At 53.7% G+C, this 57,671-nt stretch carries 54 protein-coding genes; 31 read left to right on the top strand and 23 right to left on the bottom strand.

Annotation, left to right across the window (positions count from 1 at the left end; genetic code table 11):
- The first annotated feature begins 72 nt into the window (after positions 1-72).
- Positions 73-978 (top strand): LysR substrate-binding domain-containing protein, encoded by a 906-nt coding sequence (locus AB4Z19_RS29920; protein ID WP_442026116.1) that lies wholly within the window; start codon positions 73-75, stop codon positions 976-978.
- Between the two features lie 3 nt (positions 979-981).
- Here the strand turns inward: AB4Z19_RS29920 and AB4Z19_RS29915 are convergent, their stop codons facing one another.
- The gene (locus AB4Z19_RS29915; protein WP_442026115.1) at positions 982-1,383 is read right to left on the bottom strand and encodes an ATP-binding protein; all 402 of its coding nucleotides are present in this window, start codon (positions 1,381-1,383) and stop codon (positions 982-984) included.
- Between the two features lie 427 nt (positions 1,384-1,810).
- Here AB4Z19_RS29915 and AB4Z19_RS29910 point away from each other — a divergent pair, with 427 nt between their 5' ends.
- The gene (locus tag AB4Z19_RS29910; protein WP_442026114.1) at positions 1,811-2,368 is read left to right on the top strand and encodes a hypothetical protein; all 558 of its coding nucleotides are present in this window, start codon (positions 1,811-1,813) and stop codon (positions 2,366-2,368) included.
- Positions 2,369-2,535: 167 nt separating this feature from the next.
- On the opposite strand, the gene AB4Z19_RS29905 is transcribed toward AB4Z19_RS29910, so the two are convergent.
- From AB4Z19_RS29905 to AB4Z19_RS29895, 3 genes are all read right to left on the bottom strand, one after another.
- A complete protein-coding gene (locus AB4Z19_RS29905; protein WP_442026113.1) occupies positions 2,536-3,759 on the bottom strand; it encodes a type II toxin-antitoxin system HipA family toxin in 1,224 nt (407 codons plus the stop codon).
- Positions 3,756-4,085, bottom strand: a complete 330-nt coding sequence (locus tag AB4Z19_RS29900; RefSeq protein ID WP_442026112.1) for a helix-turn-helix domain-containing protein — start codon at positions 4,083-4,085, stop codon at positions 3,756-3,758. The genes AB4Z19_RS29905 and AB4Z19_RS29900 overlap by 4 nt, the downstream gene beginning before the upstream one ends.
- 484 nt (positions 4,086-4,569) lie before the next feature.
- Complete coding sequence (locus tag AB4Z19_RS29895) at positions 4,570-5,625, bottom strand: S1 family peptidase (RefSeq protein WP_442037081.1); 1,056 nt, start codon at positions 5,623-5,625, stop codon at positions 4,570-4,572.
- Positions 5,626-6,228: 603 nt separating this feature from the next.
- Between AB4Z19_RS29895 and AB4Z19_RS29890 the strand changes: the two genes are divergently transcribed.
- The 3 genes from AB4Z19_RS29890 to AB4Z19_RS29880 are packed head-to-tail and all read left to right on the top strand — an operon-like array spanning position 6,229 to position 8,839.
- Positions 6,229-7,560, top strand: coding sequence for a nucleoside 2-deoxyribosyltransferase (locus tag AB4Z19_RS29890; protein WP_442026110.1), 1,332 nt, complete (start codon positions 6,229-6,231; stop codon positions 7,558-7,560).
- Positions 7,557-8,177, top strand: a complete 621-nt coding sequence (locus AB4Z19_RS29885) for a 7-cyano-7-deazaguanine synthase (RefSeq protein ID WP_442026109.1) — start codon at positions 7,557-7,559, stop codon at positions 8,175-8,177. Before AB4Z19_RS29890 ends, AB4Z19_RS29885 begins: the two co-directional genes overlap by 4 nt.
- Positions 8,174-8,839 (top strand): hypothetical protein, encoded by a 666-nt coding sequence (locus tag AB4Z19_RS29880; RefSeq protein ID WP_442026108.1) that lies wholly within the window; start codon positions 8,174-8,176, stop codon positions 8,837-8,839. Before AB4Z19_RS29885 ends, AB4Z19_RS29880 begins: the two co-directional genes overlap by 4 nt.
- Positions 8,840-8,992: 153 nt before the next feature.
- Here AB4Z19_RS29880 and AB4Z19_RS29875 read toward each other — a convergent pair whose 3' ends face one another.
- Both AB4Z19_RS29875 and AB4Z19_RS29870 read right to left on the bottom strand, forming a co-directional pair.
- On the bottom strand, positions 8,993-10,429 hold the full coding sequence (locus AB4Z19_RS29875) for a hypothetical protein (RefSeq protein ID WP_442037079.1): 1,437 nt from the start codon (positions 10,427-10,429) through the stop codon (positions 8,993-8,995).
- Positions 10,426-10,869, bottom strand: a complete 444-nt coding sequence (locus tag AB4Z19_RS29870) for a hypothetical protein (protein ID WP_442037078.1) — start codon at positions 10,867-10,869, stop codon at positions 10,426-10,428. Before AB4Z19_RS29870 ends, AB4Z19_RS29875 begins: the two co-directional genes overlap by 4 nt.
- Positions 10,870-11,254: 385 nt before the next feature.
- Between AB4Z19_RS29870 and AB4Z19_RS29865 the strand changes: the two genes are divergently transcribed.
- The 9 genes from AB4Z19_RS29865 to AB4Z19_RS29825 all read left to right on the top strand — a co-directional run bounded on the left by AB4Z19_RS29865 (position 11,255) and on the right by AB4Z19_RS29825 (position 21,788).
- On the top strand, positions 11,255-11,752 hold the full coding sequence (locus tag AB4Z19_RS29865) for a hypothetical protein (protein WP_442029976.1): 498 nt from the start codon (positions 11,255-11,257) through the stop codon (positions 11,750-11,752).
- A 37-nt stretch (positions 11,753-11,789) separates the two neighbouring features.
- A complete protein-coding gene (locus tag AB4Z19_RS29860) occupies positions 11,790-12,668 on the top strand; it encodes an SLATT domain-containing protein (protein ID WP_442037076.1) in 879 nt (292 codons plus the stop codon).
- 108 nt (positions 12,669-12,776) lie between these two features.
- A complete protein-coding gene (locus AB4Z19_RS29855; RefSeq protein WP_442029905.1) occupies positions 12,777-13,409 on the top strand; it encodes a hypothetical protein in 633 nt (210 codons plus the stop codon).
- A 241-nt stretch (positions 13,410-13,650) separates the two neighbouring features.
- A complete protein-coding gene (locus AB4Z19_RS29850; RefSeq protein ID WP_442029398.1) occupies positions 13,651-14,349 on the top strand; it encodes a hypothetical protein in 699 nt (232 codons plus the stop codon).
- Entirely contained in the window at positions 14,349-14,798 is a 450-nt protein-coding gene (locus AB4Z19_RS29845; protein WP_442029400.1) for a hypothetical protein, read from the top strand. The genes AB4Z19_RS29850 and AB4Z19_RS29845 overlap by 1 nt, the downstream gene beginning before the upstream one ends.
- A gap of 50 nt (positions 14,799-14,848) precedes the next feature.
- Positions 14,849-15,445: a hypothetical protein gene (locus AB4Z19_RS29840; RefSeq protein WP_442029402.1), complete on the top strand. Its 597-nt coding sequence runs from the start codon at positions 14,849-14,851 to the stop codon at positions 15,443-15,445.
- 336 nt (positions 15,446-15,781) lie between these two features.
- Positions 15,782-18,253 carry a TerB N-terminal domain-containing protein gene (locus AB4Z19_RS29835; protein ID WP_442037074.1) on the top strand — a complete coding sequence of 824 codons (2,472 nt, stop codon included), beginning with the start codon at positions 15,782-15,784 and terminating at the stop codon, positions 18,251-18,253.
- On the top strand, positions 18,250-19,554 hold the full coding sequence (locus AB4Z19_RS29830; protein ID WP_442026743.1) for an ATP-binding protein: 1,305 nt from the start codon (positions 18,250-18,252) through the stop codon (positions 19,552-19,554). Before AB4Z19_RS29835 ends, AB4Z19_RS29830 begins: the two co-directional genes overlap by 4 nt.
- An 8-nt stretch (positions 19,555-19,562) precedes the next feature.
- On the top strand, positions 19,563-21,788 hold the full coding sequence (locus AB4Z19_RS29825; protein ID WP_442026745.1) for a DEAD/DEAH box helicase: 2,226 nt from the start codon (positions 19,563-19,565) through the stop codon (positions 21,786-21,788).
- A gap of 579 nt (positions 21,789-22,367) precedes the next feature.
- Here AB4Z19_RS29825 and AB4Z19_RS29820 read toward each other — a convergent pair.
- The 3 genes from AB4Z19_RS29820 to AB4Z19_RS29810 form a co-directional block, all read right to left on the bottom strand.
- A complete protein-coding gene (locus AB4Z19_RS29820) occupies positions 22,368-23,036 on the bottom strand; it encodes a DUF6710 family protein (protein ID WP_442026747.1) in 669 nt (222 codons plus the stop codon).
- Positions 23,037-23,127: 91 nt separating this feature from the next.
- Positions 23,128-23,727 carry a hypothetical protein gene (locus AB4Z19_RS29815; protein ID WP_442037072.1) on the bottom strand — a complete coding sequence of 200 codons (600 nt, stop codon included), beginning with the start codon at positions 23,725-23,727 and terminating at the stop codon, positions 23,128-23,130.
- Between the two features lie 36 nt (positions 23,728-23,763).
- Positions 23,764-24,978 (bottom strand): hypothetical protein, encoded by a 1,215-nt coding sequence (locus AB4Z19_RS29810; protein ID WP_442037070.1) that lies wholly within the window; start codon positions 24,976-24,978, stop codon positions 23,764-23,766.
- A 180-nt stretch (positions 24,979-25,158) separates the two neighbouring features.
- Between AB4Z19_RS29810 and AB4Z19_RS29805 the strand changes: the two genes are divergently transcribed.
- The 3 genes from AB4Z19_RS29805 to AB4Z19_RS29795 are packed head-to-tail and all read left to right on the top strand — an operon-like array spanning position 25,159 to position 28,798.
- Positions 25,159-26,331 (top strand): ABC-three component system protein, encoded by a 1,173-nt coding sequence (locus AB4Z19_RS29805; protein ID WP_442028071.1) that lies wholly within the window; start codon positions 25,159-25,161, stop codon positions 26,329-26,331.
- Positions 26,328-26,834 carry a three component ABC system middle component gene (locus AB4Z19_RS29800; protein ID WP_442028069.1) on the top strand — a complete coding sequence of 169 codons (507 nt, stop codon included), beginning with the start codon at positions 26,328-26,330 and terminating at the stop codon, positions 26,832-26,834. The genes AB4Z19_RS29805 and AB4Z19_RS29800 overlap by 4 nt, the downstream gene beginning before the upstream one ends.
- Positions 26,834-28,798 (top strand): DUF3732 domain-containing protein, encoded by a 1,965-nt coding sequence (locus AB4Z19_RS29795; RefSeq protein ID WP_442028068.1) that lies wholly within the window; start codon positions 26,834-26,836, stop codon positions 28,796-28,798. The genes AB4Z19_RS29800 and AB4Z19_RS29795 overlap by 1 nt, the downstream gene beginning before the upstream one ends.
- Before the next feature lie 208 nt (positions 28,799-29,006).
- On the opposite strand, the gene bla is transcribed toward AB4Z19_RS29795, so the two are convergent.
- Positions 29,007-29,849 (bottom strand): subclass B3 metallo-beta-lactamase, encoded by an 843-nt coding sequence (gene bla, locus AB4Z19_RS29790; protein WP_442037068.1) that lies wholly within the window; start codon positions 29,847-29,849, stop codon positions 29,007-29,009.
- 145 nt (positions 29,850-29,994) lie between these two features.
- Positions 29,995-30,219, bottom strand: coding sequence for a LytTR family DNA-binding domain-containing protein (locus AB4Z19_RS29785; protein WP_442025529.1), 225 nt, complete (start codon positions 30,217-30,219; stop codon positions 29,995-29,997).
- A gap of 206 nt (positions 30,220-30,425) precedes the next feature.
- Between AB4Z19_RS29785 and istA the strand changes: the two genes are divergently transcribed.
- Positions 30,426-31,949 carry an IS21 family transposase gene (gene istA, locus AB4Z19_RS29780; RefSeq protein WP_442025528.1) on the top strand — a complete coding sequence of 508 codons (1,524 nt, stop codon included), beginning with the start codon at positions 30,426-30,428 and terminating at the stop codon, positions 31,947-31,949.
- A gap of 11 nt (positions 31,950-31,960) precedes the next feature.
- The gene (gene istB, locus AB4Z19_RS29775) at positions 31,961-32,725 is read left to right on the top strand and encodes an IS21-like element helper ATPase IstB (RefSeq protein WP_442025527.1); all 765 of its coding nucleotides are present in this window, start codon (positions 31,961-31,963) and stop codon (positions 32,723-32,725) included.
- A gap of 255 nt (positions 32,726-32,980) precedes the next feature.
- Here the strand turns inward: istB and AB4Z19_RS29770 are convergent, their stop codons facing one another.
- Both AB4Z19_RS29770 and AB4Z19_RS29765 read right to left on the bottom strand, forming a co-directional pair.
- Positions 32,981-33,367, bottom strand: a complete 387-nt coding sequence (locus AB4Z19_RS29770) for a LytR/AlgR family response regulator transcription factor (RefSeq protein WP_442025526.1) — start codon at positions 33,365-33,367, stop codon at positions 32,981-32,983.
- Between the two features lie 19 nt (positions 33,368-33,386).
- Positions 33,387-34,286: a sensor histidine kinase gene (locus AB4Z19_RS29765; RefSeq protein WP_442025525.1), complete on the bottom strand. Its 900-nt coding sequence runs from the start codon at positions 34,284-34,286 to the stop codon at positions 33,387-33,389.
- 423 nt (positions 34,287-34,709) lie between these two features.
- On the opposite strand from AB4Z19_RS29765, the gene AB4Z19_RS29760 reads away from it, so the two are divergent.
- Positions 34,710-35,603, top strand: coding sequence for an alpha/beta hydrolase (locus AB4Z19_RS29760; protein WP_442025524.1), 894 nt, complete (start codon positions 34,710-34,712; stop codon positions 35,601-35,603).
- Between the two features lie 150 nt (positions 35,604-35,753).
- Here the strand turns inward: AB4Z19_RS29760 and AB4Z19_RS29755 are convergent, their stop codons facing one another.
- The 4 genes from AB4Z19_RS29755 to AB4Z19_RS29740 all read right to left on the bottom strand — a co-directional run bounded on the left by AB4Z19_RS29755 (position 35,754) and on the right by AB4Z19_RS29740 (position 41,377).
- Entirely contained in the window at positions 35,754-36,134 is a 381-nt protein-coding gene (locus AB4Z19_RS29755; protein WP_442025523.1) for an NUDIX hydrolase, read from the bottom strand.
- Positions 36,135-36,392: 258 nt separating this feature from the next.
- Positions 36,393-38,663 carry a molybdopterin cofactor-binding domain-containing protein gene (locus AB4Z19_RS29750; protein WP_442037066.1) on the bottom strand — a complete coding sequence of 757 codons (2,271 nt, stop codon included), beginning with the start codon at positions 38,661-38,663 and terminating at the stop codon, positions 36,393-36,395.
- 653 nt (positions 38,664-39,316) lie between these two features.
- Positions 39,317-39,847: a GNAT family N-acetyltransferase gene (locus tag AB4Z19_RS29745; RefSeq protein ID WP_442029187.1), complete on the bottom strand. Its 531-nt coding sequence runs from the start codon at positions 39,845-39,847 to the stop codon at positions 39,317-39,319.
- 54 nt (positions 39,848-39,901) lie between these two features.
- Positions 39,902-41,377 (bottom strand): putative bifunctional diguanylate cyclase/phosphodiesterase, encoded by a 1,476-nt coding sequence (locus AB4Z19_RS29740; protein WP_442029186.1) that lies wholly within the window; start codon positions 41,375-41,377, stop codon positions 39,902-39,904.
- 959 nt (positions 41,378-42,336) lie between these two features.
- Here AB4Z19_RS29740 and AB4Z19_RS29735 point away from each other — a divergent pair.
- The 8 genes from AB4Z19_RS29735 (at position 42,337) to AB4Z19_RS29700 (ending at position 49,288) form a co-directional block, all read left to right on the top strand.
- On the top strand, positions 42,337-43,341 hold the full coding sequence (locus AB4Z19_RS29735; RefSeq protein WP_442037064.1) for a hypothetical protein: 1,005 nt from the start codon (positions 42,337-42,339) through the stop codon (positions 43,339-43,341).
- Positions 43,342-43,532: 191 nt separating this feature from the next.
- The gene (ccsB, locus tag AB4Z19_RS29730; protein ID WP_442028137.1) at positions 43,533-44,684 is read left to right on the top strand and encodes a c-type cytochrome biogenesis protein CcsB; all 1,152 of its coding nucleotides are present in this window, start codon (positions 43,533-43,535) and stop codon (positions 44,682-44,684) included.
- 270 nt (positions 44,685-44,954) lie between these two features.
- Complete coding sequence (locus AB4Z19_RS29725; RefSeq protein WP_442028136.1) at positions 44,955-45,248, top strand: H-NS histone family protein; 294 nt, start codon at positions 44,955-44,957, stop codon at positions 45,246-45,248.
- 317 nt (positions 45,249-45,565) lie between these two features.
- Positions 45,566-46,021: a hypothetical protein gene (locus tag AB4Z19_RS29720; RefSeq protein WP_442028135.1), complete on the top strand. Its 456-nt coding sequence runs from the start codon at positions 45,566-45,568 to the stop codon at positions 46,019-46,021.
- Positions 46,022-46,156: 135 nt separating this feature from the next.
- Positions 46,157-46,297: an MATE family efflux transporter gene (locus tag AB4Z19_RS29715; protein ID WP_442028139.1), complete on the top strand. Its 141-nt coding sequence runs from the start codon at positions 46,157-46,159 to the stop codon at positions 46,295-46,297.
- Between the two features lie 15 nt (positions 46,298-46,312).
- Positions 46,313-46,447: a hypothetical protein gene (locus AB4Z19_RS29710; protein WP_442028134.1), complete on the top strand. Its 135-nt coding sequence runs from the start codon at positions 46,313-46,315 to the stop codon at positions 46,445-46,447.
- A 79-nt stretch (positions 46,448-46,526) separates the two neighbouring features.
- Entirely contained in the window at positions 46,527-47,972 is a 1,446-nt protein-coding gene (locus AB4Z19_RS29705; protein ID WP_442037062.1) for a flavin monoamine oxidase family protein, read from the top strand.
- 464 nt (positions 47,973-48,436) lie between these two features.
- The gene (locus AB4Z19_RS29700; protein ID WP_442037060.1) at positions 48,437-49,288 is read left to right on the top strand and encodes an alpha/beta hydrolase family esterase; all 852 of its coding nucleotides are present in this window, start codon (positions 48,437-48,439) and stop codon (positions 49,286-49,288) included.
- Here the strand turns inward: AB4Z19_RS29700 and AB4Z19_RS29695 are convergent.
- The 6 genes from AB4Z19_RS29695 to cynS form a co-directional block, all read right to left on the bottom strand.
- On the bottom strand, positions 49,242-49,691 hold the full coding sequence (locus AB4Z19_RS29695; RefSeq protein WP_442037083.1) for a RidA family protein: 450 nt from the start codon (positions 49,689-49,691) through the stop codon (positions 49,242-49,244). The genes AB4Z19_RS29700 and AB4Z19_RS29695 overlap by 47 nt on opposite strands.
- A 123-nt stretch (positions 49,692-49,814) precedes the next feature.
- A complete protein-coding gene (locus AB4Z19_RS29690) occupies positions 49,815-50,210 on the bottom strand; it encodes a DUF3471 domain-containing protein (protein ID WP_442030226.1) in 396 nt (131 codons plus the stop codon).
- Positions 50,185-51,207: a serine hydrolase domain-containing protein gene (locus tag AB4Z19_RS29685; protein WP_442037058.1), complete on the bottom strand. Its 1,023-nt coding sequence runs from the start codon at positions 51,205-51,207 to the stop codon at positions 50,185-50,187. The genes AB4Z19_RS29690 and AB4Z19_RS29685 overlap by 26 nt, the downstream gene beginning before the upstream one ends.
- Positions 51,208-51,381: 174 nt before the next feature.
- Positions 51,382-51,903 (bottom strand): GNAT family N-acetyltransferase, encoded by a 522-nt coding sequence (locus tag AB4Z19_RS29680; protein WP_442025602.1) that lies wholly within the window; start codon positions 51,901-51,903, stop codon positions 51,382-51,384.
- 185 nt (positions 51,904-52,088) lie between these two features.
- Entirely contained in the window at positions 52,089-53,087 is a 999-nt protein-coding gene (locus tag AB4Z19_RS29675) for a helix-turn-helix domain-containing protein (RefSeq protein ID WP_442025603.1), read from the bottom strand.
- Between the two features lie 199 nt (positions 53,088-53,286).
- Complete coding sequence (cynS, locus tag AB4Z19_RS29670; protein ID WP_442025604.1) at positions 53,287-53,730, bottom strand: cyanase; 444 nt, start codon at positions 53,728-53,730, stop codon at positions 53,287-53,289.
- 468 nt (positions 53,731-54,198) lie between these two features.
- On the opposite strand from cynS, the gene AB4Z19_RS29665 reads away from it, so the two are divergent.
- The 3 genes from AB4Z19_RS29665 to AB4Z19_RS29655 form a co-directional block, all read left to right on the top strand.
- A complete protein-coding gene (locus AB4Z19_RS29665; RefSeq protein WP_442037056.1) occupies positions 54,199-54,960 on the top strand; it encodes a hypothetical protein in 762 nt (253 codons plus the stop codon).
- A gap of 874 nt (positions 54,961-55,834) precedes the next feature.
- A complete protein-coding gene (locus AB4Z19_RS29660) occupies positions 55,835-57,076 on the top strand; it encodes an efflux RND transporter periplasmic adaptor subunit (RefSeq protein WP_442037054.1) in 1,242 nt (413 codons plus the stop codon).
- A gap of 6 nt (positions 57,077-57,082) precedes the next feature.
- The coding region (locus tag AB4Z19_RS29655) for an efflux RND transporter permease subunit (protein ID WP_442037052.1) at positions 57,083-57,671 on the top strand (589 nt) is incomplete at its 3' end.

Raw genomic sequence — 57,671 nt, 5'->3', positions numbered from 1 at the left:
ACAGATTATTGTTGTTATCTGTCTGTGAATAAATGCGAAAATATGCACATATAAATTTCATGCGGATTAACAATGGACAGGCTCGACACGCTAGTCTTGTTCACCCGGATCGTGGAAACTGGCAGCTTCAGCCGGGCAGCCGAGATGCTGGATATTCCGCGTCCCACGGCGACCCACGCCATCAAGGACCTGGAAGCGCGCCTCGGTGTCCGCCTGCTTGACCGTACCACGCGGCAAGTGCGTGCCACCCACGATGGCCAGGCCTATTACGAACGGTGTGTGCACGTCCTGAGCGAGCTGGACGATGCCGAAGCGTCTTTCCGTCACGTGGCCTCGAACCCGCGCGGCACGCTGCGCGTTGACATGAGCGGTACCCACGCCATGCATATCGTGCTGCCCGTGATCGATGAGTTCCGCGCGCGTTATCCGAATATCGAACTGGTGGTGAGCAGTGGTGATCGCCTGGTCGACCTGGTGCGCGAAGGTGTGGATTGTGTGATTCGCGCCGGTACTTTGAGGGATTCGAACCTGATCGCGCGTCCGCTGGTGGTGATGCCGCAAGTCTTGTGCGCGAGTCCCGAGTATCTGGCGCGCTTTGGTACTCCGCGCCACCCGGATGAACTGCTGAACGGACACCAGATGGTCAAGTTCTTTGCCAGCAGCGGCGGAATCGATTATCCGCTTACCCTGATGGTTGATGGGGCTGCGAAAGACTATTCTCTTCCGGGGTGGATCAGCGTCAATGATGCTGAAAACAATGTGCTGTGCGCCTTGCGCGGCTGCGGCATTGTCCAGGTGCCGCGCTTCCACGTTGAACATGAGCTGAACGACGGCCGGCTGGTCGAGCTGCTGCCCGAATGGGAGAGCCCTGGCATGAAGATCTCAGCGCTATATCCCTACCGGCGCCAGTTGTCGCCGCGGGTGCGCGTGTTTGTCGACTGGCTCAGCGAACTGTATGCACGGCGTTTCAGCGCCTGAATCTCACTCCAGTCGCAGTCCGCGGCGCAATTGGATGGCCTCGCTGACGTGGTGCGGGGCGACTGTTCTTTCTCCGGCCAGATCGGCGATGGTGCGGGCGACACGCAGCACCCGATGGTAGGAGCGGGCGGACCAGTCGAATTTCGCCATGGCGAGGCGCAGGATTTCAACGCCTGCCTGGTTGGGCTTGCAGTAGCGGTCGACTTCCCGCGGCGTCAGTTGCTGGTTGCTCTTGTGCTGGCGCGCGAACTGGCGTTTGAAGGCTGCCCCAACTCGCCGGGAGATGTATTCGGAGGCTTCCCCGTCTTCGTCCGATTCCAGAATAGCGGCTGGGACTGGTCCGACTTCGATGTGCATGTCGATGCGGTCCATTAGCGGACCTGATATGCGGCCCTGGTAGTGCACAAAGTCATAAATAAACGCACAGACGCCTCTTTACAATCAAAGACTTACATTTTGTGCGTTTTACTCTCGGACGCCCAAACGTTCCTAATTAAACGCACATTTGGAAGTAGACCAAAAATGATCATAAATAAACGCACAACTCCCAAAAGGTGTGGAATTTTGCGACCTCAGACAGCAAGCACGAACTCGGGGCCACTAAGAAGGGCGCAGACATGAACGTCTGCCGCATGTGCGTCTGGGGGGAACTAGCTGCCAAGACCACTCCGCCAGCGATGAGAAAGCGTTCGATTGTCATCGTCAACAAAACGGGATTGTCTAAATCATGGACCCTCAATCGCGCTATACGGTCAGGTGGCCTGTGGAGTCTTGAACTCTACGGGCTGCCAACCAGGTCTCATCTCTCAAATGATTTATCACAAGGAATTTTATGGCTGCTAGCTACATTTCTGCAGTACAAGGCGTACGCCTGTTCCACGGTCTAATTTCACCATTCGTCCGATACGACGACGACGGCGCTTGCTATGAGAACCGGTTTGTTGGCGATTTTCATCCCGAACCAGACGGTGGATTCGCAGAATGGTTGGGTGACTACATTTATGAGCGTAAAGTTTCGTACCGTGTCTTCGACCATTACTGCCACTTCTTCGCTTGGCTTGACCACCTCAAGTACTACGTGAGAGAAGACGCTCCTCAACATCTTAGGAACGGTTTGGACTTTGCTGAGCTGTTTGAGTCGGGACCAGATCTCGACTATGGGCCAATGGTCTGCAGGAAGCTTGCCGCTGATTTTAGGAAATGGGATAGCCAAATAAAGGCCGACTGGGGCGACGAGGAAGGCTATCAGACCTATGCAAGGTTCAGAGAATGCTTCGAGTTTGCTTGTGTCGACGGAGCGGTGGGACTCGGCGGTTTCAGAGCCCCAAGTGAGCGGATTCTGCCAAGGCAAGTGTCGCCCAACGGTTTCGGCGATGAGGATTTAATTTAGTGAGTTTCCGTCCCACCTAAGCTTGATGTGAGCGCGCGATGGCGCTTTTGAGTTAAGACGCGTTCGCTTTTGGCCGCGATATGAGACCCACAGCTCTCTTTAGGCCCAGCACTTAGCGTTGGGCCTGCTTTCAACTGCGTCTACAGAATACGTGTGGTTCGGGCCAGTCAGATCAGTCGGTCCCGGTTTGCGCTGATTTGATGCGTCAGCTGAATCACAGACGCTTTGCTGATGGGACCATTTTGAAACTCCTGCGGCAGGGTGTCCACCACGGAAGCCATTCGGTCAATAATCCGGCCAGCTCCGGCCGCATCCAAGTCGGCGCCTTTGGCCAATGCCAAGAGGTGGCTTCGGCCAATATTGCGAGCCTCACCTTCTACGTCCATGTAGTGCTCACCACTAGGGCCGACGTTGAATGTGAGGTCGTAGCCTGGCGCAAGTTTCCATTGTCCCCCTTGATTGAGTCTATATGAGAAATTCTTGATATGGTCGTCACGATTGTTAAACAGCACGTTAAACACCGTGCGCTCGAAGGCTTTCCATACTTCTCGAACGTCCCTCGTCAAAAACTTCGTCGCTCGCAGGAAGGTCTTGTAGTCAATCTGAGGTTGACGGAAATTCGCATGCAGCAATCCCGCCAGGGTGTGGACGGGTACCCGAAGACCCACATGCATATCAAAACGATGCACGCCAAAGCCCGCAAGATTCGGTCCCAAATCGAAGTAGTAGGCAGTGGGCATCTCAAGACCGCACTGGCTTGCCAGTTCGGCATATGCCGCTTCTATTGCACAGACTTCTTTCGCTTCGCTCTGCGCGTGGAACTTAACCAGCAAGGGGTAGGAAGATTCCGAGGGGTGGCTACTAATGCGACCGGACATTCGGTCTCGATGAACCAGTGCCTTAGGGCGGGCGCCATGGGGTGAGCCGCCCAAAATGGCCAACTGTTCCAACGAACGAGGGTCTTCATCATTGAGCACGACTTGGGCATCTCGGGCCAGTTGCTGAAGATCCAGCCAGGTCGGCGCCATATCCGCAGAAATTTTAGGCTCGAACGTCAGAGCACCCATTGTCCGGTGCCCGATAAAGCCCAGCCGCGTCAGCGGCGAGATATTGCTGGTGTCCCAGTTGTGTTTGTGGAACAGGCGATTCATCAGAGTCATGCCCCAGCCGTCGGGCAGGCAGTCAGCAATAAGGCCTGGTAGATGTTCAAGATACTCCGGAAAGTTGCCATAGGCATCGGGTTGCAGCTTGAGGCGATACGGCGAGAGCTCTAGCCCTTGAGCCAGTGCTTCCGGAGAGTATTCGAAAAGGATGCGCCGGCCGTTATCCGCAAGCGTGCCGAGAAGCCAGTTCTCACCCCAGCCTTGATACCTGACGTCGACCTTCTTCATGTGCGTTGCTTTGCTGTGCGGGGTGCGCGTTTGCGCTGACCCTCCGCTTCCATTTCCATGGCAGCGATGGACATCGGTTCTGGAAGTACAAATAGCCCAGTGAGTTCGCCTTCCAGCCCTAGCGCGCGTATCACAGCTATCAGGCTGCCTAAAGTGGAAGTTCCTGCGGTCTCGAAGGTTTGGACGGCATTGCGGCTTAGACCGGCGCGGGAGGCCAACTCTGCTTGAGACCAGCCGCGGCGCAATCGTACTGCGGCCAACCGTTTGCCCAGTGTTCGAGCAATCTCAGCGTCAGATGCTAGTGTAAAGTCCAGAAAAGAGGGCATGAATGGCTATTTTTCTAGCTAATGCCTTAAATGTGTGCGATAACTGCGGTAATGTCAATGAGGTATGTATATAACGCCTCAAAAGGCAGGCTTTATTTCGAATTTTTCGATGTAAGGCATAGATATATGGGTATTAATGGGGTGATCGATTATGCATGATCGTGCGGAACCGAACCTTAGCGCTGCTCGGCAGCGGTTTTTCCTGGCGGCGAATCGCCATCGTGAAAGACCGTTACGACAGAATGTTCTTGGCAGCCCAGTTTCACAAACGTAAGGCAGAACTGACAGGTGGCGGCTGTTGAATGTCGACCTCCGATGGATAGGCTCCGACAGGTTTGCACTTTGGTGGAGTCAATCGAAGAGCTCCCGCTCCGCGACACTAGCCCGAAGCCCCGTTTGAAGGCGGATGGTTTTATGTGTTCAAGCCGACTAGTTCTTGTGACCAAGGGCTGCGATCCTGAGATACGTTGGTTCAGCCATCTTTTCATGCGTCTTTGAACTGCCATCGGTTGCGGTCTGACACCATTTTCTTATAGCCGGAATTCGTGAAAAATGCGGCGACAGCCTCGCCGGCCTGAAACAATAGTTCTGCAGATGGATTTTCTGTGGGTGTGTATAGAACCGTTCCATCATCGACGTCGTGGCGAATCAGCGGAGTGATGGCTTGGAACGTTGCGACTGCGTTAGCCAGCAAGACTTCATCGACGCAATTAATTTCGACGAACACATCACGGTCGTCATCATAGATGTATAAGCTTGCGTCAAAGATGAAGGAACTGAGTGAACGTCTCGACGAGTCGGTGAACTTCACTGCCAGGAGGATGTCGCTGTAACGGCCTTGCTTCACCCCATGGATATCGAACCCAAATTTTTCGACGGCAAGGTCTACTGCTGGCTCAATCGACAGTAGGCTCATATAGCCAGTTTCGACAGGCATATCATCTTTTCCTAGACTCTCGGTCACTAAGGCCAGCGCGACGCCTGAATGGTCGAGCACAACACCACCGCTGAACCCGCCACGAGCCATGGTTGAAGCGATGAAGTGAAGCACCGGAGAATGCCATACTCGCACCACAGCACTGATCTGTCCTAGGGTGACGACTTGGCTGGGCATGGTCGTGAATGGAATCGGCGGGTAGCCTATGACAAGAATGTCTGAAAGGACTAAGTCATTCTCTTGAAGAGAATAATCTGTGTGATCGCTAACCGTGATTGCAGGCAAAGGCACTTCCCCGAGGTCGACACTAAAGATTGCGACGTCTAAACCGTCAGGACCAAAATAAGGCCCATCCAGAATTTTCAAGTAACGCGGCGGGGCTACCTTGCCACCAGCCTCTTCTGTTAAGTGCGTTGACTTCGTGGTCGCGATTTCTTTTATAGTCATTCCGTCAACCACATGTCGGGCCGTAACGAAAATCCCATCCCCGATGTGGAACGCGGTCCCAATTCCCTCGTCTCCTTTCCCATCAATAACCGCGACAAATGCGACAGCCCCCGCAGCGCGTACATAGGTTTCGTGGAAAGCATTTCTTTCAGTCATATAACTTGTTCCAAATATTTTCTGTTGTGCTCGACAGGGCCAATTCTCCGCTGCCCAAACCTGAGAAGACCTGTACTGCCAATGAGCCCGCGTAACGAAGTTACTTCTGATAGGAAAGTTATGTTGCTCAATTAACCTTAAATGAGCCTTTGGTGTATGCTATTAAATTAGTAAATACTTATCAAGTCTTACAACCTATACAGCAAATAAGGAGAGCGCCATGGGAAGCACAGGGTCTGGCCGTTTCACTGACTACTCTGGCTCAAAGAAGCCCGATGCGCCCGGAGCTGAAGGAGGAGGAGGTTCGAGTGGAGTAGACAGGTGCCAACAATCCTTCGAGTGTGTTTTGGAAGAGGTCGCACAATGCACCTACTATATGCAAACAGGCGGCGGAGTTCCTGGTCCCGGCTCAGTGCTGACAGTTATGTTGCGCGGTCGATTGTTCGCAGTAGACTCCAGCGGCACGACAGTTGGTGCACTGCCGAATGCGTTCAACTACTTGGCGGCGTGTCTTGCTGACGGAACCAACTATGTTGGCCTCGTCAAGGCGGCGTCGGCAGGTCCAGTTCCCACTGTTTCGGTTGACTTCACCCCTCACTGATCATGGAGAAATCAGCTCCGGTATTGATTCTCGGCGAGGTTGTAGTTGATTTCACGCTGCCGCAAAATGGCGCGCTGTGTAAGCTGCGTTTAGGCGGCGTCGTACATGCCGCGCGAGGCCTCTGGGCTGCCGGCTTGGAGTATTCCGTTGCGGCCTTCTGCCCTCAGTATCTAGTGGATGACACACGAGACTACCTCTTAGCTCACGGCTGCAAGGAATTTCATTGGCTGGGTAATGTCGTCGGTGCGCCTAATGTTGTAGTGATTGGTGACGCCACAGAGGTGTCGCATCAAGGCTACGAGGATCTGCTGCGAGAACGAAAACAGATTACATTGAATGAGCAATTGCCAAGCCTCGCCAGCTACGGGAAGGTAGTTGTCTTCCCAGGTAAGTTCGATGTTACAGCGTTGCTGACCTTGTTCTCACCTGACGCAAAGTTCACGTTTGACGTTGCGTACGATATCGACGACCTTTCGTCGCTACGCGCGTTTCGTGAGCGCCTGGATGCAGTCATCATTTCGACGTCCTCAGAGCTTTTCATTAGGGCCGGGAACGACAATGTCGAAAACCTGATTGACGAAGTAAAGACGCTGTCTCCTGTAGTGTTCTTGTTGAAGGAGAACAGAGGAGGGAGCAGGCTTTTCGACATGCAGAGCGGCAGCGTTGAAGAGATACCGGCGACGTTAGGTAAAACCGTAAATTCGGTCGGCGTTGGCGACGTGTACACGGCTGTTATGGTCGGACTATCCGAAAAGGGTTGGCATGAGGCTGCGTGGCGCGGCTGCCAGGCAGCTACGGCATACTCACAGACCACGTACCCCGACGACCTTAAGCGAGATATCCAACGTAGCTTCAGGCTTCCAGTAGACGTCTTGCGAGCTCTCGGCGGAGTGGCGCTTCCTTGGCACGACCGCCAGAAATTTTCCATCTACTTGGCCGGCCCCGACTTCTCATATTTCGACAAGCCCGAGCTTGATCTCGCCGCCGAGAGCCTGGCGTATCACAACTTCAAGGTGCGGCGCCCAATACTGGAAAATGGAGAAGTTGAACGACCCGCTCGTGAAACCGAGCTGGCCCATACTTTTCAAAAGGACTATCAGCTCTTGACGGATTGCGATGCAGTCTTCGCAGTCCCACTGGGGCGAGACCCAGGTACGTTAGTAGAAATCGGGATGGCAATCGCACTGGGCAAACCTGTCATTACGTTTGATCCTCGCAATGAGAACCCCAATACGATGGTCATGGCTGGGAGTGATGTATACTCCGGGGTCCTTGATGAATGCCTGAATGGCACCTTCCAAGTTTTAGCTAAATTGAGGGCGAGAACACAATGAAGAAAGCCCTGCTTCTGGCCTCCGGAGGACTTGATTCGACGACCGTTGCGTACAAGCTCGCATCAGAAGGCGTCGAGGTTCTGCCTGTCTTTTTCGACTACGGTCAGCATTGCGTGGACGTCGAATGGAACCGCGTTAATGAGGTTCTGCCTGCGGGTATGCAGCCTCCAGAGCGTCACAATATTTCTGACATCTTTCGAGGCTCTCAGTCCCGCTTGATTTGTGAGGCGGATCTCTGGAACGATGACGTAAAGGACGACGACCTTTATATCCCTTACCGGACGATGTTGTTCTTTGCTGCGGCCGCGGCGCGAGCACAGACGATCGGCATCCTCGATGTCTATACTGGTTTTATCAACAGCAACCACGCAAAAGAAATTGACTGCACGGCAGATTTCATGAACAACCTTGATGGACTCACATCGAGCATTGGTCCTGTTCGCTTTCACTCTCCATTTCGCTTTTCTTCCAAGGCGGACGTGGCACGTTCCGCAGTCTCACTTGGAGTCCCGATTGGCCGGACCTATTCGTGCCAAGCGTCTGGGCAGTTTCCTTGCGGCGCGTGCCCGAACTGCGTGGAGCGATTGAACGCATTGAAAGAGGCAGGGTTAGTGTGAGCGCAGTTTTAGACCAGGACGCAGCCATCCAAATTCTGCTGGCGGCGCGCCGTATTGCAGACCATGCGAAGGAGGAGGGCGCATTGGCCTGTTTGCAAATACCTCGCGCCACCTGTGATCATATGGGAGGCGTGCTTGCCGATTCCGTGCTTCAGGCAGGGCTCAATTACACAACCGTCGTACGGCCGCGAGTGATGGCAATTTTGCAGACCTATCCAAAGGTCGACACGGTGTCAGCATTGGTTAAGTTGACAAAAAAGCGCAAGACTGCCGAGTTCCTGAACTGGAATCATTACGAGAAGGTTACCCGATTTGAGTCCTTAGTCTCGTTCATGAGGGACTGGGAGGTCGAAGATGTTGAAGATTTGCGGTCAGCATTGAAGGATGCGAATTTCTGCAGCGCGATGCAAACCCTCAACGGCATTGGTCCAAAGACTGTCGATTACATGGCTTGTCTCGTTGGAATCGACTCCATCGCTGTGGACCGTCACGTTCGTACTTTCGCCAAAAAGGTAGGCGTCGAAAATAGCGATTACCATTTTTTGCAAAGGTCCTTTTGCTGCGCGGCCGACTTGCTTGCACTGCCTAGGCGGGAGTTTGATGCTTGGTTATGGCGCAGCGCGTCGTCCTCGGCTCAGCAGCAACTAAACCTCGCTCTGTAAAGCGCCTGGTTTGAAGGTCCTTACCGATTATCAGAACGAAGGCTAGATTTGCCGCATACTAAACGCCGCGAAAACGAGAGGTGAAGTAGCTCCCACAGGCGAAGATCGCGAAGCAAAGTCTGCTCCGCGATCTTCAGGCCTCGATTGCGATGTCTACTTATTTCCAGGTTCTTGGAAGACTGCTTTATCGGTTTGTCCAAATCGGAGACCCATGTTCAGCAGCGTGCGTTTGCTATCGTTGCTTACATAGCCGTGTTCGACGACACTGCCCAACACAAGCCATAAATTGTCGTCTACTCTGTACTGGGCGCCGTAACCGAACCTTCGAACATTTGAAGACAGTACGCCATCAGTTCGAACACGCGAGAGACCGGCATCAACAAAGGCATTCCAGCGGTCGCGACTGAAACGGAATCGAACAATGGCATCAGTGCGCTCTTCATCATGAAGCTTACTGTCGTCGTCACTATCCTGCACCGGCATGTGCCATTTTTTCGATAGCGATAGTTCGAATAACTTTCGAACCGTCGCGGAGGTATTGGCGAACTCCATCCCCTGAGAATAGGTAGTCCAAATCATTGCAGGTCCAGACTTAAGGTCTCGTAATTTTTCTGAATCACCCGTCTTCCATGCTTTAGACGCACCGGCGTACCAGCGAGGCTCCTTCCATAGCTCTTTGCTTTTGGCGGCCCAGGCCTCCCCAGCACAGTTGTTTGCCTTCAATGCATACTTGGCTTGCTTCTCCGTCCACTGCTTCTCTTGATCCTCATTCATGAGCTTGACTGGCATTGGAGGTTCGCCAAGTTCCGTAAGCGCATCCCGGGCACAGGCGTCAGGCAATGACCAGTACAGTCTAGGATCCGCCCTATCGAAAATCCCAAAGGTCAATGACCCTGCAAGCTGCTGGCCAATTTGCTTATGCTCAGATTTTGCGGTCGCCAACTCAACAGAAGTCCGGGCCCACACTTGTGTCAGGTAACTGGCCTCATAGTCTTCACCGGCGCGCAAGGTTCGCGGGAAAAATAAACTGGCAGGTGCAATCTGAAGTGATACCCCCTCCTTAACTTTTCCTGATGCGTCCGTTCCTTTAGCTAAGGCCATCGCAAAATCTTTTGGAGTGGCCGGATGGTTAATGTCTCCAACGTTAACCCCTAACGCGCTTAAGCCAGGCGAGTCGGTTATATTTCTACCATCTTCCTGGGTTAAGGTTTCGGAAAGCTCCTTCTTCAGTTGCGGTGAGAGCGACGCCAAAACGCTTCCGCCACCACCTGGCGGCGTGTCAGGTTTATCCTCCTTAGGTACCTGAGGGGTCTCAGCCACTTCAGCTTTTTCCTTTAGTTTTACAGGCATTTTGGGCAATGGAACTGCAGTGTCCGCTGCCACATTGACAGGAACAGGCGCAGTGCCTTTGTTTGCGTTCGTTGACGTCTTAGGACGGAGACGAATCACGATCTCCGTTCCCACAGTCCATCTCCCGACTTCTTCAAATTGTTCATTGCCAATGGTGACTTCGGTTTGGGCCATTGCGAGCGATGCGCAAAGAAATGCTGTGGTGCTGAATAACGCCTTCAAGTAGGTGTAGATGCTCATAGTGGCGCTCCGATTGCAACGCCGTCGTCAATCACGGGAATGATTTGAACCTTTTCCGAGATAGTGGCCTTGATAGCGTTCGTCACACTTTGTTGTCCTTGTTGTACTACAACTGTCACCGTAAAGCTGGTGGGGCCGGTGCGCTGTTCAGGCGGGACAGGATTGGTTGCCCAAATGCTCCACGATACGTAGCGTGGGTTAAGCAGTTTTTGAATCTCAAATGTTACTTGCGCTATGCTGCCAGCCTTGCCAGTACTCCTGGCCTTACCGTCGTTGTCCTTCGCCAAAAACACGTGATCTTTATTGCGCACACTGGCTAGCACTTGCAATAGCAGCCCAGCGTCTACAGAAAACTCGATGGTGACTGGCTGGCTTGGATCCAGAACAAATTCGGGAGAAAAGCCGAATCCCTTATTTTTCGAGACAATTTTTGATTTCATAACAAACCCCAAGTGGAAGCGCTTACCGAGGCAATTGAAAGCGCAAGATATTGTTAAAATTTTATGCCTCGATTTTAAGTCTGAAGCAACATTTGCATCAAAAACTATCCAATTGTCACCAATCGAATTTTCCGTACATTTCGCTTTGGGAACGCGAATCTTTCATTTGCTGAGTGTTTAAAAAAACAACAGTTCGTCTCGGGGTGCCTTCAGTTTTTCGAAGAAGCGTCTCACTAAGTTCTGTTGTTTATTTGTTGCCGTAAATGGCGTTGTGATAGTTGGTGAGAATTTTCTGGCGTGGTAAGGAGCAAAATGTTTCGCTAGCTTTCCCCAGCGCAGGTAGCAACCGCTGGTAGATTTCTGTGTGCCAACTGAAAGGACGCATATGACGGAAGAGGAACGCATTGCGCGCAATCAGAATCGGCTCCTAGAACTATTTCCGTGGTTCTCGAGTCGCTTGCAATTTGTAATCGCTGACCTCGAAAATGCGAAGTTTCGGCCTCGCATTCAAGATGCGTGGCGGTCACCTGAAGACCAATTAAAGGCTTACAACTCGGGACATTCTCAGCTTCGTTATGGATTCCACAACGTCACTGGAGCAGACGGAAGCAAAGAAGCGCTAGCCGTGGATCTACTAGACGACGACTTCCCGCTTTCTTCTCGTTCTACTTATCTAATCAGGTTAGCGGCCGCGGCTGAAAAGCATGGACTGATGACCGGTATTCGATTCGGTCTTCAAACGGCGAAGATGATCCAAGCTGTAGACCAGGCAATATTGACAGAGCAGTGGGATGCACCAATCAAAATCGGCTGGGACCCGACACATGTGCAGCCGGTCGGGCTTTCACCTGAGCAAGCTAGGATGGGGAAACGACCAAGTTAAAACAAGAACCGATAAGTCCATTTTTGGGGGAACGACCATGTTCAAAAAGAATATTACAACGAGCCAGTTGCAAAACTGGGCGGTCTACAGTTCTCAAGCAGCTCAGTCACCGGATGCTGCTGCGGGAGCGATTTACAAACATGCCAATGAGACCGTGGAGGAATCCAGAAAATGGTACTGGAAGAGTATCAAGGCAAAAAAAGCCAGTGCTTTGCTAGTTCGAATTTTCACGTTTGCTTTCCTTTTTGCAGGGACCGTTTTGCCGGTCCTCGCAGGCGATCCTGCCGCGGAGCGAGTGAGGCAACTTCAGTTCGGGGTGATTGCGCTCGCAGCTGCAGGATTGCTTCAACTGGCCGACAAGGTATTTGGCTGGTCCAGTGGTTGGGTTCGTTACATAACCACAGTCACGCCTATGGAGGCACTGGCAACTCGGTTTGAGATGGATTGGTCCGGCTATATGTTGTCAAAGTCGGGCTCTCTAGAGACTTCAGATGTTGGGCAACTATTCCCTCTGGCGAAGAAATTCGTAGACGATGCGTTGAAGCTCCAATCAGATGAGACTGACAAATGGGTTGCCGAATTCAATAATGGAACCGCAGCGTTGGCCGATGCGATCAGGGCAGGTAAAGAAGTCGCAGAGCGAACTCTCGACTCATCGAAAACTGCGGCAGCGAGCGCGGCGCAAACCGGAGCGCTACAGCTAACGATTACAAAAGCGAACGCAGATGACCAAATTGCCGTCAGTGTCGACGGCGAAATGCCGACCCCTTACGCAGGTAGTATTTGGGCGCGCACCAACGTCCCGTTAGGTGTTCGGTTGGTACAAGTTCTAAATTTGACCACGCAAGCGAAATCGGTAGTTCAGGCGCTTATAGTTCAGCCGAATGCCGTTACAAGTGCGACCGTCGCGGTATAGCACGCGAGAGAACTTATGAGGCTTATTCTGGGGAAGTGTTACCTATACCGCTGGTAGTATCCGGCCACTTCTTTAGGTTCCCGTTCCGCGCTGCGCTTGGAGGCCAAAATGGTGAAATCAGATTCGCTTGTGCTTATCAAAGACAGTCCGTGGTTTTGGTTCATGTCCCTGCTATTTGGAGCATTCCTGTCTGGATTCGCAGCGTATGCAGGTCTTATGACTCTGCTAGGGCGTACGCACGTTAGCAGCGAAGAGCTTACGAAATTGAAAGCGAGCGCGGATTCGATTCCTTTGCTTCAACAGCAGTTGGTTGCTGCAAATCTTGAAGCTCAATCGCGAGACAGAGAACTAAAGCGATCGGAAGGCGTGCGATGCGACGGTCCTGCGGCAAAGATTACCGAAGTCATTCCGATGACATTTCGAGGGTCTGGAACTGGTGAGACCAATTTAATAGCCATTTCTGCGGCGCCTGTTGCGCGGATTGCTCGAATAGTTGCCCATGCAGTCGCAACCGCACAGATTAACGGCTATATGAAATTAGAGGTCACTGGAGCGGGGCAGAACTGCAAGTCGGGCAGGGTGTACCGAAATCCAACGGCGGGACCAGAGCTCTCGGCACAAGTCACGTGCGATGAACCTATTCCTCCAGGTGAATCCCGTCAATTTATTGCACGAGCGCCGAATTACGATGCGGACGGTCGCTCAGTGGATATAGAGGTTACTTTACGTCCCCAGAATTAGTGACAGTTTCGCCGTACGAAGCCCCGGCAAAGCGAGAATGTAACTCGCCAGGAGACCTGAGGGAGATGTAATGTGGGGATGGAGCCGGAACGTGACCTGGCACCATAAAGTGCAGTGACTAATATTTGTCTTACAGGCACTGTTGGATGAGCTACAGTGCGAATTTGTTCCGCAGCCATATGCGGACGTCACATACAGCTTGCTAACTTTAAAGGCTCGCATCTACGAAAGGCGATACTCCATGGACGATCAAGATAACGAACACCTCAGCCTTCTAGCTAAACTAGCAAAGGTTGTTTCGCCGCATGTTCATCGTACAGTCATTTCAATTGCAATGGGCTTAGTCGGGGCAGTGATGCCGTTTCTTTTCAAAGTCTTTCGCGAAGATTCCAATTATTCTGTTGTCGTCCTGATTTTGGTTGTAGCAGGCTATTTTGTGCTCAACATCCTCACCGATCTACTAACAAATTCTATCGTCGATATTGAAATATCCGTGACCTCAGCAACTGTTCGGATAATGGGATTAGCCATATCCGAGCGAGTCGTCGCGGCGAGGGACGCGGCTCTCTCCCTAACCTATTTGAGAAGGTTTAAGGAGCGACATTCAGGAGTAAAGCTGGCGCTGCTAGCCTCTGCCACCGTACTCTCAATCCTTAGCTTGAGGTTCCCGGATCTTGACTTACTTCAGTTCGCGACGGTCTCAATCGCAGCGTTGGGTCTGCTCGTGCTAAAGGAGGCCGTGGTTCAGTATAGAATCCGCAACGGTTTATTTGGGACAACAAGCTTTGAAGCACGAGAACTCATCGATTTCATTGTGAAAAACTCAGATGACATTGATTTTACAGACGGCGATGGAAACCTTCGAAAAGCACTGCTTCCACAGGAGAAGGAGCTAGGCAACGCGAAGCCGCATTTTACGCCCGGCGGAGTGAGTATCTAATGGACAACGTAGACTCCGGCTCGCGTATCCTCAATCGCGCACTTGATATTATCTTCACAAAGTATCCTGCTCGTACAGGCTTAGGCGTCATACTTGGTTGCACTCTTGGATTTACAGCAAGACTATTCGCTCCAGCGCTTAAATCTATAGAGTTTGCCGACTTTTCCGGGGCGCCTTGGTGGGGCTGGATAACGCTCGGGATTCTGATTATGCATTCCCCGACCATCACGTCTCTTTTTAAACAGAAGGCAATCGGGAACGACGCCATTGATCAGGCTCTCGACCTAATTGATCGTGGCAACTTTACTCAGGCGGAACGTCGTCAACAATACCGGAACTTAATTGAGCGCGTTTCAAGCAACGTCGCGCTTAGTCAGACAACTAAGCGCACTGTGAAGAAAATTGAGAAGAGCATTACAGAAGGTGAAACAGCATCTCGGGGCAAATAGCTGAGAAATGGAATCTATGTTGACGTTTGCGGAAGTGCACATATCTGGCTTTGTCGAAGGATGTAATAACGGCGGGCGCGGCTGTTTATGCGGCCTCTATCGCCACAAAGGGTTTAACAACTTGGCAGCGTCAGTTTCGAGGTCAGCAGGACTTTGCGCTAGCCCGTCAGATCGCGCTGGCGGTCGCGAAGTATCAAAGCGCCATTGACGGAGTGCGAAATCCCCTAATCTGGTTCGAGATGAAAGATCGACCTGTCAAACTATCCGACGCCGAGAAGGCGAGATTTGACGGCATAGCGGTAGAGTACAAGAAGCGCTGGGATGCCGTGGTGACTGAGCGCGATATTCTCGAGTCCGCCATCCTCGAGGCAAGGGTGGTATGGAAGAATGGTGCCGAGCTCCTGCCTCTCTGGTCAACGCTGTTTGAACTGGAGAAGGAGCTCCGCCGCAGCGTCTACAATTACCTCACTTCGATCAATCCGGAGGCTTTGGCGACTGTAAAGTTTGCTGCAGAAAAAGCGCAAGGCAAAGCGCGGGATATTCTTTACGACGTCTTGGAGGCCGATCAACCCGACTCGTATCGGAGCGAGGTAGCGGAAGCATCATCCAAGATTGTTGAATGGTTGGCGCCAAAGCTGATGCGGTAATTATGTCCTCAAATGATAGCCCCGCCATACGGAGGGGCGTTCGAGGGGAGGAGTCTGCAGCGGCATAGACCGGATCACCTTGCGCCACCACTGGCGCCCAGCGCGCGACTGTTTTCGTCGGAAATACTCACACATAATCACGCCCGAGGACGCCCTAAAGGGTACATGCATTCTGCCGACATAGTCTCAGACTTTAATTCCAATTTTATGCTGTGGCCGCTATGTGACGAGCTTCTAATAAGGGTTGCCTTTTTCACTTCAAAAAGGCAAATTACCTGATGGCTATTTCCAATGCGTGCGGGATAGCTTTCATCTTTGTTAGGACGAGGAGCCGCAATGGCCAAGAAAAAAAAGAGTGGAGCTGACTCGATAGTCGGAGGCGTCATTGTAGTAGTGCTGTTCGGATTGTTTTCGCTACCTACGCCTGTTCTCATTGTTCTTGGTTTCGCTGCGGTCGTCGCCGGCTTTGTGTATTTGCAGTCCAAGTGGAAGAAGCCATCTGATACTCAGGCAGTTCCGAGGACACCCGCACCTTCGACTCCTACGAAATCACAGCACAAATCGGTGATGACTACGCCGAAGCCTCATCAGTCGGAGGACGCGTCGGTCGAAATTTCAATAGGCGTCGTAAACCTCGAGCCGACGAAATCACGGTACGTTGCGGAGTTGCCGATGCCGAAGGCTCGTCAGTCAACGAGTACTACGACTGAGGTACCTGTAAGCGTTCAGCGCGCTGCGCAGCAGACCACCGCGGCCTATCAGATACCAAAGGCTCCGCCTGGATATGGCGAAGCCAAGTTCATACCCTTGGGAGAGTCCATAACTGTAGCTGGCATATCGCTGCCAGGTGGATTGATATACGTCGGTACTAGGCTGGTGGCGGGCAATCGCCAAAACGATCCTTGCTTGATTGATCCTTCAAAGCCGGTGTCTCAGCGAGGGAACTACGCCGAAAGGCAAATGGGTTACTGGCCCGACTACGGAACAATTTCACCGGAGGCCAGACGGTCGTATTTGAACTGGCTCGCTGGTGGACGGAAGGATTCCGATGCCGACATTGGCTTTGTGTTCTTGTTCTTCTACGGACTCGAACGCCGGGTCCTCGTCGACAGCATCAAGGATCCATCCTTGCGAGCAGAATGGCCGGCCATCAGAAAAGAACTGGAACGACTCATTGGCATATACGGCGCGCAATCCGCTTCATTCGCGCGCTATGCAAGTACCTTGCTGATGTGGCTAAGCCAAGGTGAACTTGAACAGAAGCCTTATCTAACTCCACTGCCCAAATTTGAGCGTGCAGGCGAACTGCCGTTCGCTCTGCGATTTGCGCTGGGGCACGCTGCGTTGAATAAGGTGCCAGTGCCAGCAAAGCTTGCGCTAGCATGGATACGATTAGATCCAATGTCTGCGTTACGAACCGCAGCGTACCGCTGCGCTGAAGAATTCGATCGGCTATTCGAGATTGAATACGAAAAAGCCTTCGGTCAAGGCATAGTCATCGCAAAGAACCGAACCAAGTTGAAGCTGACCTATGCTCCTGCGTCCTCGGGATTCGGTGGCCAGATTCAAGTGGCCGACATTGGCGAGGTGCCAGACGTTTCGGTTCTTACTGCTCCCTTGAATAAGCTGAACAACTTGGTCGAAGTGGTTACCAAGGAGCTTGACTCTTATAGCCGATTTGTCGGCAAGAACCCGGATAGCCGTAATGCTTTAGAGGGGCTGCTGCTGCTTCCAGTTTCCTTATGGCCTGCAAGCGTTCACTCCACGCTCAATGCCTTGAGGGAGCGTATCGGGAACGAATGGGTGGTGATGACGTTCCAAGCGCTGCAGGATGCTATCGGTGCTAAAGGTGCGCTTAACAAGGAAAACAGTCTAGCCTTGGCTCAAGCGTTGGAGTCGCTGCAGATTGGGATAGAGCCAGATATCCTTGCTGGCGCAAAAATACCGAAAGCTGACGAAAGCGTAGTACTCTTTGCAGTATCCGCAGAGGACGTCTCGGTTCGCGCGACTCCTACATATAAGGCAGCCTTGTTGACACTCCAGCTCGCATCGACGGTTGCAAATGCTGACGGCGATTTCTGTACCCAGGAGCTGGAACACTTGCATCGCCAAGTTCAATCGTGGACGCACCTGACGCCTAATCATATCCTTCGACTTCAGGCGCATCTTCGCTTACTACAGATCACACCGGCTTCCTTGGCTGCACTGCGATCCAAACTCGACGGAGTGGATGCAAACACTAAAAATGCAATTGCGTCGTTCATGGCGACTGTTGCCCAGGCTGACGGAACAGTGTCGCCAGAGGAAGTGAAGGTCTTGGAGAAGCTTTACAAGGCACTCGGTGTGGATGCGAAGCGCGTCTTCACCGACGTGCACGTGGCGGCGGCGGGCGGAGTACCGGTTGGAGTATCTGCGGAAAAATCTCAAAGAACGGGTTTCAAGCTCGATGTAGCTCGTATCGCAGCACTGCAAAAAGACACCGAAGCCGTCACAGTACTCCTTTCTGGCATTTTCAATGAAGAGGAGACTTCTCATGAAACCGCTGAAGTCCCAAGCGAAGATGTTCCTGTCAAAGAAAATTTGCTGGGATTGGACGAGCCACACACAGTTCTTGCGCGTTTGTTGATGTCTAGGTCCGAATGGGCGCGAGATGAACTCGGTGACGCCGCTGCCGACTTGGAGTTGATGCTCGACGGAGCGTTGGAGACCATCAACGAAGCAGCTTTTGACGCGCACGATGTTCCATTCATCGAAGGCGATGATCCCATCTCTGTAAATCCTGAACTCTTGGAGAAATTAGCTGCATGAATACGCCCATCCGACTCAAAGACCGTGATGCGGTCATACAATCCCTCCGCGCCGGCGTAGTGCCTCGGACCGGTCAGCATCTGATTCAGGTGGGGCGGGTGAGAGAAATTGAAACGCTGGTCGGCGATATCGAGCGAATCGCAGACGGTGGAGCGGCGTTCCGCCTGGTGATTGGAGAGTATGGTGCTGGTAAGACATTCTTTCTAAACGTCGTGCGCGCCGTTGCGTTGGAGAAGAAGCTAGTCGTTGCCACTGCTGACCTGAATCCAGACCGACGTCTTCATGCTACAGGAGGCCAGGCTCGCTCCTTATATTCCGAACTGATGCGGAGCTTATCGACACGTACGAAGCCAGACGGTGGTGCGCTTGCTGGCATCGTCGAGAAGTTTATTGCTACCGCCAAGGCGGAAGCTAAGGCTGGCGACCAGTCTACCGAGGCAATTATCCGTCATAAGTTGGACCAGCTGACTGAACTGGTGAATGGTTACGACTTTGCTGATGTTATCGCAGCGTACTGGCGCGGTTATGAAGATGGAAATGAGCAGCTGAAGGCCGATGCGATTCGCTGGCTGCGTGGAGAATTCCATACCAAGACAGATGCACGGCAGGCTCTAGGCGTACGCGCCATCGTTGACGATGCAGAGGTCTATGATCAATTCAAACTTATGGCGCGCTTTGTTCGCTTAGCCGGGTTCTCTGGCCTGCTAATTGGCTTGGATGAATTGGTCAACTTGTACAAGCTGGCAAATACTCAAGCAAGGAACTCGAACTTCGAACAGATTCTTCGTATTCTGAACGACTCTCTCCAAGGAGCGGCTGTAGGCTTGGGGTTCGTCCTAGGAGGTACGCCTGAATTTTTGATGGACACGCGCAGAGGACTTTACAGCTACTCCGCGCTGCAAAGTCGGCTCGCCGAGAACACGTTTGCGGCAAATGGCAGGGTCGATTTCAGTGGCCCGGTCGTTCGGCTCTCGAGCCTAACGCCTGAAGACTTCTATGTTCTTCTTCAGAAGGTCCGATTTGTTTATGCAATGGGAGATGAGTCGAAGTTCTTGTTGCCGGACCAGGGTATTGCCAGCTTCATGGAGTATTGCTCTAACCGGATTGGAGAATCGTACTTCCGTACGCCTCGTACGACAATCACGTCATTTATCAATATGCTCGCGGTGCTAGAGCAAAACCCGGGCGCCGCATGGCAGGAACTCTTAGGGGGAATAGAAATCCAAGCCGATAACGGCGCGGCCATCGAACAAGCCATTGAGACCGACGGCGAAGACGAGTTCGCTTCATTTAAGATGTGAGGAAGGTGATGGCGGATAGTTCTTCGTTCTATCAACTGGATGAGCGAATACAACGCTACCTCTGGACAGAGCAGTGGGAGTCGCTCCGTGACGCTCAAGAAGCAGCAATTCCGCTTATCGTCAACGCGGACTGCGATGTCATCGTGGCTGCCGCTACCGCCGCCGGTAAGACTGAGGCAGCATTTCTACCGGCGTTGACACATCTTTTACGAAATGGGGCCTCCAAGCTTATAGTCTACGTGAGCCCGTTAAAGGCGCTAATCAACGATCAATTCGGACGGCTACAGCGCCTGTGCGAGCGCTTAGACATTCCAGTTTGGCCTTGGCATGGGGACGTATCGTCGTCGACGAAACGGCGTTTTCTTGAGCGACCATTTGGTGTTTTGTTGATTACACCCGAGTCTTTGGAGGCGCTTCTATGCAATCGCGGTACCGCGTTGAAGTTCATCTTCGCAGAGACAGCATACGTCGTGGTGGACGAACTACACGCCTTCATTGGAAATGAACGAGGGAAGCAGCTGCAGTCGTTGATGCATCGTGTCGAGCGTGTAATAGGTCGCACATTGCCACGCATCGGTCTATCAGCCACCTTGGGCGATATGGCGCTGGCTGCTGATTTTCTACGACCAGGTGCGGGGGCGAAAGTAAAGATAGTCTGTTCCCGCTCTTCGAGCACAGAGCTTAAAGTGCTCTTAAAGGGATACGAGGAGCCGCGGGAGATAGCTGTACCCGAAGAGAGCGTCGATACCTCCGAGGATGAAGGCGAAACAGAGCCGGTCGCGCCTGGTGCAATTGCCGCGCATCTTTATAAGGCTTTACGTGGTTCGAACAACCTCATCTTTCCTAATTCTCGGCGTGAAGTTGAACGGTTCACGCATCTGCTAAACGAGCTCTGTGAACTGAATCATGTACCAAATGAGTTCTGGCCACATCACGGCAATCTGTCGAAGGAGATTCGCGCCGAGACGGAAGAGGCGTTGAAGCAGAAAGAAAGGCCAGCAAGCGCCATATGCACCAACACTCTGGAACTTGGCATCGATATTGGACAAGTCAAAAGCGTGGCTCAGATTGGGCCGCCGCCTTCCGTCGCAAGTCTGCGGCAACGCCTCGGCCGGTCTGGTCGTAGAAAGGGCGAGCCCGCGATCCTGCGCGGTTACTGCGTTGAGGACGCAATTACTGCCAAGGCATCGCTTGCAACTACACTGCGCCTGAGCACTCTGCAGATGGTTGCGATGATTTCGCTACTCACCGACGGCTGGTTTGAGCCTCCAATGGCGCACGGTGCTCATTACTCAACGTTGATTCAGCAGATCCTTTCGCATGTTGCTCAGGCTGGGGGGGCAAAGGCAAGTCAGCTGTACGCATTGTTTTGTGCGCCGGGCGCTCCCTTCAATGGAACGTCAAAGTCCGCATTCTCAGATTTGCTTCGAGAGCTCGGGAAGAGAGATTTGCTCATTCAAGAGTCATCTGGCTTATTGCTGCACGGTGCGCTGGGCGAGAAATTTGTCAATCACTACACCTTTTACGCCGCCTTCGCGACCGATGATGAATACCGTATTGTTGCTGGGGCCAAGACTTTAGGGACACTTCCAGTTTCACAAATGCTCTGCGCCGGACAACGTATTCTTTTCGCCGGGAAGACATGGACTGTCGAAAGTATTTACGACGAATCCAAGACCATATTTGTGACTCGCGCTCGCGGAGGTGTTCCGCCTCTTTTCAGTGGCGGTAGTGGAAGAACGCACACGCGGGTTAGGCAAAGAATGAGGGAACTCCTGGAAGCAGATGACGTTCCAGGCTTCCTTGACGAAACCGCGCAGCGGTTCCTCGCCGAAGCGCGAATTGATTATGCTGCGAAGGGGCTGGCCAAGGGCACCATCTTAGATCAGGGCCATGAGCTGCTTCTGATCACCTGGCTTGGTGATGCCTCAAATGAGGCAATCGCATGCTTGCTGAATCATCGGGGCTTGACGGCCCAAACTGCAGGACTCGGTGTTGAGGTCATGAAGCTTGGAGCATCAGCGGAAGAGATCGTCGACAGAGTATTAGATATCGCAAGTGAAGATTTCCCTGATGTGCACGTGATGTTAGAGGGGGCCAAAAATCTACAACGAGCGAAATGGGATTGGGCCTTGCCGGAGGGGCTATTGAGAGAGAGTTATGCGAGCCTATATCTCAATCTGGAGGAGGCGGGGCAGTGGTTACGCGCCTTAGCGGAAGGATTCGCTGATTAACTTACTAACTCAGACTTGACCTCACACGCTGTTCGGTGAGCGGCAGCAACCCCTTGAGCGGACAACCGCGTTCGCTAATTGTTGGAAATTAAACAGCTATTGGCTTGCAGTGGTGAATCGTTCAGAGGCTGCCATCGTACCAACCGTCTGGCCAAACACTGGGTCGAAAATTTCCGTCTCATGAGGACCACGTGTATTCCACCCATATACTCTTGCCGCCTGCCCGAAGCATTGCGCAATCCACTGCCTCTCGGGCTCCATCTCCGCAGGAAAGTCGTACACACAAACTTCAACGCAGTCCCAGTGTTTACTGCGAATATCAAACTAATCGCGTCCGAGAACATCAGGTCATGACTTTGTATGCTGGTGTTGCGCGAGAGCGCACCTGTCTGGAACATGAAAGCGTTACGCTGACGGTCCTCCGCAAACCGGAATTCGCCCAGGTGCAATCTACCAACGCGGTCTTCCATAGGCGTATTCTTCGCCAGGCTCGGCTAACTCAGCAATTTCGCTAAAGGACAGAAATCGTTGATATGAAAAGTCATTTGCGTACAACGTCCCTATGTCCTTCTTCCTGATCTACCACGCAGATACTTTGAACTTACGCATCATCCTGCCAATCTCGAATACCGCGGCAATTCTGGCATCGGTAACAGGTGCGACGATTGAGTGGTCTTTCTTGTTGATGTAATAGTTGCCGTCGCATTCTACTAGTTTGAAGATTCCTGACATATCGTGCACTTCCGTTGGCGCCACTTTTCCATCTCCCTCCAGAATTGCGGCAGCGAGCGAGTGGTTGCCACCTCCGACGAAGGCAAAGCCCCAAGGTAACCATACGCTAACCAGATGATTCATTTCATCCTGCTTCCAGCGCCCCCAAGCTTTTCGCACGCCAAGTGACGAGATTGAGCCAACAAGCCTGCTACGCTCCCACGGCCATGGCAGGATAATGTCCCGGTCCAGCCTCAACTCGCATTTCATGTTTCGGCGAGACGTTCGATTTAGGCGACCAATCATAGCCTGTTGGCCGAACCAGAAGAAATCTCGTTCATCAATGACAGGAACATCTCTGGTCGTTCCCTTGCTGGCGGCGTCCAGCAGCATTTCGGATTGGAGTGGTCGAAGGTATAGGCGAACTAAGTTGCGGAGCGACTCAGGAGAATTTTCCGCTACATCCATTGCGAACGCCATTAGACTATCGAATTCCTGCTTGATTTCCCTGCGCTGACGGCCAAAAGTCGAAGACATAGGAGGTGTGTTGAATGGGTTTCGGTTTTCTAAGAGATGAGGTCATGGCGATGGAGCTTGGACGCCAGACCTAACTCAGTCGTTGGGGTGTCTAAAGATCGTCAGACAGTAGGTCGTCAGTGCAGCCGGCCCTGGATTTCGCTTTCCCATAGTGCGCAAGTGGAACGTTGAAAAGTTCGCTAACCTGTCGAAGCTTTTTCAGCAGCGAAGCCTGCTTCATTGCGGCGCTGTTTTCGGAGAACATGAGGTGATACACCGAGGCCCAGACAAGCGCAGAATCTGAAAAGTAAATCTTCTTAGTAGGCCCGGTCACAGAGTAACACCCACTTTCTGAAATTACTGAGGCCGCCAGGTCCTTGTGAACCATCTCGCACGAAGATACGAAGAGTCGCTTGCCTTCCATGTGAGGACGAAGCATTACGCCAAGGTCGTCGTAATCGATATCGTCTCGGTTTGTCGTGCATAGTCCAGCGCGGTTACCATGAGCAGAAATGTGTAAGTAGCGATAGTTCGAATCACCGAAAGCCACTACTGCCTGTTCGAACTGTTTCCGGGTCCGAACGTAGTGATATTCCGGTACTTTTCCGTGTAGTCGTAGAACATGCGAGAGCATCACTCCTTCGAAATGTCCATTGCCTTCGTCCGTGGGATGGAGGCTCTCAATAATGAATACATCAGGTGTTGTCGCCATTGCTTCCTCATATTGAATTTATAGATTTGTGAAACATCATTTGTGCAGCTCATCTTGAGGAGTGGCTGCTCCACTGTCACCGGACTCCCTTACCTTGTTGGCGTTTCGTGCTTCGGACTCTGAGTCGTTGTTTCGTTCCGCTGTGCCTTCTGCGGAGACCTTTGCGTCCTTCGCGAGATTGTTCATGATATTTGGAACAAGCATCTCGATGAAGCCTGCAACCATCGCGAACATGAAGATTCCATACTGATCTGGTTGATCTTTCACGAAAGAGAAGGCTACGTTTGCTTTGATTGCGAAATACACGAACAGTGACGCAATAGCGGCAATCACAATTCGCGACCCTCCAACTAGACGATTGGTGGTGAGGTCCGCATCCACATCAATAGTCAAGGTTTTATAACCTACGACAATTGAGAGTAGACCGCCAAGTGCACCACACGCAATGACTTGAGCAAGAATCTGCCTGCTACCTAAGAAATCGAACTGAGAGACTAAAAATGCGAGAAGTACCAAACAGAAGGCGCTTAATGAATATTGGAGTCTGCCTTCCACCGTTTTTAGTTTAACTAGCCGGCTTTCTGCATGTTTAAGAACCGCCTTGGCATCTTCGACGTGCCCGCCTACGTTCAAGGTCATGGCACGCGCAACCAATCGATTGATTGATTCTGTTGTTGAAAGGTTCTCGGGGAGTAGCGAGTACATCCTCGCTAGCGGCATACCGATCCTGTAATGGCACTCCAGGTATTTTTCTTTATCTGGATGCTTGTCATTAATGTCGATTCGGATGGCGTTCTCGGTTCGATAGATCACATAGCCCGGAAACTTCGTGTATATCTTGATGACTTTTAGACCATCATTATCGAGCCCGCCAACTTTGTAATCGTAGGGCTTGAGCTGACTGTTTTCCTCAAATGCTGGAGGGGTGGCGCATAGTTGTTCGTTCGTTTCGTTGTTCATAGGTTGGCGTGCAATGCAAAATTTGTTAGCGGAACCGATTGACATGACCGCAACGGAGACAGCGCGATATCGAACTGAAGTCCACTTTGGAGAGGGAACTCCCCAGAGATTGCGCGACGAACGTCGACATTTTTCTGTTGATGCGCCAAAGCCAAGACGCTCCGCGTCTTGCGCATAATTGGAGCCGCCCCTTGACTCAATCCAACTGGCTGGAGTTGCCGTAAGTGAAAATCTGTTGTCCTTTTCATTATTGCCGTGCGAGAATGAATTGGTCAATCGCTGCGTAAGCATTTGATATCGACGTCGACGGCTTAGATTAAGAAACTCTCTGACGATTCAATGCCTGGCGCCGGTTTCGGCGCCTGCGTTGTTTTTATGCATCAGTTGTATCTTTTCGTCCATTGCGGGTGTGCGATTAACTCGACAAGATCTCTGCAGCGGTTAGTTAAGATAATGATTGAAGGAGCGAAGGTGAACGCGCCAAATGTCGTGAAATCAAAGCACAACGTCCCAGGGCAGTACTTGGGTTACGCCCTGCAGCCATTGAGGCTTTTCTTCCACTTACTAACAGCTCCCAAGGGAGCTAGTGTTTCACTCGAACATGTGGAAGATGTCGCGGTGCATTACGCGGATGGGCAGGTTCTGTTGGAACAGACGAAGAGTGCGCTGGCTCACAATCCTTTGTCGGATTGGTCGGTCGATCTATGGAAGTCAATTGGTAATTGGATTGATGACATTGAATCAGGTCGAACGGTGCTCGCTAAGACCCGGTTCCAGTTATATGTCACCCCCTCATACTCCGGCACACTTAGTGCAGCGCTTTCGAGGGCATCGACGCCTGATGAAGTGGATCAACTGGTTGCCTTTATTACCAAGGGCATGAGAGCAAAGAAGTCGGCCCTCTGCATGCCGCACGTGGCGAAATTTCTCAACCTCGATGCCACTAAAAGGTACGAGCTTGTGAGACGGATTGGGATCATTTCTGAGGATGACGACCCAACGGAACCTATGCGCCAGTTTCTGCGAGCGACCATAGATGAGGCCTTGATAGACGCGCTTTGTGCCATTGGGATTGGGATTGCGAAGGATGAAGCCGACAGATTGATCCGACAAGGAAAGGTTGCTTTGCTGTCATGTGACGACTTCCGAAAACAATTCCAAGCCTTTGTAAAGAAGAACAACATGCCGGGACTCCTAAATTCTCTAACTCCTGTACCCACTGTGGGTGAAGTCGAGTCGCTCTTAGCAAAGCGCCCGGACTTTGTAGTGCAGCTTGACTTTATCGATTTATCTTCGGAACAGAAACTTAATGCTGCTAGCGATTTTTTGCAAACCAGCAACGATAAGGTGATGTGGGGAGCGCTAGGTCGGGTATTCGAAAATAGTTACGACGATCTTGAGCGTGATTTGACGCGTCAGCACTTGGCAATCCAGGGGGAAGTGAGTGATGCACATTCCGACAAGGTTGAAGTGGTCCAAGGAAGGCTGATTTACAACCGCTGCGCGCAAGTGACGGCGCCGCTCGAGGGAAATAAGGTTCCGGGGCACTTTATTGCAGGAACTTTCAATTCGTTGGCGGACCGTAGACACTTGGGCTGGCATCCACGCTATCTTGAGCTGTTGGACGAGGAGAGTGATAAGTGAATCCCTTCGAGTTCCAATATCCGAATGAAATTGCTGCAGTTCAAAACCCTGCGCTTGGCGCGTATGCAATTTGGAGGTTTGGCTTGGCATTTCAATCCCGCGAAGAAGCGGAGCCGACGCTGCCGCTCGCGTTTCTGGTACTCCCTCTTGTTTTGCATGGGCCAACGAGGGAGCTGATTCGAAAGACGCAAAAGGTTTCGGGCCTAGCGCTTTTTGCAGGCAAGCTCGGTGAGTGTCGTGAAGACCTACTAGCAGTTCACGATCGTGCCCTGCAACTTCGACAATTAACGTTAGAGTCTATCGCGATTGGCGAGCGAGCAAAGCTATTTACTCTTGATTTAGACCAGGCCTCTTTCAGAGCACATCCCTTAGAGGCAGGCGTGCAGTTAATCGACATGCCTGATGGCTTGAAATGGTTGAGCCCGGCGTGCGAGCGGCTCGGATACTGGTTCGCCGTCTTGACTGATGAACAGGTGACTAGAACACTTTACGTGGATTTTTAATGAATTTTCAAATTAAGAAGGTCATTTTGTGGCCGAAGAGTCAGCAAGCACCGCGTGTTTTGGAGTTTCAGTCGGGCAAGGTCAACGTCATCACCGGCCGGTCCAAGACAGGGAAATCGGCCGTTATCCCCATAATTGATTACTGCCTTGGCGCAGAGAAGTGTGCCATCCCGGTCGGTGTCATTCGGGAGACGTGTTCTTGGTTTGGCGTCCTGATTATTACTGATGAAGGCGAAAAACTTCTCGCGCGCAGAGAGCCTGGGAGGCAGCAAAGTACGTCAGATATGTTTCTGCTTGAGGAAGCCAGCATCACAATCCCAAAAGAAGCACCTAGTAAGAACTCGAATGTTGAAAGCGTAAAAAAAACGTTAGATCGCTTGGCTGGATTGTCTAACTTGAATTTTGAACCGGGCACTTCGGACCCGTTTAAAAGCCGCCCTGGGTTCCGGGATCTGATGGCCTTCACGTTTCAGCCGCAGAATATTGTCGCGAACCCGGACGTATTGTTTTTCAAGGCAGATACGACTGAACATCGCGAGAAGCTCAAGACTATTTTCCCGTATGTCCTTGGAGCCATCACTCCAGAGTTGCTGCAGGCGCGGCACGAATTGGAGCACCTGCACCGCGCGTTGAGACGCAAGGAAGGAGAGTTGAAGGCCCGGCAGGGTGAGGGAACGCGCTGGCAGCGAGACGGTCAAGCTTTGGTTCGGCAGGCGATTGAATTCGGTCTATTACCACCCCAAACCACCGTACCTAATGATTGGGCTTCGACTTTTCAGCTTTTGCGTACCGTCGTTAAGACCGATCCGTCAGCAAATGAAGAGACGATCGACTCATTGGATGCCGCGCTCGCTCGCCTCAAGGAACTGCGCGTCAATGAAACAGAACTGACAGCTCAATATAACGTCAGCCGCCAGCACCTAAAGGATCTTCAACGGCTCGAAAGTAGTAGTGACTCGTTCGCAAACGCACTGGAAATCCAACGCGACAGGTTGGCACTGTCGAAATGGATTCGTGGCATGGTAGAGGAGCGCGGCAACGAAGTTTTCGAGCCGAGTGAAGAAGGCCGAACTAGGCTTAATAGGCTTTGCCTGGCGCTGGATGCAGTTGAGTTGCGCTTAAGATCCCTCCCTCGTGCGTCTGAGAACCTAGGTAAAGAAACGCTGCGCCAGAGACAGCTGGCAGAGGAAAAACTGGGAAGTTTGAATGCTGTTAGACGAGAGATTGATGCGATCGAGAAGCGTTCAAAGATTGCGAAAGATGTTAGTTTGAGGCGGGAGCGCAATGCTCGCTTTCTTGGGAGATTGGAGGAGTCCATTCGTCTCTTCGAGGCAGCCGAACCGACATCTGAGTTGAGTGAAGAGATTAAAAGGCTTCGCGATCGCGCTAAGGAGCTGGAGCCGCTTGTCGCAGAACATGAGATTCGTAGCAATCAGCAAAAGGCGCTCAATGTGGTCGAAGGCTATGCGGCAAAGCTGTTACCTCAATTGGACGGCGAATGGCCTGATGCTCCAATCAAGCTTATCGTGAAGGATCTTACGGTCAAAGTCGCACGTGATGGTCGCGACGACTACCTCTGGGAGATTGGAAGCGGAGCGAATTGGTTGGCCTATCACGTCGCTGTCACTTTGGCGCTTCAGGGATACTTCCTTAGCCAGAAACGGAGCCCGGTTCCCGGCTTACTTATTTATGATCAACCAAGCCAAGTCTATTTCCCGACCCGAAGGGTGAAGGAAAAAGGTGATGTTGACGAAGCTGAGCCAAAGTTAAAGGATGAAGACCTGGAAGCAGTACGTAAAGTGTTCATGCTTTTTGACAAGGTCGTAGGAAAAAAGGGTGAGGCCTTACAGATTATCGTGCTTGATCACGCTGACGAAGAAGCTTGGGGGGGGCTTTCCCATGTAGTTCCGGTTGCAGAATGGCGCGGGGACGCTCTTGTGCCACCGAGTTGGATTAGTGGCTGAGTACGAGCATATCATCGACTTTGCTTAAGGGCGGTTAGCTCCGGCTCTTGGATTTAGCTTCTGCAATGGCGCATCGGCGCAGAACACAGCTTCATTGAGTCGACTGAATATAATCTCGGCCCAAAACATTGGCGTACGCTGCTTAAAGTAGCGTCAACACCTCCAGCCGTTCAGTTAGAAAGCCCGCGACGCACCGCGGGTTTTTCATTTATTTGCGCTCACTTTCCAGGCGCTTTGCCAGTCTGTCGCTGGAGGCCTGCGCCAACTTACTGCAGGAGGTGCCGTCGCCATATGCTATTACGCCTTCTTTTTCCGCACGCGCATGGCGCTCAAAAATATCGCTGAATTCCGGGTGCGCGGTAATCAGCACCTCACATGGCAGTGCGCCAATTTTCCTGATGCTGCGTTCTAGGCTGCTGACCACTTCAGGATGCGCGGTGAACTTGTAGCTGTCGGAAGAAACCGCAGTCAGGCTGTCGGCATAAACGAAGTTCTTGCATACGCCCTTGTCGCACACCTTCCAGCTCCAGCTGGAACCGCCCGGCGTGTGGCCCGGCGTCAGATGCGCGGTGACGGCCAGCGCGCCAACTTTCACCACTTCGCCTTCTTTCACTGCATGTGCATTCGCGACCGGTTCGAAATCGTCGATGGCGCCGAATTGTGGATCTTCCGGCGCCGTCGTGCCGCTGCTAAGCGCTATCGCACCTTCAGCGCCAGTGAACACTTTGGCGCCGCTCAGTTTCTGCAGTTCTGAAATACCGCCCGAGTGGTCGTAGTGGGCGTGTGAATTGAGGATGACTTTCACATCCTTTAACTTGAAACCCAGCGTCCTCACGTTGTCGGCGATGATTTTGCCACCTTCCTTTGTAGCGCCGTCGATAAGAATATGACCCTTCGGAGAGGTGATTAGCACAGCGCTGATACCTTCTGTGCCTACGTAATAGGTATTGCCGTAGATCTGGAAGGGCTTATGCGGTGCGCTCCATTCAGGTGCATCGGCTATGGCAGACGCGGAGAGCGCGGCCAAGATCATTGCTGCGAGAGCTTTCAAGTTTTCTCCTTGCGGGTGAAATGTTACCGAGTGCTAGCAGTATAGGGATGGTAGTGGCGACCGGTACAGCGCAGTCATCCCAGGCATTCGGCGATTCATCACATCGCGTGTAAAGTGGAGTAGGCGGGCGTGTCGCGTACGCGGGTTACATGAATGATTTCAAAGCGTTCAGGTATCGCTCGCTCACCGCTACCTCGCCGCCGCAACGCAAGGTGAGTCGATATGTCCCATCTCCAGTGGTAACTAGGCGCGCGATCTGCTCTCGGCTGACTATGGCTCCACGGTGCACGCGGAGGAACTCGCTAGGCGAAAGCATGATTTCAAGGCGATTCAGTGTGACTGGGTATTCCGGCCGAACGTGACCGGCCATTCCGGTCGAACGTGACCGCCGATTCCGGTCCATCGTGACCGGCCATTCTGGTCCATCGTGACCGATTTTGGCAGCTGACCGGAATGAGCGGTCACGATGCCGGAATCGGCGGTCACGATGCCAGCACGGCGCCGTAAAGCGCCGTCACGGTGTTACGCATTTATCAACCGAACGGGTACGCTGCGGGCTTTTTGCCCGGAACCAGCATGCCCGCACCAAGGATGACAATGCGTAAAATTAAAGACGTACTTCGACTGAAACTCGATGCCCGGCTGTCGCATGAACAGACCGCCGCCGCGCTTGGCATCTCCAAGGGCGTGGTGGCCAAGTATGCGAGCCTGGCCGCCGTGGCCAAGCTGGACTGGGCCACCGTGCAGGACCTGGACGAGACGACGCTGGAAAGGCGCCTGCTGACGGCGCCGCAGCGCCAGAGTGACTTCGTGCAGCCTGACTACGGCCGCGTGCACCACGAGCTGCGGCGCAAGGGCATGACGCTGATGCTGCTGTGGGAGGAGCACCGCGCCGAGCATGCCGACGCCCAGACCTACAGCTACTCCCAGTACTGCGAGAACTACCGGCGCTTCGCCAAGCGCCTCAAACGCTCCATGCGCCAGGTGCACCATGCCGGCGAAAAGCTGTTCATCGACTTCGCCGGCCCCACCGTGCCGCTCACCGACGGCGGCCGCGCCCACATCTTCGTGGCGGCCCTGGGGGCGTCGAGCTACACCTTCGCCTGCGCCACGGCGCGCGAGACCATGGCCGACTGGCTCGGCGCCACGGCGCAAGCGCTGGCCTTCATCGGCGGTGTGCCCCAGCTGATCGTGCCGGACAACCCGCGCGCGCTGATCTCCGATGCCAACCGCTACGAACCGCGCGCCAACGATACCGTGCTCGATTTCGCGCACCACTACGGCACCTCCTTCCTGCCCGCGCGCGCCCGCCACCCGCAGGACAAGGCCAAGGTGGAGTCGGCTGTACAGGTGGTCGAACGCTGGATACTCGCGCGTCTACGCCATCAGCGCTTCGCCAGCGTGCACGAGGTCAACCAGGCCATCGCCCCACTGCTGGAACGCCTGAACCAGCGGCCCTTCCAAAAGCTGCCCGGCAGCCGGGCCAGCGCCTTCGCCCAGCTGGACGTCCCGGTCCTGCAAGCCTTGCCGGAACAGCGCTACGAACTGGCCACCTTCAAGACCGTCAGGGTCCACATCGACTACCACGTCGAGATTGAACGCCACCGCTACAGCGTGCCGCACGCCCTGGTCGGCCAGCTGCTGGAGGCGCGCCTGACGCGCACGATGGTGGAGCTGCTGCACCGGGGGCAGCGCGTGGCCAGCCACCCACGTAACGAGCGTCAGGGTGGCTTCACGACCACGGCGGCGCACCTACCCGCCGCCCACCGCGCGCACATGGAATGGACCCCGCAGCGCCTGATCCACTGGGGCCAGAGCATCGGCCCCGCGACGGCCCAAGCCGTGACCCGTCTGCTGGAGGAGAACAAGCATCCCGAGCACGGCTACCGCGCCTGCTTGGGCCTGCTGTCGCTGGCCAAGCGCTACGGCAAGCCGCGCCTGGAGGCCGGCTGCACGCTGGCTTTGCAGATTGGCGCCTGCCAGTACCGCCACGTGCGCGACATCCTGGCCAACAACCGCGACTGCGATGCCAGCGCGCCCCAGGCCGACTGGACCAGCCCCGACCACGCCCACGTGCGCGGCCCCAACTACTACCAATAAGGATCGAGAGCATGATGATGCACAACACCGTCGCGCAACTGCGCGCCCTGAAGCTGGACGGCCTGGCGACGGCCTTGCAGGAGCAACTGGGCCAACCCGAGATCGGCACCTTGAGCTTCGAAGAACGCCTGACCCTGCTGGTAGAACGCGAACTGCACCATCGCGAGGATCGGCGCCTGGTGCGCCTGCTGCAGAAAGCGCGCCTGAAGTATGGACAGGCAACCATCGAGGACATCGACAGCCGGCCCGGGCGCGGCATCAACCGGCGCGACGTGATGAGCCTGGCCTTGGGCGACTGGGTGAGCACCGGTCACAGCATCCTGATCACCGGCCCCACCGGCGCCGGCAAATCCTGGCTCGCCTGCGCGCTGGCCCAGTACGCCTGCCGGCGTGGACATAGCGCCCTTTACCAGCGCGTCCCGCGTCTACAGGAGGAGCTGCGCGTACGCCACGGCAGTGGCGCCTTCGGCAAATGGCTGCTCCAGCTGGCCAAGACGGACGTGCTGCTGCTCGATGACTGGGGCATGGGCGCTATCGACAGCACCACCCGCTCGGACCTGCTGGAGATCATCGACGACCGAGCCGCCCACAAGGCCACCATCATCACCAGCCAGCTGCCCATCGAGCATTGGCATGCCTGGATCGGCGACGCCACCGTGGCCGACGCCATCCTCGACCGCCTCATGCAGCGCCAACACCGCATCACCCTGACCGGCGACTCGCTACGGCAGGAACGAAAAACCAGCAAAAAGGAGAAAAATATCGACCCATCGTGACCGCAGCATTTAGAATTTGACCCGCGTAGCACCACTGATGCGCAGCGGTCACGATGGACCGGAATCAGCGGTCACGATCACCGGAATACGCAGTGTGACTCGGTGGAGCACCGTGCGGGACGCCAGGTGCAGTTCAGCATAATTCCCTGCCGATTCAATCCACAGGATGTCGCTGACGCGAATTTGTTCGATGCGTCCGATTGACCGCACATTGATATGGTCTGCGAAATGCGCGATGTCCGAATTGACGTAGTCTCATAGAGCGGCACCATACGGTTCGCGTTGGCGTTGCTGCAGCATCGACTTGCTTCGTTCCACGGCTTGTGCCAGCCTAGCGTCGCTCATCGGCTTAAGCAAATAGTCGAGCGCATGGACTTCGAAGGCGTCGACCGCATGCTCGCTGTAGGCAGTCACGAAAACAATTAGCGGCGGTTCGTGCAGCAGGCTGATTTCTCGCGCAAGTGCGAGCCCCGATTCAGCCGGCATCTGGATATCAAGGAATATCACGTCAACGACCTGGCTGCGCAATACTGTACGCGCGGACGTCGTACTATCGCATTCAGCCACGAGCAACCAGTCGAGATGAGTGGCCATTGCCAAACGCAGGTTTTTTCTACCCGGCGCTTCATCGTCAATGATCATGTACCGCACTTGCATTGCGTTAGTCCTCATTCGTCAACGGAAGGCGGACTGTGGCAATGAATCGGTTGTCCTGCATTCCTGCCTGCAGCGATGCCGCAGGATGCATCAATCTCAGGCGGTCGCGCGCATTGGCGAGCCCCAAGCCTGCACCCGGGTTCGGGGACACCTGTGCGCTGACAGGGTTGGTGACACAGATGCACATCGCCTCGGCCTCTCTCTCGAAGCGCAACAGGATATCGCTTGGGCCATCGTGACAATCAAGGTCATGGCGCAATGCGTTCTCAACCAACGGCTGTAGAAGTAGAGGCGGGCACTGGACCTGATGAAGAAACCCGGAGTCGCCCTCGATATGCACACGCAGGCGCTCACCGTAGCGCAGCCGCTGTAATTCGAGATAGTCTCGCACAAATTGCAGTTCGCCAGCGAGAGTAGCCGTATTTCTCACGCTAGCGGATAACGCATAGCGCAGCAAGTCACTCAGCCCACTTATGCCGCCAAGCGCCATGGATTTATCGCCGTCCCGCACAAGCGCACTGATGGCGTTCAGTGCATTGAACAGGAAGTGTGGCTCTAGCTGGGCGCGAAGTGCCAACATGCGCTGCTCCTCGAGCGCCAGTCTCAGGTTAAGCATTTCGGTCTGGCTTCGTTGCCAAGCCAGTTCGCGTTCTTTTGAATGCCGGAAGTAGTTAATGGCCAGGATTGCGGCGAAGGTTCCGGTAGTGGAGAACCAGCCGACCAGCAGCATCTTCATTAGTAGCCGTTTGGCGTCGCCAAGACTGCTGATATGCAAATAGCCGCGCAACCATGCCATGTAGATCCATTGTGCGGGTTGGAACAACAGCGCGAGGGCGATGAAGAGGGCAACCACGTTTCGCGGCCGCTCTATCAGTGCTGGCCAGTGTGCCAAGACGATGCTCAACCCTGCGCTCAAGACAATGAGAGGCACTGCGTACTCTACGAACCAAGTTACGAATAGGGTCGGGTAGTGGCTGTCAGCCCCACTTCGCAAATTGTCGCTGTACGTTTGTAGCGCTCCAAGGAGACTGATGGTCGTCCAGACAAGCACTGTTGCAGCAATTGTCCTGGCCGGCGGTGGAATTAGGGAGAGAAGGCCCCGGATGGAAAGGCGATGTTTCATCGACAAAAGTATAGCAGCGGCCTATGCCCCTAGGAGGTGTCGGCGGCGGATACTCGTCACACGGTACCGGCATCTCGTCACGTTACAGCTGCATGATCGTTACCTTCACTGCAGAATTGGCTAGTCGGTTATGACCGAACACTTGAAGTCGCGCCCGACAACGTTGCGTTTGCCGCGGCCGTGCGGAACCCTTTCGGAGCCAATTTGAAGCAGATTTTTAACCTAATCTTTTTTTGCAGCTTAGCTGCAAGCGCGGTCGCGGCTGCGCCTGAACCTTACCGGCTCGATAACACTGAGATTCGAGATATCCATGCGCGGTCGCTGAACCGTGACTACCAGGTATTCATCGCTTTACCTGAATCCTATCGAACGTCCGACCGGCGCTATCCGGTTTTGTTCGTCACCGACGCTACTTACGCGTTCCCGATTGTGCGTAATGTCGCGCAGCGGCTTGCTAAGCATGCCGGACTGGAGGAAGCAATTGTCGTTGGACTTTCGTACGCGAAAAGCGATAGTGCGGTCTATAGTCGTCGTCGCGATTACACGCCGACGGTGCCTCGCGCGCAAGGCCATGTGTCCGACATGCCATCCAGAGCTGCAGCGTTCGGTGAGGCGGACAGGTATGGCCGATTCGTCACCGCCGAAGTGTTTCCCTTCATAGCAGCACATTACCGCGCCGATATGAACCGCAAAGTCTTCATCGGTCATTCGTATGGAAGCCTACTTGGTCTTCAACTCCTCCTGACCAATACTGGCTGCTTTGAGCACTACATCCTTGGCAGCCCTTCGCTATGGTACGACCGGAGAGTGATGTTCGACAGGGAGAAGGATTACGCGAGGGGGCATCGTGATATGCCAGCTTCGGTATTCTTCGGCATTGGAGGTCTGGAAACGGTGGTCGCCGGGACAAAGCGTTCTCGCTTGGAAGACGAGGCGGATATGGTCGCGGACCTACGGGATTTTGACGCTGCCTTGCGATCACGCCGATATCCTGGCCTGCGCTCTCGACTTGAGGTATTTACTGGTGAGGACCACGCGAGTGTTTTTCCCTTCGTTCTCACTCATGGCCTTCGTGCCTACTTGAAGAAGGCACGCTAGTACGCGGTCAGTGGGAGCTAACTGAAATCTATAAACATTTGGAGGCGTGGTCGGGGAGTTGTAAAGTACTGAGAGGTCGCGCTTTGATGCTTTAACCCAATTCGCTTCTCTTGTTTATCCCTTGAAGGCGCAAGTGGCGCGACAGTCGGTTCATCGCGCGGCGCCCCATGCGGCGATGGAAGCGCGATATCCTGCAGGCAGGCGCTCGGGCAGCGCGTCCGGCGCGAACAGGCCGAGGCGCTTGTGTTCGTGGCTGATGGCCGCAGTGAAGCCGCCCTGCAGCGTACAGGCGTAGGTCGTGATGAACACGTGCTTGCCGGGGATGACTTCAAACAGATAGCTGTCCAGCGGTGCGCCTACCGCCACTTCGAGATTCAGCTCTTCGCGGATTTCACGCGCTAGACATTCGGTGGCCGACTCACCAAGCTCGATGCGGCCACCAGGCAGCTCCCATTCTTCACGTTCGTTCATCAGCAGTACGATTTCGCCGGATGGCGCGGCCAGCACGCCCTTGATGGAAACTGGGTACATTTAATCTTCCTCATTCTGGAGATTGATTCCGTTAGCGTCTTGCCGGATGGTCTGCGGCGCTGTTTGAAGCGCATCGCCGGCGGATGGACGTGGCCTTTGCCGAGCAAGCAGATACCTCCTGTTATACGGGCAATCTTTGGCTCAATGTCTGCGAGAACGATACGCATGCTGCGCATCAATCCACTCCACTTGTTAAAGTAGTTCCTCTTTATATACGCACGAGTGGGCTCGATTTAATAAGGTATTCATTCAACTTCGCTAACCCAGGCGTAAAGGTAGATTCCTTAGGCGTTGACCGGTCAGCTTGAACACTGCGTTAGCAACAGCTGGCGCAACAGGCGGAACGGGAGGCTCACCTACGCCTTGCGGCAAATCGGCGCTAGGCATGATTACTGTTTCCACAAGCGGAGCGTCGCTCATGCGTGGGACATTGTAATCATGAAAATTGGTTTGTTGAACCTTACCGTCCTTAATCGTGATTTCTCCGCCTAGCGTTGCGGACAGCCCATAGATAACGCCTGACTCTACCTGCTGCGCGATAAGGTTCGGGTTTACTGGAATGCCGCAGTCGATCGCGCAAACTACTCTGTGCACCCGAATCTGCTTGTCCACTATTGACACTTCGGCTACCTGCGCCACGATAGTTCCGTACGAATAGTGCAGGGCCACGCCATGTGCATGCCCGTCGGGTGGAGAGCCTGCTTTCTCCACAGCGGCATCCAGAACGGATAAATGGCGTGGATGATTGCGTAGTAATGCGCGACGATACTCCACTGCGTCCTTGCCTGCGGCATCAGCCATCTCGTCGATGAAGCTTTCCTTAAAAAACGCGTTATGCGAATGTCCAACCGAGCGCCAGTTACCCAAGGGGACCACGCTTTCAACAGACACATGACTAATGCGCTGATTCGCGATCTCGTACTGCATGTCGAACAAACCCTCGGAGGTATGCTTTTCCGGCCCCGCTCCAGGCAAGCCCAAATTCCTCTTTAGGAATTGGTGCACTAGCACGCCGCTGATACTACGCGCCTCCCAGTTGATGACGTTGCCGGCTTTGTCTAGACCTGCTGTCATACGCGCAATTGCGGCAGGGCGGTACACGTCGTGAGTCATGTCTTCTTCGCGGGACCAGATTACTTGCACCGGCGCTCCGTCGCATTGACGCGCGATGTCAACAGCTTGCGCGACCATGTCTACTTCCAGACGGCGGCCGAAGCCTCCACCCAGCAGCTGCTCGTTCAAGACGACATCTGATTCGCTTACACGGCCAACCAACGCCGCGATGCGTACCGCAAAGGTTGGTGCTTGAGTACCCAGCCAAAGGTGCACTTTGCCATCTTTGACCTGGGCCGTGCAGTTGACGGGTTCCATCGTTGCGTGAGCGAGGAATGGCACCTTATATTCAGCGTGGATAGTGCGTAGCGCATCGGACCCTTTGGCCATATCCCCGCGGCTGTAGTAGGTGTGACCCTCGTCTTTGGAAAGTGCTTCGACGAATTCGGAGTAAATGCGCTCACTCGACAAGGAGCTATTACCTCCATCGTTCCAACGGATGTTCAGCGCAGCGGCTGCCTGCCGTGCCTGCCACCAGCTGCGCGCTACCACGGCGACGCCAGCGCCTGCTGCGCTTTTCTCCTGCAGCGCGCTGCTGAAATCGACCACCTTTAACACGCCTGGCATAGATAGAACGTTGGTCGGATTTGAGTCCTGAACCGAACCGCCAATATATGGCGACATTCGCACTGCTGCGTATACCATTCCGTCTAGGCGCACATCAATGCCGTACTTCGCGGTGCCGGTTACCTTGAGGTGTGTATCGCGACGCGGCACACTTCGGCCAATTATCCGGAAGCTCTTCGGGTCTTTAAGAACTACCTTGTGAGGCTTCCCCTTTGTTGCCAGCGCCACCAAGCTGCCGTACGGAGCTTTCTTCCCAGTGAGGTCGTGAAAAAGGTGTGAATCTTCTGTGCGAATTTGTTCGGCGGGCACGTTCCACTGACGTGACGCTTCGGCAATCAGTAACGCGCGCGCTGTGGCACCTGCTTCCCGCAACGGTCCCCATGAATCGGCAATGCTGGACGATCCTCCCGTCAAGTTGACCCCTAGCTCGCGGCCCACCTTCTCAAACATCCACTGCGTGAACTCCTGGACATTGCCAGACTCGTCCGGATGAAAGTGCCAGTTGTCGCGCATGACGGTCAGGTTACTGAAGATGGCGTCGATGGGCGCTTGTACCAGTTTGATGGTGGAAAGCGGTACATCCAACTCCTCTGCTACCAGCATTGGTAAGGCGGTATGCACGCCTTGTCCCATTTCTACGCGGTGCATAGCCAAAGTTACGGTGTTATCCGGCGAAATGGCTATCCAGCCATTTAGCGCGACAGCGCCATTTTCAACAGGTAGGTTGGCGCTGCTGTGAAGGCGCTGACGTGGTGGCATAACACCCCAGCCCACTAACATCGTGGCGCCAGCGACTGCAACGCCACTCAACAGAAAACGCCTTCTCGAAATACGGGGCGGCTTCGACATCCGCAGGTCTCCCACAGCAGCTCAGAGCTGCGTCAAATTGAACTTCCGCCATCAAGCGAAACAAACCTTCATCGCTTGGAATGAGTGGCGTTAGCTAAAGAAGAGTTGTATTGTTTCGCCGGAGCATTCTCTTGGCAGTCACGCTCAGATAAGCTTGTAAAGATAAGTGCGCCACAAGCTACTTTGTTCGACATGTCTTTCTCCTCCGATTGCTTTTGTCTGACAAGCTTATGTGCCAGCGGTCGTCTTCCGTTATCCGAAATCCGCAGAGTGACTATATGCAACGCCGATTTCGGCCGTAACGATAAAGATGATGCGTGTGGCAGGTAAGGTCGAAGGTGGAGGGGCGACGCGGAGTATGTTGCGAGCCATCGGTTAAGAAATTGGCACCGAGGGAAATGCAAATAGCATCCAGCTTTTCAAAAGATGAGAGCGAACTACGTCCTGCTGAATTGCGATCGGTGCTACCACAAACACTTCACTTTAATTACATTGCGGAAACTGGATATCGCTATCGAATGAGACGTGAAGATAAGGCCGCAAGATAATGTATCTAGACTTCCAGGGGATCGGAGGGGAGAAAAATTAAGAAGCGGCAGCAGGAGCGCTGCAATTCCCTGATGTAACCGCCATTAGCCATCAACATTTCAGACTTACGGCACGTTTGAGTAGAGCCAAAAGTTCCTTGAATAGCCGCGAACTTGGCGATAGTTCCGCAAATAGCCTTCGCGCTGAAACCCACTACGTTCCAACGTGCGTATTGACCGCAAGTTCGTCTCTAGGACGACTGCTTGCACACGAACGAGACCGAGACATCTGAATGCCCACTGTACAGCCGTCTGACAAATGCTCTGCGCTATACCTTTGCTCCATACGGAGGGGCAAAGGTCGAATGCTAGTTCTGCAGTCTTATTGCCAAGCGATATCGTATGGAAACCAAAAGTACCAACCAAGCGATTGCTCTCTTTCGCGATTACCGCAAACCGTATCTCTGATTCGCGGTGGTCGGATTCATAGGAGTCAAATAACGCCTGTAGAGAATCAGCGTTCGCCAGATTCCAGCTAGTATGTTCGTAGACTTCTCGAGAAGCCAAGTAGCGATACCATTCAGGCGCGTCGCTTCGCTCCAGAGCCCTATAGGTTACAAGAGGATGATGAGATGGCGGGAGGTCATGGTAATGCATATAAAGAATATTCACCTATTCGAACTTCGATTATGCCTGCCGCCTTTGTAGGCGCTAGACGCTCCAATTTGCATTGATTTCATGCTTCCGACTAGTCTGCAGAAATTCTTGCAGCGCCTTGGCATTCAACGGCCGCGACATTAGATACCCTTGAACTTCGTCACAGTTGTTAGCAGCCAGAAATGCCAGGGTTTCCTTGCATTCCACCCCTTCTGCGACAACAGACAAGTCTAATGCGTGCGACATGTCTATAAGCGCTCGAACCAGCTTCCGATTGTCTACTGTAGCGTTGGTATTGTTAATAAAAGTCTTGTCCAATTTAATCGTATCGAAAGGGAAAAACTGCAAATATGCGAGCGATGAATATCCGGTACCGAAGTCGTCTACTGACAACGATAAGCCCAGCGCCTTCAGGCCTCGTAATACGTCAGCGCATCTATCGCAGTCTTCGACGAGAACGCTTTCAGTCAACTCCAACTCGAGCAAATTTGGCGGGAGTTGGGATTGTTCCAGTGCCTCGACAATAACATCGCTAAACCGGTTATCTTTCAACTGGTGTGCGGATACGTTGACAGATACGCGCACCGGCTCTTCCAACTCTACTGCGAGTTCGCTCGCTTTCTTGCATGCCGTCTCTAGTACCCATTTTCCGATGTCAAAGATCAATCCTCTCTCTTCGGCGATCGGAATGAACTCTAGAGGAGAAATCCGGCCATGCTTGGGATGATTCCACCTTAACAATGCCTCAAGCGCGACGACTTTCATCGTTCGTACATCGACTCGTGGTTGATACTCCAATTCCATCTCACCGCGGACCACAGCCTTCCTCAAAGAATGTTCCAGCTCCGCTTTGCGCTTCATCGCTTGACCAATCTCATCGGTATATTGAATACAGGTGCCACCTGTTCTTTTCTTGGCTTGGCGTAGAGCTGCTTCTGCTGCGAAAACGATTTCTTCTGCATCCTTGCAGTTACTGGGGATGCGGCACATTCCGATGGACGCAGAGAGATAAACCTCCTCGCCGTTTAGAACGAAACATTCGCGAAATGTCCCTAGCAAGGCTTGCGAAAGTTCATATGCGTTTTGTTGTTCGGACTCACAGAGCACTAGGAATTCGTTGATTCCATGACGGCCAACTTTTCCGAACCTATCCGCTGTGCGACGAATTCTTCGGGCGGCTTCAACCTGCACTGATAGGGTATGTTCGCGGCCAAATGATTCGCTGAGTGAGTCCAGGCCGGATATGCTGATAAGCAGAAGGGATGATGGGGCTTCTACGGTCGAGGAATCTATAGCTCGTTCGAGTTCACGCCGGAATGAATCAGCGCTTAACAAGCCTGCCAAGCTATTTGCGCCAGTTATCGAGCGCTCACCGCGAAGTGATGCTTGAGGCGGAAAGTCGGTAACGAATACACTTACCGAATCCAGGTGGCCTTCAGGCGAACGCATCCAGACGCTTGTCATACTCGTATAGATGTTCGAGTTGCACCCGTCAATAAGAATGGCCTCGGCATAGTCGAACTCCATCATGTAATTCGCCCCCTTACTGGCTTGGGTGAACGACCTGTACACACTGCAAAGATCTCTCAGATGCTTGCCGACTAAGTCAGTTAGGGGAGTGCGCATTAAATTGCAAAACTCGCGGTTCGCGTCAACTAAAGCCAAACCACTATCGAACCTAGCGGATGGTACGTGTCTCCTTACAGACTTTGCGGAGCGATGTGGTTGTGTTGGCTCTGGGCTGTAGGAACTTCCCTTACATTGTTTCGGTCGTACAGACTGTCGCGAGTCTCGCTTCATTGGATGCAGTGGGTCACTTAGAGAAAGGGCCTCGACCTCGGATGTCAATCTTTTCGATAACTGTGATGGGAACAGCGTTGACTTCTTGTTCAGCATAAGGATCTCCGCGTTATTTGGGCGGACGACACAACGACTATTTTGAAGTCGCGAGCAAATTTCTTGAGGGTCGTGCCACTGCAAGGAATAGCAAGCTAGGCTAAAGCATTGCCTACCTTAGAACGGCCAAGGTCATCGCATACACTGCCAATCGATGGCGAATACGAGCAGCATTCAACAGTCATCTAGAGTAGAGCGGCAGGACGATTGCAGAATCGTGAAGACCGAATCGTATGACGAGATCTGAGTGAGTGGTATCAGAAGTTGAACCTGAGTGCCGGCTCTTCTAGGTCAATGCAGAAGATCACTGTTTTCGATGCGTGTCATTGGATGCGTTTGAGGAGTTGTTTTGCAGGCCACATCATCGACCAGGAGACAAATGGTGATATCACGGCGGTAAGGGGGGCTGATTGTCAGTTAGGTGTTTAAATTTGGCAGTTCGTTGTCAGTGCCCTAGCGTAGGATCAACAGCTTATGCTCTTAATGATTAGCCTGGCAAATGCGATCCCGTATGCAGTTCTTGGCCATCCTTAAAGGGCGTACCTATTTCAAGCCTAGCCCGCTCGTTCGCGGACATGGATATGACGGGATTCATGCACATCAAAGAAAAAGCCGGTCCAAGCCGGACCATGACTCAGCGACGGATCTCCGATATCTTGGAACTAATCAAGGAATTCCAAGCTCTCCACGGAGGACGGTTTCCGACGACCAGATCGTCATTTCCTCGTCCGAACGGTAGCTGGAATGCCATCGATGGCGCGCTTCGCCGCGATGCGATTGTCCAATGCCAGCATTTCGTAGCATTAAAGGCTGCGCTGTTGCGGCGTGGTCTGACGCCGAGCTTGGCACGATTGGATCCATCCTATAGACCCACCCGCGCAGAGATGCGTACCTTTGGCGGAATCCTTGAAATAATCGCGCTGTCCAGAGTGGAGAACCGCGGCCGGTTTCCGCTCAGGACTGACCCGTTCGCAGTGCGTGGACATAGTGATACCTGGATCGCAATTGACAGCGCGCTTACGACTGGAGCTATTTGTGAATGTACGCTTTGGACCGCCCATCGTGACAAAATGGCACAGCTAGGCGTCAAGCCGTCGCTCGCGTCGTTAAACCCCGCCTACCAACCCGTAAGGCGTACATACCGCTCAATTGCATCGATTAAAACTGCGATTGGCGCATTCATGATGGAGCATGCAGGTGTAACTCCCACTCAACGGGCGCCATATCCTGCAAGTGTGCCGTTCGATTCGTGGAAAGCTATTTGTAAAGCCCTGCGTCTTGGCACTATCGATCACGACGCGGACTGGGTAGAGTTTCGCGCCCGACTGGAGCTGTCGCAGCGGAAGGCATCCTTATTCACATTTATTGATCTCCATAGGCATGAGCTGCGCAGTATGTACGAAGCGTCTAACGATGCCGAAGTGACACACGGGCCGATTCCTGTCCGTCCGTCGAAAGCAAAGCAGGTTAGAGATAAGCCTGTCCAATTCGAGGCGGTGATTGAACAACTGTTCCGTCCAATCGCGCCTTTAGCCAGAGCAGATGTCGCGTCTAACGGTATTCGTCTAGCTAAGCGCCTGATTCGTGATGAGCGATAAATCAAAAGATTGGTGACGTCTCGCAGCGCAGCCACGCTGCTCCGGTGCGGGGCTTGTCCAGTGAAGCGCCAAGGAGCAAGCCTGAAGACGCGACCACTGACCAAATATCTTGTCGGTTAGGCTCTAAATTCTTTGAGCTGGCGAATGTCCACCTAATCGACAAAAGCGAAGCACAATTCTGGAGAGATGAGATGGAAATGCTACACAACCGAATTTATACGAAGGCGCCGGGGTACTTTGAAAGATTAGGCGTGCGTGACTGGCTATTTGTTGTGGCCTTGCTTTCGGGCGCGGCGTACGCGCTGAGCCGCTTCAGCGTCTATATGGATTATTTCGAGAAGGGCCTCCTGGTAGCAGCAGTACCGACCTTCGCAGTGCTGGGCTGGCACTGGAAGCCGGTGCGCTGGCTTCTGCCATTGATCTTCTTGCTCGCGTACTTTGGTATCCATTTGTACGGCGGCGAGCTCGGCAATGCGGAGTCGCGCTTTTTCCTGAAATACATGCTGTCCAGCCAATCTGCAATACTTTGGATGAGCACCATGTTCTTCCTTTCGACCCTATTCTACCTTGGAAGCCTGGTGCTACACTCGCCGTTCGGCGGCTCGCTCGGTTCGAAGTTTTGCTGGGTGGCCGTGGTGCTGGGGCTAACTGGAATGTTGGAGCGTTGGTATGAGTCCTACCTGATTGGCACGGACGTGGGCCATATCCCGATTTCCAACCTGTATGAAGTCTTCATTCTGTTTTCGTTGATCACGGCTCTGTTCTATCTCTACTACGAACAGCATTATCAGACCCGTCAGCTTGGTCCCTTTGTGCTCCTTGTGATCTCGGCAGCCGTCAGCTTCCTGCTGTGGTACACAGTCACGCGGGGCGCGGGTGACATCCAACCTTTGGTTCCTGCGCTTCAGAGCTGGTGGATGAAGATCCACGTGCCGGCTAACTTCATCGGCTACGGTACTTTTGCCCTTTCGGCCATGGTGGCGTCGGCTTATCTGCTGAAATCCCACGGCTACTTCGTGGATCGGCTACCGTCACTCATTTTGCTGGATGATGTGATGTATAAGGCTATTTCAGTTGGCTTTGCGTTCCTTACTATTGCAACTATTCTCGGGGCATTGTGGGCCGCCGAAGCGTGGGGCGGCTACTGGTCCTGGGACCCCAAAGAAACCTGGGCGTTGATCGTATGGTTGAACTACGCGGCGTGGCTGCATATGCGCTTGATGTCGGGCCTACGTGGGCGTGTCGCTGCATGGTGGGCAATCTTGGGTTTGGCTTTCACAACCTTCGCCTTCCTCGGAGTGAACCTGTTTCTCTCGGGTTTGCACTCCTATGGCAAATTCTAATTACTTAATGATGGGGGCGATGCCTTTGTGGTGGACTATCACGTTGTGTACCTCGACGTCGGAGAGTGGGGCAGCGCCGCAGCTGGGACTGGGAGACTATTTATAGGTCGCGGCGCCACGGGCGGTAGTCCCAAATTTACAAAGCCAAGCATGTTTCAATTAAGGCAATGAGCGGCATTGAGTTACACTGGCATCGGGTCCGTTTATGGACCTCCTTGGATCACTAGAACCAACGGAGTACACATTGCGTAATCACAATTGGAGAATCCGATGCCTACCTACGCTGAATTGCAGGCTCAAATCGCCGAATTGAAAAAAGAGGCTGATCGAGCACGCCTCGACGAAATTGCTGATGCCAAAGCAAAGATCATGGAAATTATGGACAAATATGGCCTTACCCTGCACGACATCTCAGCCATGTTGGGCAAAGGTAAAACCAAAAACGCGCGTGCGGCTGTTCCAGCAAAGTATCGGGACCCGAAGACTGGTGCCACATGGACTGGACGCGGTCGTGCACCGCTTTGGTTGAACGGACGGGAAAAAGAGGACTATCGGATTAAATAGATGGATGAGATGGAATGGTTCCGGTGGTGGGTTTTGTCGACCCTTGCTGAGATTGCAGTGGCATCATAGTCCCTTGTAAGGTACGCTCGTATAACCATTTCTATATTTCTTCAATTGCCCGGATCTTTCGGTGGGCCAAGCTGGCTCACCGGTAGAACCGACCTCGCCGTTATAACTGCATTGCGTCTGTTAGGCAAAATTGGCTGTAACCAGGTAATTTTTGGCGTGGCTAAGTTTTTCTCCGACGTATGATTTGCACTCCTGCCGTCTCTAGTTAGAGGCGCGGTATGAGTATTCTTTGCGTTAGAGAGACATATATGAAAATAGCCCCTAGCGTTTTGGTTAAGGCCGGTGGGACTGGGACCGATGCCAAGCGCGGCGAAAGCCTGAACCATCGAGACACAAAAACGTTTCGTGAGGTGATGTCTGAGAGATTTCCAAGCCGGAACGTTGCTAACGCTACTGAAAGTTCGAGAAGCGTTGCGCAATTTGATTTCACGAACATTTCCCCTCAAAAGATGTTTGAGGCGATGAATGAGCTAATACGTGATGGTAAGATGACTTTGGACGAATCGTCGCCGCTGTTGGGCATGATTCCTACTCAACTCTCATCGCCTGCTTATGACGGTGAGATCCCTAAAGCATTCTATGAGCCTGTAAATTTCTTCGAAAAACTTCGTGAAGGTATGGAGGCCGCGAGCTCGCGAAATGAATATACAAGTCTCGCAAGAATGAAGCGTGCATTTGACTCGCTGTCCCGATGCCAAACCTGAAGTTCACTCTCGATCGATTCCGTATCGAAGCTGCAGGCCTGTGGCAGCTGTTCTAGCCCGTACTGGTCGGCCAGGTGGCCACCGTCGGTTTGGGCGTCGCAGACGTCGCGATGAGGCCATTCCAGCGCCGCCGAACTGGCGGCCGTATCGCTGGGCGCCCCGATCCGGTCCATCGCCATCGTGACCATCACCTGCATCATGATGGCCATTAGTACCGTTGTGGCACATGAGGTAGGCGCTGGCGATTTCGCAACGATTCCGCACACCGTTCGGTAGGCGCTGTGGGCCCTGGTGGCTGCACTCTTCGCCAACGTCGCCACGCTGCTGTTCGACTATCTGCAAATGGCTCCCGAAGTGAACCAGTGCGCCTCGCTGTTCGTCCACATCATCAGCGCGGCCTTGCCTGTACCCTGCTGGAAGAGTTAGTTTGCGCTTTTGGGATATCACTCGCTTTTAGCGTGGTGCTACGCTGACATCGGACTTCAACAAAAGCGGAGAGCGTCAGATGGACAAAGTAGATAAGGGCATGAATCGTCGTCGATTCCTTCATGCTGCGGGTACCGGGGCAGCGGGCGTAGCGGTCGCAGTCGCTGCGCCGGCCTCGGTAGCAAACGCTGGCCCGGTACGTAAGGCGCCGGGGCGAGATTATGATGTCGTCGTCGTCGGTGGCGGATTTGCAGGGGTTACGGCCGCGCGCGATTGCCGCAAAAATGGCTACAAAACTCTAGTCTTAGAGGCGCGAGACCGTCTCGGTGGCCGCACCTTTACGCAAAAATTCGCAGGCCATCATGTTGAGCTAGGCGGTACCTGGATCCATTGGAGCCAGCCATATGTCTGGTCTGAAAAAGAGCGCTATGGTTTGGAAGTGATGGGCATTCCAGATGGACTGGACGCAAACGTTGACACTACCGTGGTCGTCGCGAACGGCGAGCGTAAAGTGTTTAATGCGGAAGAAATCGTCCCAGTGGCTGAGGCTCTCGACCGGTATTTCGCAGATGCTAGCGAAGCTTGGCCACGTCCATTCGATGCAAAATTCGCATGGAAGGAATTGCTGGAGCGCGACCAGCTTAGTGCGCGCGACAAACTTAACAAATTGGAGCTGACTTCAATCCAACGCGGCGCTCTCGACGGGTTCCTGGCTGCGTATGGACACTGCGACATCAGCAATGTTTCGTACAACGAGGTTGCGCGCTGGTGGACGCTACCAGGCTCCAATCTTTTTGCTGCAAACGAATCCCTGGTCCGATACACCTTTAAGGATGGCACCGTTAGCTTGATTAACGCCATGATGGAAGATGGCAAGCCTGAGCTTCAGCTAGCGACGCCGGTCAAGAAGATTGAAGATAAAGGCGACCACGTAATTATCACGACGCAGCAAGGCAAGCGAATTACGGCTGGCGCAGTTATTGTCGCACTGCCGATGAACGTCGTGCATAACGTGGAGTTCGTTCCTCCTCTCGATCCTAAGGTGGTTGAGGCGGGCCAGGAAAAGCACGCTGGTGCCGGCGTTAAGGTATTCATCAAGACAAAGGGGAAAGCTGGCTATGCGGGCCGCTTCATGGGCCTGGGCGATTCTGCTCAGCCCATTAGTGTCGTCCTGACCTATGCTAAAGCGGACGACCATACGATCTATGCAGCGTTCGGGTCCGATCCTAACCGGTTCAGCGCGACCGATAAGGCCGGCGTCCAGGCTGCTCTGAGAGCATATCTGCCGGACGCGGAAGTGATGGAATGCTTTGGACACGAATGGACAACTGATCCCTACAGCCGCGGCACCTATTGCTCGTACAAACCGGCTTGGTTTGGCAAGTATTACGACCATTTCCAAAAGGACCGCGGTCGTATCATTTTCGGTCAGGGCGACCACGGCGAAGGCTGGCGCGGCTTCATTGACGGGGCAATTGGCGCAGGCGGGATCGCCGCACGTCGTGTGAAAAAGTTGCTGGGTTGATGCGCTAGGTTCAATTAGCGAGAACACATAGAGCATTTCGCTAAGGGCTGAGATCGCCAATTCCACACTTCTGGGTGTGGAATTGGCGGTCACAGAAGCGAAGCTTGGACACAATCGCTCCCGGACGATAACTGAAAACCAAGGGCCAGCCTTGTGAGTCCTGATAACTGGATGGTCGCATGGTCGGCTTTTGCTGCTCGCCAATCGATTCCATTTTGGCCTGGCTCATCCATCCAATTTTGAAGGGCGCGGATTGGCTCGATCCCCGAGCAACGAGATGGGGGTCACGCTGAGGTGCAGGCCATGCATTATCAGACATTCTATCGGAGCGTTTGAAAACAATGTGCCCAAATTTCGCAAGGTCTTTGCTGGCGGCCTGTTGTGGCAGAAGGTTCAGATCGGCGTCGCGCGCCATAGTGATAGTGAAAAGCCTTAATCGTCCAGAAGGCGGTCGGCGTTACTTGATGGCGTTACCCAGCAAAACACCATGCAGCAAGAGACCGCTAGTAATCGCACTTCATGGAACCGGAGCCACGGCCGAACAGCTCTTTGGTATGGCGTTTCCGCCGTCACCGCTCTCGGTATGGCTTGAAATCGCCGAACGCGACGATGTCGTTGTCGTTGCTGCGGACGCTGGCGAGGACGGGTGGAGTGATTGTTTCGCCAGTGACGCGCGCGTGGCGAAACAAGATGATGTAGCCTTTATCAGCGCAATCATCGACCACGCCATTGCTGAACATGAAGCGGATCCGGAACGTGTGTATGTGATGGGCGTATCGCGCGGAGGCTTGCTGGCTTATCGCATCGCTGCCGAGATTCCACATAAGTTAGCGGCCTTCTCGGCAGTGTTGGCCTGCATGCCTCCGCCTGAACGTGTGCGGATGCCGTCGAAGCCGTTGTCGGCGCTAATCATTGGCGCGACAGCTGATCCGCTGATGCCATACACGGGTGGGAAATATTTCTATGCACTTCGCTTTCTCGACCAGGTCAGCAGTATTGAAGACAGTGCGCGGTTCTGGTGCGAGCTGGCAGGACTAACCGAAACGTCTGCTGTATCGGAACTCGCGCACCGACATGATTGGGATAAGACTCGTGTGGTTCTTTACCTGTGGGGAGGTGACCCAACGAAGCTGCAGGTCGGTCTCTACAAGATCATCGATGGTGGGCATGCCGAGCCAAGTATCGCCCAGCGTTACCCGTCATGGATTAACAAGCTGGTAGGCCAACAGAACGCGGATCTGGAAGTAGCCGAAGCTGCTTGGACTTTTTTCAAGGACAAGTGTCGTGCCGCTCAGGGCCACTACGTCGCTGCATAAGTGGTACTAGCTCAGATCTTAACTTGACACACGATGTCCGCTGAGCGGCAGCAGCCGCCCATTCCGGACAGTTGTTAAGACCGCGGCCGGCTGGCACCCGGCCTGCGGCAGCGCGCATCGCTGTACCGGCGACCTTGATGCGGGCGTTGTATGGCAATCTGCCCGTTTGGTAGATCGTGCGGGCCGGACGGTGGCCTGCGGGGAACAGTTCTGCAAACAACGCAATGACCTGTGGCAGGTCCGCCAGGTCGATGAAGGCAATATCGACAAACACCATATCCTGCAGCGTGAAACCTGACGCTTCCAGAACATGTGCAACATTCTGGAATGCGTGCCGCGCTTCCTCCTCCCCGGAACATAGTTCCCATCGCGGCCAATGGCAAGTTGCCCGCTCAGATAGCATGTGTGCCGACGACCACTGCATGGCTGATCGGCGCCGACCAGGCCGGCAGGTTCTCTCCATTAACTAATGAACTGCTTCAATTGCACTCCAATTCGCTGGGTTGATGGGTGTTGCCTGACAGTACTAGTCAAGGCGCTTGGCCCTGGTTTCGCTACCGTCCTGTTCCACTGTGACGGCGTCAATTTTCCCACCAGCATCTTTCTCGAAGGTCAGCACGACATCGACGGCCTTATAGAAATAGCGGTATTCGCTTTCAGGAAATATCTCCAATTGCCGCTGCCCAGCCAGTTGGGCAAACAGACGGTCGCCTTTCGAGCTGATAAAAAAGGTCGCCGATCCCAGTTGATATTGCCCTTCGAAGCGCGAATAAAGACGAGGATCCACCTTGACCTGGCGGTGCGCCGGGGCCACGCCCAGCGCCATGCGCGCCAGTGCGTCGGTGATCTTGCCGACAACTTCGTCACCATAATTGCTCAAGACAATGACAGTGACCTTATCGTCCGGGTAATAAGCCAGCATAGAGGCTGTACCCCCCGATGTTGCCGCCGTGCTCATACAACTTGCGCGAGAGGCTCTCATGGATGAACCAGCCCAGCCCGTAATGATGGCCACCGTCAGTGAACATCGCCTTCAGTGCGGCCGGGCTCAGCACATTCCCCTTGATCAGCCTCTGATGCCAAGCGAGAAGATCATCCACTGTCGAATACATAGCGCCCGCCGCATACGCGTTGCTCATGTTGACCAGCCTGCCCTTCACCACCTGGTCCGGACCATCCGTGTAATCCTGGGCCAACTGGCCCACCACTATGCGCCCGTCGTCATAGCCCGAATCGTGCAGGTTGATCGGCGTCAGCAGCTTTTGCTCAAGATAGTCCTGGTAGCTTATGCCGCCCACGGCCTCGATGATGCGGCCCAACAGGACGTAACCCATGTTGTTATACGTGAATTTCGTACCATGCTTATAATTCAGCGGAACGTCCTTGAGCAAGTCGATGAGCTCTTGCGGGGTATGCTTCACGGGCATCAGCTTGGCGTCGGAATCGTCCGGCGACGTATAGCTCGGAATGCCCGAAGTGTGCGACAGCAGCTGGCGGACGGTCGCCGGTCCCCAGCTGGCCGGCAGAGCGGGCAAATATTTGCTGATCGGATCGTCCAGGCCAAGCTTGTTCTCGTCGGCCAACTGCAAAATCGCGGCGGCAGTAAATTGCTTGGTAATAGAACCAATTCGATACCTGGTCTTGACGGTATTCGGGATCATCCACTCACGGTTGGCCGCGCCGTAGGCCTTGCGGAAAACAGGTTTGCCATTGCGTGCGACCAGCACCGTGCCGGTAAACAGCTCGCCCCGAACATACTCTGTCATCAGCGCATCCGCATGCTCAAGAAATTTAGTGTCCGCTTGGGGCCGTGCGGCCGCTGGAGCTAGGCCGGACATCACTAGCACTGACAGGAGTGCGAACTGCGATAACGCCGGTTTAAAGATAATTTCAAAAATGGTAGGGATAATAGGAGTCAAAGTTGATTTCATGTATGGTAGGGAGCAGGGCGGCCCGCCGCTTCGCTCTTAATATAAGATTTAGGAATATTGAGAACCAAGAATAACGTTTTTCAAAAGTATAGCCATGAGCAATTGGGGCTTCGGTCGAGGATTAATAGAGAACGTGAGCGGCGGCTACTGGCCGTAAGAAGGCTATTCACCACGCTCACGGATGTAACTATTGATTGCTTTGCCGTAGAGCTCTGTCTCCATTTCGTAGGTCATGCCAATGCGCTCGGCCACGCGACGCGATGATTCATTCCCAGGAGTGATGAGTGCCCGAACTTTCGGTTCGTGCCGAACCTCGAACGCATAATTCAAGACTGCTGTTGCCGCCTCGCTTGCAATTCCCTTTCCCCAGGCGGCTTGATATGTATTCCATCCCAACTCCATCACAGTTGATTGCTCACGATAGAAGGCGCCGACATTACCGACGAGCTGACCAGTTCGCTTCTCCTCTAGAGCCCACCAACCAGCTCCTTGCAGGACCCATAATCCAGCTTGGGAACTGAAGATTCGCCACGCCGTTTGACGGTCAGCTGAGCCCAAGTGAGCAGAGCTATCGGGATTCGCCAAATGGTCCGCAAATAAGTCGAAGTCGTCGCGCCGATATTCGCGAAGCGTAAGTCGTTCTGTCTGCAGGTACGGTACGAAAATGGAGAACGCAGAATTCATCAGGAGCCTATCCTTTAGATCATTAGCTGTGATCAACTGTCCGGTGTTGGTGATTGCAGCCACACATTTAAAAAAATGCTCGTGAGGCATAATGAAGACTCTAACTCACCCTATCAGTCTGAGCCAGGTCAGTCTGAGCTACTACACATAAGTTTCTTACGATATTAACTAGTTCGATTAGGTGTTCAGGCGGCGAGCGCCGCCCGATTGGCGGCATCACGCATTGATTCAGAAGGCAAGCAGCCAAACTGGCGGCGGAAGTCGCCAGCAAAACGGCTTGCGTGTTCATAACCGCACTGGGCTGCAATTTCTGCAATGCTACGTCTCCGCGCATCGGTTGCAGTGCCAAGCCCGCGGATTAAGATACGCGCTGCATTTAGCCTCATTGCTTTTAAATACTGCTGGGGGGGCAGGCCTAGACAGCTCTCAAAATGGTATTGCAATGTCCGTTCGCTGACATGCGCGGCGGCACAAACGTCAGCCATTGTGAACTCTTGATCCAGGTGCACACGCATAAAGCGGATCGCGTGCCGCACGACGGAACTCCGTCGTTCCGTGGCAGCAGAATGAGCTCGCGGGATAGTGTCGCTATTCATTGCCAAGGAGAGGGCCAACACTACAGTACTGCGAGCAGTTTCCATGATTTGTGAAAATGAGAGGGTGCCAGGCCAGCTTAAGTTATTGTCCAGCGCATTACTCATGATTTGCCACAAATTTTGCAGCATGGATGCTGCATGCGAGTCGAGAGCTACCACACCTTGCTGCAGCGCCGTCTGGATTGGTGAAATGTGCGCCCCGTCGTCGCCAAAGACTACTTCCTTATCGATGACAATACCCAACATGTCGGTTTGACCGGTAGTGCGGAAATCGTATTCCCTACCTCCTTCAAGCGCCACTATTGAATTGGTGCTCACAGGCTGCCGGTTGATAGTCAGAGAATCGTTACGGCCGAGGGTCAGGCCGAACACTAGGGTGTCCGAAGGTGGTTCGACGAACTGGTGAAGAGACTGGTTTGTTGTTTCTCGGATAATGCATGCTTTCCCATTCAGTGCGATCGCAATATTCCCGTGGAATTTACCACGGCTAATCTGGCAGTACTCCTGGTCCCACCCCGTCATTAAGCGAGCGTGTTCATCGATATCTTCGGTGTTCCAACGTTGAATTTGAGGAGTAGAGGGAAGCATGGCGGACCTCCTGCAACTGGATGAGTTAATTCTTAGTCTTGGTTGGATAGTACGAAGCGTACGCCCAGAGCCAGGAACAACAGGCCATTCGTCAGCAGGGCAGTCGCAGTAACGCCTGCGGCTTTAGTTTTGGCTTCGAGCTGGCGAGGGCGATGAAGATTGCCAGGTCGTGGATGCCACGCATAATTCGAGGGAGTTTTCAGTAAGATTTGTAAGGTAAGAATTTGCCGCTAAGTACTACATGGACTCGGTCGCCCTTTGCATCCTCCTGGCGGTCAATCTGAATCGAAAAGTCGATAGCGCTCATGATGCCGTCTCCAAACTCCTCGTGGATCAATTCTTTGATGGTAGTCCCATAGACGTTGATCATTTCGTACCAACGATAGATTAGTGGGTCCACAGGAACTGCGGTCGGCAGAGAGCCCTTGTAAGGCACCACCTGAAGCCAATTCGTTTCCTCGTCGGTTAGACCAAAAAGATCCTTTGCTATCGCAGCCTGCCGCTCATCTAGGCACATCTGACCTAGCATCGCAGCAGTTGTCCATTCTTTGCTCTGACCCAGCTTGGCGGCGATATCCGCCCACTTCATTTTCTGTGCGACTTTCGACGAAATAATCTTCGCAGTGACGTGTTGACGGTCCATCCGACCTCCTAATTATTGGGACGAAAATTCTCTGGATTTCCCGAGGATGTGCAATCCACTGACACGAGCACACTCGGCCAAGTAACGGTAGCAAATTCGGATTGAGTCGCGCCGCCATCAATCGAATAAATCCGGCCAATCTCTCCTGGAGAGGCTTCGAGCATGTGCCGTGGTGGACTGCTGCAACCCAGACAAATCAGGGAGCAAGCTGGCCTGTCCCAACTGGCCGGCTGTGCAAATCGAGGGCTGCGCACGGGCGCAGTAAATGGAACACACCTGTATGCATCGATCGAATAGGCATGCAGCCCGAACGTCTGGCCAAGTGCACGCTAAGAATGGCAGGCAATTCACACAACTTGGCAGTTTGGGGTGGCGGACGTGAACTAACTTTAGAGATGAGGAGAAGCACGCCGAACCTACAGGGGCGACGTAACGCGACGTTCCGAAGGCCACTAAGGAGGGAATATCATGTTTAGCGTTTGGGGGCGAAAAGTAGCCCGTCGTCCATTAGGATTCGTAGCTGATTACTGTGAAATTTGCGGGGAGCCGAAAGCATTCAAGCTCACCCGTCTCGATTTAGTAGGTCATATCTGCTATGTCAGGTTCGGCCATGGAGAACTCATGGGCTATGAGCGAACGTGTACTACTTGCGACACGTTCTTCGAAGCCAACTCAGCAGAGTATGCCGGCGTATCGCGAATTTCTTGGCCAATCGAAGCGTTGCTGCGAAAAACACGTCCGCGTTTTGAAGATGTAATGGAAGAGCGTCGCGCTCTCGAAAAGCGACTCGGCTCAGATCGACATCCACTTACTCAAGATGAGCGAATGGCGCGGATAAAGACTCCTTTCGTTCTACTTTCTCCTATCGTTGAGAGGCGCTTCTCAACGACCCGCCTCGATATGGGAATTCTTCTAGCCTTTGCAGTGGCCGCGGGGTTGTGCGTTGCCGTCGCTGGTATTGCCGAAGCCTTTGTTCCCGAGGCTACCGATTGGTTGTTCGCGTTTGCGTTGGCAATCGGCAGCGGGCCAATCATCTGGCAATTTAATGCATCTAGTTCGCGCTACATGCGAAAGGAAATCTTGCCGATCCTCGTTAAACTGCTTGCTCCGCTAAGACCAAGTCAGGACGAAGTCGAACGGACTTTGCTCGAGTTCAAACAGGCAGGACACACGATTGGAAATAAACTTGAAGCGTCTGAAGTACTTCAGAGTATGGGACTCTCCCCGTAATAGGTTCAGATTGCTAGCCTTACTGGAAATTGTCCCCGTTTCTTACGTCATTGCACGGGGCTCCGCATCGATTGTGACCAAGCGGCTAGTGATCTGGTCACGTAACGCTCGACGCCGTCTGCGAGCGAAGACGACCGAGCCTCATATGCAGCGGCGATCTTTTTGTGGCGTGGACTAATACTCGAAGCACGTGTCCGGTAGGCTCAACGTCGAGTAAGTAAGAGCACTAAGTCTACTAGGCGTGTAAAAGCATTTCCCCAACCCATCCTGCTGGAACCCAATTGTTCGCCATTTGAAGAGAAGTAATTGGTTGACCTTCACCCCATGGGAAGGATTACAGTGCAGAACATGAACATTGCTTAGCGAGCTTGCCATGGAAATCGGGAGCAGGATTTTTGAACTGTTAGCTATTGCAATTAGCGTAGTTGCGTTGTGCTGCTTGATCTATACCGACGCATATTCAGACGCCGCGCGAACCGAAGCGCGAGGTGTGGCAGCACTTACTCGTTTCATGGTGAGTGATGCCAATATCTAGCGCTGTGCACGATGGCGTCGGCTCCGGTAGGAGCAAAGGATGCCCTAGGAACGGATCACGTCAAAGGTCGTTCCAGAAGTAAAGGGGAGACGACCGCACAGCCTGGATTTGCGACATCCCTGCACGGCAGAGGAACGCGTAACAGCGGTGGTTGCAAGATGTTCTCCCCAAATCAAATAGTCAGCCTCACTGACCGTGTGGATGGCTTAATGGTCTAGTTTTTCCAATATACGAGATCAATAAGAGATGCCTTCTTTAGGCAGGCGATGCATTGCAATCATAGGGAGTTGATGTGCAGTGCAGCCGTCTCCTCTAGTTATCGTCATAAAAGGGTTAAATATGAAAATCACTAAACAACTAACAACTTTGGCGCGAGCGCTGGCTATCGCCGCCGGTGGGCTGGCTGCGGCCATCCTGGCTGGCTGCGACTCGGCGAACAGCAAGCCTGCTGAAGCCCCGGCAGCGGGCGGTCCTCCGATCTCCGCCGCCGTGGTGGTGCAGAGGCCGGTCATCGAGACCCAGGAATTTTCCGGCCGTCTGGAAGCCATCGACCGCGTCGAAATCCGTCCGCGCGTCTCCGGCTTTATCACCGCAGTGAACTTCAAGCCGGGCAGCGAAGTGAAAAAAGGCGACGTACTGTTCGTAATCGATCCTCGTCCATTTAAAGCGGAAGCTGATCGCGCTGAAGCTGCCGCCAACTCGGCTCACGCCAAGGCCGACCTGGCGCGCATTGAGCTGGCACGCGCTGAAAAGCTGCTGGTCGATAAAGCCATCGCGCAACGTGAATTCGACGAACGCACGTCCGCACTAAAGGAACTGGATGCATCGGCGCGCGCCGCAGCTGCAGCTTACGAAGCAGCCAAGCTGAATCTGACCTACACCAATGTGGTGTCGCCAATCGATGGCCGCGTGTCGAAAGCCGAGATCACCCTGGGCAACCTGGTGGACCAGAACGCCGTGCTAACTTCCGTGCTGTCGCTGGACCGCATTTACGCCAGCTTCGACGGCGATGAAGCGACCTATCTGCGCGTTGGCGCCCTGGCCCAGCGCGGCAAGCCAGCCACCGTGAAGATCGGCCTGGCCAACGAAGAAGGCTTCCCGCATGAAGGCAAGCTGGAATTCGTGGACAACCAGCTCGACACCCGCACCGGCTCCGTGCGTATGCGCGCCACGCTGGAGAACAAGGACCGCGCCCTGGCGCCTGGCCTGTTCGCTCGTGTATCGCTGGGCGGCAGCGAAGCGAAGACCGATTCGCTGCTGATCAACGAACGCGCTGTGAACACTGACCAGGACCGCAAGTTCGTGTTCGTGGTTACTGCCGACAGCAAGGCTGAATACCGCCCTGTCAAGCTGGGTCCAGTCATCGACGGTCTGCGCCTGGTGCGTGATGGCCTGAAGCCGGGCGAGAAGATCATCGTCAACGGCCTGCAGCGTGTGCGCCCTGGTGCGCCGGTGACTGCACAAACTGTGGCCATGGACTTCAATCCGGACGCCGCACCTGCGCAGGGTAAGAAGCCAGAACAAAAGAAAGACGCCAAGGTCGCTACATCTGACAGCAAAGCTGGCACTTCTAAGGAATAAGAACCAATGCACTTTTCACGCTTCTTTGTCGATAAGCCGATTTTCGCGGCGGTCTTATCGATCGTGATTTTCGTGGCGGGACTGATTGCAATCTTCAATCTCCCGATCTCGGAATACCCAAGGGTTGTGCCGCCATCCGTGGTGGTGCGCGCGCAGTACCCGGGCGCGAACCCGAAGATTATTGCTGAAACAGTGGCTGCGCCGCTAGAAGAGCAAATCAACGGCGTCGAGAACATGCTGTACATGTCCTCGCAAAACACCTCGGACGGCGCTCTGGCGCTGACCGTGACCTTCAAGATCGGCACCAACGTGGAGCAAGCCGAGACGCAGGTGCAGAACCGCGTCCAGCGCGCGCTGCCACGCCTGCCGGAGGAAGTGCGCCAGATCGGCGTGACGACCGTGAAGTCGTCGCCCAATCTGACCATGGTGGTCCACCTGCAATCACCGAATGGCCGCTACAGCGACCTGTATCTGCGTAACTATGCGGTGCTGAACATCAAGGACCAGCTGGCCCGCTTGCCTGGCATGGGCGAAGTGCAGCTGTTCGGCTCCGGCGACTACGCCATGCGTATCTGGCTCTCGACCCGCAGAAAGT

It is taken from the genome of Pseudoduganella sp. RAF19, assembly GCF_052114165.1.
Lineage (GTDB): Bacteria > Pseudomonadota > Gammaproteobacteria > Burkholderiales > Burkholderiaceae_D > Rugamonas.
The sequence above is the reverse complement of the archived record's forward strand: the minus strand, read 5'-3'. Positions and strand labels throughout refer to the sequence as shown.

Excerpts from the sequence above, each read along its gene's own strand:
- AB4Z19_RS29665 (WP_442037056.1), top strand. The coding sequence starts at position 54,199 with ATGTTTAGCGTTTGGGGGCGAAAAGTAGCCCGTCGTCCATTAGGATTC.
- AB4Z19_RS29815 (WP_442037072.1), bottom strand. The coding sequence starts at position 23,727 with ATGGCGACAACACCTGATGTATTCATTATTGAGAGCCTCCATCCCACG.
- AB4Z19_RS29785 (WP_442025529.1), bottom strand. The coding sequence starts at position 30,219 with ATGGCCGGTCACGTTCGGCCGGAATACCCAGTCACACTGAATCGCCTT.
- istB (WP_442025527.1), top strand. The coding sequence starts at position 31,961 with ATGATGATGCACAACACCGTCGCGCAACTGCGCGCCCTGAAGCTGGAC.
- AB4Z19_RS29755 (WP_442025523.1), bottom strand. The coding sequence starts at position 36,134 with ATGTACCCAGTTTCCATCAAGGGCGTGCTGGCCGCGCCATCCGGCGAA.
- istA (WP_442025528.1), top strand. The coding sequence starts at position 30,426 with ATGCCCGCACCAAGGATGACAATGCGTAAAATTAAAGACGTACTTCGA.
- AB4Z19_RS29700 (WP_442037060.1), top strand. The coding sequence starts at position 48,437 with ATGGCGTTACCCAGCAAAACACCATGCAGCAAGAGACCGCTAGTAATC.
- AB4Z19_RS29725 (WP_442028136.1), top strand. The coding sequence starts at position 44,955 with ATGCCTACCTACGCTGAATTGCAGGCTCAAATCGCCGAATTGAAAAAA.
- AB4Z19_RS29890 (WP_442026110.1), top strand. The coding sequence starts at position 6,229 with ATGGAGAAATCAGCTCCGGTATTGATTCTCGGCGAGGTTGTAGTTGAT.
- AB4Z19_RS29855 (WP_442029905.1), top strand. The coding sequence starts at position 12,777 with ATGGTGAAATCAGATTCGCTTGTGCTTATCAAAGACAGTCCGTGGTTT.
- AB4Z19_RS29875 (WP_442037079.1), bottom strand. The coding sequence starts at position 10,429 with ATGAGCATCTACACCTACTTGAAGGCGTTATTCAGCACCACAGCATTT.
- AB4Z19_RS29920 (WP_442026116.1), top strand. The coding sequence starts at position 73 with ATGGACAGGCTCGACACGCTAGTCTTGTTCACCCGGATCGTGGAAACT.
- AB4Z19_RS29830 (WP_442026743.1), top strand. The coding sequence starts at position 18,250 with ATGAATACGCCCATCCGACTCAAAGACCGTGATGCGGTCATACAATCC.
- AB4Z19_RS29900 (WP_442026112.1), bottom strand. The coding sequence starts at position 4,085 with ATGCCCTCTTTTCTGGACTTTACACTAGCATCTGACGCTGAGATTGCT.
- AB4Z19_RS29680 (WP_442025602.1), bottom strand. The coding sequence starts at position 51,903 with ATGAATTCTGCGTTCTCCATTTTCGTACCGTACCTGCAGACAGAACGA.
- AB4Z19_RS29740 (WP_442029186.1), bottom strand. The coding sequence starts at position 41,377 with ATGATGGAGTTCGACTATGCCGAGGCCATTCTTATTGACGGGTGCAAC.
- AB4Z19_RS29845 (WP_442029400.1), top strand. The coding sequence starts at position 14,349 with ATGGACAACGTAGACTCCGGCTCGCGTATCCTCAATCGCGCACTTGAT.
- AB4Z19_RS29675 (WP_442025603.1), bottom strand. The coding sequence starts at position 53,087 with ATGCTTCCCTCTACTCCTCAAATTCAACGTTGGAACACCGAAGATATC.
- AB4Z19_RS29735 (WP_442037064.1), top strand. The coding sequence starts at position 42,337 with ATGCACATCAAAGAAAAAGCCGGTCCAAGCCGGACCATGACTCAGCGA.
- cynS (WP_442025604.1), bottom strand. The coding sequence starts at position 53,730 with ATGGACCGTCAACACGTCACTGCGAAGATTATTTCGTCGAAAGTCGCA.
- AB4Z19_RS29695 (WP_442037083.1), bottom strand. The coding sequence starts at position 49,691 with ATGCTATCTGAGCGGGCAACTTGCCATTGGCCGCGATGGGAACTATGT.
- AB4Z19_RS29690 (WP_442030226.1), bottom strand. The coding sequence starts at position 50,210 with ATGCTGGCTTATTACCCGGACGATAAGGTCACTGTCATTGTCTTGAGC.
- AB4Z19_RS29910 (WP_442026114.1), top strand. The coding sequence starts at position 1,811 with ATGGCTGCTAGCTACATTTCTGCAGTACAAGGCGTACGCCTGTTCCAC.
- AB4Z19_RS29835 (WP_442037074.1), top strand. The coding sequence starts at position 15,782 with ATGGCCAAGAAAAAAAAGAGTGGAGCTGACTCGATAGTCGGAGGCGTC.
- AB4Z19_RS29705 (WP_442037062.1), top strand. The coding sequence starts at position 46,527 with ATGGACAAAGTAGATAAGGGCATGAATCGTCGTCGATTCCTTCATGCT.
- AB4Z19_RS29905 (WP_442026113.1), bottom strand. The coding sequence starts at position 3,759 with ATGAAGAAGGTCGACGTCAGGTATCAAGGCTGGGGTGAGAACTGGCTT.
- AB4Z19_RS29720 (WP_442028135.1), top strand. The coding sequence starts at position 45,566 with ATGAAAATAGCCCCTAGCGTTTTGGTTAAGGCCGGTGGGACTGGGACC.
- AB4Z19_RS29795 (WP_442028068.1), top strand. The coding sequence starts at position 26,834 with ATGAATTTTCAAATTAAGAAGGTCATTTTGTGGCCGAAGAGTCAGCAA.
- AB4Z19_RS29870 (WP_442037078.1), bottom strand. The coding sequence starts at position 10,869 with ATGAAATCAAAAATTGTCTCGAAAAATAAGGGATTCGGCTTTTCTCCC.
- AB4Z19_RS29850 (WP_442029398.1), top strand. The coding sequence starts at position 13,651 with ATGGACGATCAAGATAACGAACACCTCAGCCTTCTAGCTAAACTAGCA.
- AB4Z19_RS29745 (WP_442029187.1), bottom strand. The coding sequence starts at position 39,847 with ATGCATTACCATGACCTCCCGCCATCTCATCATCCTCTTGTAACCTAT.
- AB4Z19_RS29770 (WP_442025526.1), bottom strand. The coding sequence starts at position 33,367 with ATGATCATTGACGATGAAGCGCCGGGTAGAAAAAACCTGCGTTTGGCA.
- AB4Z19_RS29825 (WP_442026745.1), top strand. The coding sequence starts at position 19,563 with ATGGCGGATAGTTCTTCGTTCTATCAACTGGATGAGCGAATACAACGC.
- AB4Z19_RS29895 (WP_442037081.1), bottom strand. The coding sequence starts at position 5,625 with ATGACTGAAAGAAATGCTTTCCACGAAACCTATGTACGCGCTGCGGGG.
- AB4Z19_RS29660 (WP_442037054.1), top strand. The coding sequence starts at position 55,835 with ATGAAAATCACTAAACAACTAACAACTTTGGCGCGAGCGCTGGCTATC.
- ccsB (WP_442028137.1), top strand. The coding sequence starts at position 43,533 with ATGGAAATGCTACACAACCGAATTTATACGAAGGCGCCGGGGTACTTT.
- AB4Z19_RS29865 (WP_442029976.1), top strand. The coding sequence starts at position 11,255 with ATGACGGAAGAGGAACGCATTGCGCGCAATCAGAATCGGCTCCTAGAA.
- AB4Z19_RS29750 (WP_442037066.1), bottom strand. The coding sequence starts at position 38,663 with ATGTCGAAGCCGCCCCGTATTTCGAGAAGGCGTTTTCTGTTGAGTGGC.
- AB4Z19_RS29860 (WP_442037076.1), top strand. The coding sequence starts at position 11,790 with ATGTTCAAAAAGAATATTACAACGAGCCAGTTGCAAAACTGGGCGGTC.
- AB4Z19_RS29810 (WP_442037070.1), bottom strand. The coding sequence starts at position 24,978 with ATGCTTACGCAGCGATTGACCAATTCATTCTCGCACGGCAATAATGAA.
- AB4Z19_RS29885 (WP_442026109.1), top strand. The coding sequence starts at position 7,557 with ATGAAGAAAGCCCTGCTTCTGGCCTCCGGAGGACTTGATTCGACGACC.
- AB4Z19_RS29820 (WP_442026747.1), bottom strand. The coding sequence starts at position 23,036 with ATGTCTTCGACTTTTGGCCGTCAGCGCAGGGAAATCAAGCAGGAATTC.